The sequence below is a fragment of the Streptomyces sp. NPDC017993 genome (genome assembly GCF_044328065.1).
Classification (GTDB): Bacteria; Actinomycetota; Actinomycetes; order Streptomycetales; family Streptomycetaceae; genus Streptomyces.
Genome location: NZ_JBIRGO010000025.1, coordinates 1 through 54482 on the forward strand (window position 1 = coordinate 1; position 54482 = coordinate 54482).

Annotated in this window: 56 protein-coding genes and 1 riboswitch (1 of these 57 running past the window's edge); of the genes, 20 read left to right on the forward strand and 36 right to left on the reverse strand. The window is 71.2% G+C overall.

Annotated elements, in window-relative coordinates:
* Positions 1 to 569 precede the first annotated feature (569 nt).
* From ACH4FH_RS33145 to ACH4FH_RS33175, 7 genes are all read right to left on the reverse strand, one after another.
* Positions 570 to 2150: a type IV secretory system conjugative DNA transfer family protein gene (locus ACH4FH_RS33145; protein ID WP_398559651.1), complete on the reverse strand. Its 1581-nt coding sequence runs from the start codon at positions 2148 to 2150 to the stop codon at positions 570 to 572.
* Positions 2147 to 3571 (reverse strand): ATP-binding protein, encoded by a 1425-nt coding sequence (locus ACH4FH_RS33150; RefSeq protein ID WP_398559740.1) that lies wholly within the window; start codon positions 3569 to 3571, stop codon positions 2147 to 2149. Before ACH4FH_RS33150 ends, ACH4FH_RS33145 begins: the two co-directional genes overlap by 4 nt.
* A 28-nt stretch (positions 3572 to 3599) precedes the next feature.
* On the reverse strand, positions 3600 to 5162 hold the full coding sequence (locus ACH4FH_RS33155; RefSeq protein ID WP_398559652.1) for an SCO6880 family protein: 1563 nt from the start codon (positions 5160 to 5162) through the stop codon (positions 3600 to 3602).
* Complete coding sequence (locus tag ACH4FH_RS33160; RefSeq protein ID WP_398559653.1) at positions 5159 to 6499, reverse strand: hypothetical protein; 1341 nt, start codon at positions 6497 to 6499, stop codon at positions 5159 to 5161. The genes ACH4FH_RS33155 and ACH4FH_RS33160 overlap by 4 nt, the downstream gene beginning before the upstream one ends.
* Positions 6489 to 7337: a hypothetical protein gene (locus tag ACH4FH_RS33165; RefSeq protein ID WP_398559654.1), complete on the reverse strand. Its 849-nt coding sequence runs from the start codon at positions 7335 to 7337 to the stop codon at positions 6489 to 6491. Before ACH4FH_RS33165 ends, ACH4FH_RS33160 begins: the two co-directional genes overlap by 11 nt.
* A 459-nt stretch (positions 7338 to 7796) precedes the next feature.
* The gene (locus tag ACH4FH_RS33170; protein ID WP_393894892.1) at positions 7797 to 8105 is read right to left on the reverse strand and encodes a hypothetical protein; all 309 of its coding nucleotides are present in this window, start codon (positions 8103 to 8105) and stop codon (positions 7797 to 7799) included.
* 495 nt (positions 8106 to 8600) lie between these two features.
* Entirely contained in the window at positions 8601 to 8723 is a 123-nt protein-coding gene (locus ACH4FH_RS33175; protein ID WP_398559655.1) for a hypothetical protein, read from the reverse strand.
* A gap of 319 nt (positions 8724 to 9042) precedes the next feature.
* On the opposite strand from ACH4FH_RS33175, the gene ACH4FH_RS33180 reads away from it, so the two are divergent.
* A complete protein-coding gene (locus ACH4FH_RS33180; protein WP_398559656.1) occupies positions 9043 to 10047 on the forward strand; it encodes an NlpC/P60 family protein in 1005 nt (334 codons plus the stop codon).
* A 205-nt stretch (positions 10048 to 10252) separates the two neighbouring features.
* On the forward strand, positions 10253 to 10981 hold the full coding sequence (locus ACH4FH_RS33185) for a phosphatase PAP2 family protein (protein ID WP_398559657.1): 729 nt from the start codon (positions 10253 to 10255) through the stop codon (positions 10979 to 10981).
* A 108-nt stretch (positions 10982 to 11089) separates the two neighbouring features.
* Here the strand turns inward: ACH4FH_RS33185 and ACH4FH_RS33190 are convergent, their stop codons facing one another.
* Both ACH4FH_RS33190 and ACH4FH_RS33195 read right to left on the reverse strand, forming a co-directional pair.
* Positions 11090 to 12700, reverse strand: a complete 1611-nt coding sequence (locus ACH4FH_RS33190) for an FAD-binding oxidoreductase (RefSeq protein WP_398559658.1) — start codon at positions 12698 to 12700, stop codon at positions 11090 to 11092.
* Between the two features lie 259 nt (positions 12701 to 12959).
* Positions 12960 to 13232 carry a hypothetical protein gene (locus ACH4FH_RS33195; protein ID WP_398559659.1) on the reverse strand — a complete coding sequence of 91 codons (273 nt, stop codon included), beginning with the start codon at positions 13230 to 13232 and terminating at the stop codon, positions 12960 to 12962.
* A gap of 171 nt (positions 13233 to 13403) precedes the next feature.
* Here ACH4FH_RS33195 and ACH4FH_RS33200 point away from each other — a divergent pair, with 171 nt between their 5' ends.
* A complete protein-coding gene (locus tag ACH4FH_RS33200) occupies positions 13404 to 14261 on the forward strand; it encodes a hypothetical protein (protein WP_398559741.1) in 858 nt (285 codons plus the stop codon).
* Positions 14262 to 14445: 184 nt separating this feature from the next.
* The gene (locus ACH4FH_RS33205) at positions 14446 to 14631 is read left to right on the forward strand and encodes a hypothetical protein (RefSeq protein ID WP_398559742.1); all 186 of its coding nucleotides are present in this window, start codon (positions 14446 to 14448) and stop codon (positions 14629 to 14631) included.
* Between the two features lie 140 nt (positions 14632 to 14771).
* Here the strand turns inward: ACH4FH_RS33205 and ACH4FH_RS33210 are convergent, their stop codons facing one another.
* Positions 14772 to 15173, reverse strand: coding sequence for a metal-sensitive transcriptional regulator (locus ACH4FH_RS33210; RefSeq protein WP_398559660.1), 402 nt, complete (start codon positions 15171 to 15173; stop codon positions 14772 to 14774).
* Positions 15174 to 15367: 194 nt separating this feature from the next.
* On the opposite strand from ACH4FH_RS33210, the gene ACH4FH_RS33215 reads away from it, so the two are divergent.
* Together ACH4FH_RS33215 and ACH4FH_RS33220 are read left to right on the forward strand one after the other, a co-directional pair.
* On the forward strand, positions 15368 to 15988 hold the full coding sequence (locus tag ACH4FH_RS33215) for a DUF47 domain-containing protein (RefSeq protein ID WP_398559661.1): 621 nt from the start codon (positions 15368 to 15370) through the stop codon (positions 15986 to 15988).
* Positions 15989 to 15997: 9 nt separating this feature from the next.
* Positions 15998 to 16996, forward strand: coding sequence for an anion permease (locus ACH4FH_RS33220; RefSeq protein WP_398559662.1), 999 nt, complete (start codon positions 15998 to 16000; stop codon positions 16994 to 16996).
* Between the two features lie 394 nt (positions 16997 to 17390).
* Here ACH4FH_RS33220 and pstB read toward each other — a convergent pair whose 3' ends face one another.
* The 4 genes from pstB to pstS all read right to left on the reverse strand — a co-directional run bounded on the left by pstB (position 17391) and on the right by pstS (position 21683).
* Positions 17391 to 18167, reverse strand: a complete 777-nt coding sequence (gene pstB, locus ACH4FH_RS33225) for a phosphate ABC transporter ATP-binding protein PstB (protein ID WP_398559663.1) — start codon at positions 18165 to 18167, stop codon at positions 17391 to 17393.
* Positions 18168 to 18329: 162 nt separating this feature from the next.
* Positions 18330 to 19406, reverse strand: coding sequence for a phosphate ABC transporter permease PstA (pstA, locus tag ACH4FH_RS33230; RefSeq protein ID WP_398559743.1), 1077 nt, complete (start codon positions 19404 to 19406; stop codon positions 18330 to 18332).
* An 8-nt stretch (positions 19407 to 19414) separates the two neighbouring features.
* Positions 19415 to 20416, reverse strand: coding sequence for a phosphate ABC transporter permease subunit PstC (gene pstC, locus ACH4FH_RS33235; protein WP_398559664.1), 1002 nt, complete (start codon positions 20414 to 20416; stop codon positions 19415 to 19417).
* 145 nt (positions 20417 to 20561) lie between these two features.
* A complete protein-coding gene (gene pstS, locus ACH4FH_RS33240) occupies positions 20562 to 21683 on the reverse strand; it encodes a phosphate ABC transporter substrate-binding protein PstS (RefSeq protein WP_398559665.1) in 1122 nt (373 codons plus the stop codon).
* Between the two features lie 467 nt (positions 21684 to 22150).
* Here pstS and ACH4FH_RS33245 point away from each other — a divergent pair, with 467 nt between their 5' ends.
* Positions 22151 to 23218 (forward strand): NlpC/P60 family protein, encoded by a 1068-nt coding sequence (locus tag ACH4FH_RS33245; RefSeq protein ID WP_398559744.1) that lies wholly within the window; start codon positions 22151 to 22153, stop codon positions 23216 to 23218.
* A 291-nt stretch (positions 23219 to 23509) separates the two neighbouring features.
* Positions 23510 to 24916 (forward strand): PP2C family protein-serine/threonine phosphatase, encoded by a 1407-nt coding sequence (locus ACH4FH_RS33250; RefSeq protein WP_398559666.1) that lies wholly within the window; start codon positions 23510 to 23512, stop codon positions 24914 to 24916.
* 26 nt (positions 24917 to 24942) lie between these two features.
* Here the strand turns inward: ACH4FH_RS33250 and ACH4FH_RS33255 are convergent, their stop codons facing one another.
* The 3 genes from ACH4FH_RS33255 to ACH4FH_RS33265 form a co-directional block, all read right to left on the reverse strand.
* On the reverse strand, positions 24943 to 25287 hold the full coding sequence (locus ACH4FH_RS33255) for a DUF2516 family protein (RefSeq protein ID WP_393894877.1): 345 nt from the start codon (positions 25285 to 25287) through the stop codon (positions 24943 to 24945).
* Between the two features lie 177 nt (positions 25288 to 25464).
* Positions 25465 to 26058, reverse strand: coding sequence for a hypothetical protein (locus tag ACH4FH_RS33260; protein WP_398559667.1), 594 nt, complete (start codon positions 26056 to 26058; stop codon positions 25465 to 25467).
* A gap of 33 nt (positions 26059 to 26091) precedes the next feature.
* Complete coding sequence (locus ACH4FH_RS33265) at positions 26092 to 26535, reverse strand: helix-turn-helix domain-containing protein (protein ID WP_398559668.1); 444 nt, start codon at positions 26533 to 26535, stop codon at positions 26092 to 26094.
* 312 nt (positions 26536 to 26847) lie between these two features.
* Here ACH4FH_RS33265 and ACH4FH_RS33270 point away from each other — a divergent pair, with 312 nt between their 5' ends.
* Together ACH4FH_RS33270 and ACH4FH_RS33275 are read left to right on the forward strand one after the other, a co-directional pair.
* Positions 26848 to 27756, forward strand: a complete 909-nt coding sequence (locus tag ACH4FH_RS33270; protein ID WP_398559669.1) for an aminoglycoside phosphotransferase family protein — start codon at positions 26848 to 26850, stop codon at positions 27754 to 27756.
* A 168-nt stretch (positions 27757 to 27924) separates the two neighbouring features.
* Positions 27925 to 28695 (forward strand): SDR family oxidoreductase, encoded by a 771-nt coding sequence (locus tag ACH4FH_RS33275; protein ID WP_398559670.1) that lies wholly within the window; start codon positions 27925 to 27927, stop codon positions 28693 to 28695.
* A gap of 90 nt (positions 28696 to 28785) precedes the next feature.
* Here the strand turns inward: ACH4FH_RS33275 and ACH4FH_RS33280 are convergent, their stop codons facing one another.
* A complete protein-coding gene (locus ACH4FH_RS33280) occupies positions 28786 to 29637 on the reverse strand; it encodes a putative protein N(5)-glutamine methyltransferase (RefSeq protein ID WP_398559671.1) in 852 nt (283 codons plus the stop codon).
* 305 nt (positions 29638 to 29942) lie between these two features.
* Between ACH4FH_RS33280 and ACH4FH_RS33285 the strand changes: the two genes are divergently transcribed.
* The 3 genes from ACH4FH_RS33285 to ACH4FH_RS33295 all read left to right on the forward strand — a co-directional run bounded on the left by ACH4FH_RS33285 (position 29943) and on the right by ACH4FH_RS33295 (position 32447).
* On the forward strand, positions 29943 to 30929 hold the full coding sequence (locus ACH4FH_RS33285; protein ID WP_398559672.1) for an aldo/keto reductase: 987 nt from the start codon (positions 29943 to 29945) through the stop codon (positions 30927 to 30929).
* Positions 30930 to 31187: 258 nt separating this feature from the next.
* A complete protein-coding gene (locus ACH4FH_RS33290; RefSeq protein WP_398559673.1) occupies positions 31188 to 31604 on the forward strand; it encodes a VOC family protein in 417 nt (138 codons plus the stop codon).
* A gap of 27 nt (positions 31605 to 31631) precedes the next feature.
* Positions 31632 to 32447: a class I SAM-dependent methyltransferase gene (locus ACH4FH_RS33295; RefSeq protein ID WP_398559674.1), complete on the forward strand. Its 816-nt coding sequence runs from the start codon at positions 31632 to 31634 to the stop codon at positions 32445 to 32447.
* Between the two features lie 2 nt (positions 32448 to 32449).
* Here the strand turns inward: ACH4FH_RS33295 and ACH4FH_RS33300 are convergent, their stop codons facing one another.
* From ACH4FH_RS33300 to ACH4FH_RS33315, 4 genes are all read right to left on the reverse strand, one after another.
* The gene (locus ACH4FH_RS33300; RefSeq protein ID WP_398559675.1) at positions 32450 to 33016 is read right to left on the reverse strand and encodes an NADPH-dependent FMN reductase; all 567 of its coding nucleotides are present in this window, start codon (positions 33014 to 33016) and stop codon (positions 32450 to 32452) included.
* Between the two features lie 192 nt (positions 33017 to 33208).
* The gene (locus tag ACH4FH_RS33305) at positions 33209 to 33640 is read right to left on the reverse strand and encodes an ankyrin repeat domain-containing protein (RefSeq protein WP_398559676.1); all 432 of its coding nucleotides are present in this window, start codon (positions 33638 to 33640) and stop codon (positions 33209 to 33211) included.
* A gap of 324 nt (positions 33641 to 33964) precedes the next feature.
* The gene (locus tag ACH4FH_RS33310; RefSeq protein ID WP_398559677.1) at positions 33965 to 34984 is read right to left on the reverse strand and encodes an asparaginase; all 1020 of its coding nucleotides are present in this window, start codon (positions 34982 to 34984) and stop codon (positions 33965 to 33967) included.
* A 44-nt stretch (positions 34985 to 35028) separates the two neighbouring features.
* Positions 35029 to 35712 carry an ABC transporter substrate-binding protein gene (locus ACH4FH_RS33315; RefSeq protein ID WP_398559678.1) on the reverse strand — a complete coding sequence of 228 codons (684 nt, stop codon included), beginning with the start codon at positions 35710 to 35712 and terminating at the stop codon, positions 35029 to 35031.
* A gap of 175 nt (positions 35713 to 35887) precedes the next feature.
* On the opposite strand from ACH4FH_RS33315, the gene dtd reads away from it, so the two are divergent.
* Positions 35888 to 36313, forward strand: coding sequence for a D-aminoacyl-tRNA deacylase (dtd, locus tag ACH4FH_RS33320; RefSeq protein ID WP_398559679.1), 426 nt, complete (start codon positions 35888 to 35890; stop codon positions 36311 to 36313).
* A gap of 30 nt (positions 36314 to 36343) precedes the next feature.
* Here dtd and ACH4FH_RS33325 read toward each other — a convergent pair whose 3' ends face one another.
* From ACH4FH_RS33325 to ACH4FH_RS33350, 6 genes are all read right to left on the reverse strand, one after another.
* The gene (locus ACH4FH_RS33325; RefSeq protein ID WP_398559680.1) at positions 36344 to 37324 is read right to left on the reverse strand and encodes a YgfZ/GcvT domain-containing protein; all 981 of its coding nucleotides are present in this window, start codon (positions 37322 to 37324) and stop codon (positions 36344 to 36346) included.
* A 31-nt stretch (positions 37325 to 37355) separates the two neighbouring features.
* The gene (locus ACH4FH_RS33330; protein ID WP_398559681.1) at positions 37356 to 37802 is read right to left on the reverse strand and encodes a Fur family transcriptional regulator; all 447 of its coding nucleotides are present in this window, start codon (positions 37800 to 37802) and stop codon (positions 37356 to 37358) included.
* Positions 37803 to 37848: 46 nt separating this feature from the next.
* Positions 37849 to 38868, reverse strand: coding sequence for an ABC transporter substrate-binding protein (locus tag ACH4FH_RS33335; RefSeq protein WP_398559682.1), 1020 nt, complete (start codon positions 38866 to 38868; stop codon positions 37849 to 37851).
* 11 nt (positions 38869 to 38879) lie between these two features.
* Positions 38880 to 39722 (reverse strand): ABC transporter ATP-binding protein, encoded by an 843-nt coding sequence (locus ACH4FH_RS33340; protein WP_398559683.1) that lies wholly within the window; start codon positions 39720 to 39722, stop codon positions 38880 to 38882.
* Complete coding sequence (locus ACH4FH_RS33345) at positions 39722 to 40819, reverse strand: FecCD family ABC transporter permease (protein ID WP_398559684.1); 1098 nt, start codon at positions 40817 to 40819, stop codon at positions 39722 to 39724. Before ACH4FH_RS33345 ends, ACH4FH_RS33340 begins: the two co-directional genes overlap by 1 nt.
* 114 nt (positions 40820 to 40933) lie before the next feature.
* A riboswitch (cobalamin riboswitch) is annotated at positions 40934 to 41008 on the reverse strand.
* An 86-nt stretch (positions 41009 to 41094) separates the two neighbouring features.
* On the reverse strand, positions 41095 to 41658 hold the full coding sequence (locus ACH4FH_RS33350) for an FABP family protein (protein ID WP_393894858.1): 564 nt from the start codon (positions 41656 to 41658) through the stop codon (positions 41095 to 41097).
* A gap of 360 nt (positions 41659 to 42018) precedes the next feature.
* On the opposite strand from ACH4FH_RS33350, the gene ACH4FH_RS33355 reads away from it, so the two are divergent.
* Positions 42019 to 42384: a DsrE family protein gene (locus ACH4FH_RS33355; RefSeq protein WP_398559685.1), complete on the forward strand. Its 366-nt coding sequence runs from the start codon at positions 42019 to 42021 to the stop codon at positions 42382 to 42384.
* A gap of 41 nt (positions 42385 to 42425) precedes the next feature.
* On the opposite strand, the gene ACH4FH_RS33360 is transcribed toward ACH4FH_RS33355, so the two are convergent.
* The 7 genes from ACH4FH_RS33360 to ACH4FH_RS33390 form a co-directional block, all read right to left on the reverse strand.
* Positions 42426 to 42710, reverse strand: coding sequence for a DUF3099 domain-containing protein (locus ACH4FH_RS33360; protein ID WP_398559686.1), 285 nt, complete (start codon positions 42708 to 42710; stop codon positions 42426 to 42428).
* Between the two features lie 146 nt (positions 42711 to 42856).
* Entirely contained in the window at positions 42857 to 43144 is a 288-nt protein-coding gene (locus ACH4FH_RS33365) for a DUF1416 domain-containing protein (RefSeq protein WP_398559687.1), read from the reverse strand.
* A 38-nt stretch (positions 43145 to 43182) separates the two neighbouring features.
* Positions 43183 to 44022: a sulfurtransferase gene (locus ACH4FH_RS33370; RefSeq protein WP_398559688.1), complete on the reverse strand. Its 840-nt coding sequence runs from the start codon at positions 44020 to 44022 to the stop codon at positions 43183 to 43185.
* Between the two features lie 156 nt (positions 44023 to 44178).
* The gene (locus ACH4FH_RS33375; protein WP_371873992.1) at positions 44179 to 44286 is read right to left on the reverse strand and encodes an Ms5788A family Cys-rich leader peptide; all 108 of its coding nucleotides are present in this window, start codon (positions 44284 to 44286) and stop codon (positions 44179 to 44181) included.
* A 268-nt stretch (positions 44287 to 44554) separates the two neighbouring features.
* Positions 44555 to 45256 carry a DUF2993 domain-containing protein gene (locus tag ACH4FH_RS33380; RefSeq protein WP_398559689.1) on the reverse strand — a complete coding sequence of 234 codons (702 nt, stop codon included), beginning with the start codon at positions 45254 to 45256 and terminating at the stop codon, positions 44555 to 44557.
* A 180-nt stretch (positions 45257 to 45436) separates the two neighbouring features.
* Positions 45437 to 46792 (reverse strand): hypothetical protein, encoded by a 1356-nt coding sequence (locus ACH4FH_RS33385; protein ID WP_398559690.1) that lies wholly within the window; start codon positions 46790 to 46792, stop codon positions 45437 to 45439.
* A gap of 10 nt (positions 46793 to 46802) precedes the next feature.
* Positions 46803 to 47048: a MoaD/ThiS family protein gene (locus ACH4FH_RS33390; RefSeq protein WP_398559745.1), complete on the reverse strand. Its 246-nt coding sequence runs from the start codon at positions 47046 to 47048 to the stop codon at positions 46803 to 46805.
* Positions 47049 to 47258: 210 nt separating this feature from the next.
* Here ACH4FH_RS33390 and ACH4FH_RS33395 point away from each other — a divergent pair, with 210 nt between their 5' ends.
* Together ACH4FH_RS33395 and ACH4FH_RS33400 are read left to right on the forward strand one after the other, a co-directional pair.
* Positions 47259 to 48992 carry an ABC transporter ATP-binding protein gene (locus tag ACH4FH_RS33395; RefSeq protein WP_398559691.1) on the forward strand — a complete coding sequence of 578 codons (1734 nt, stop codon included), beginning with the start codon at positions 47259 to 47261 and terminating at the stop codon, positions 48990 to 48992.
* A 101-nt stretch (positions 48993 to 49093) separates the two neighbouring features.
* On the forward strand, positions 49094 to 50995 hold the full coding sequence (locus tag ACH4FH_RS33400) for an ABC transporter ATP-binding protein (protein WP_398559746.1): 1902 nt from the start codon (positions 49094 to 49096) through the stop codon (positions 50993 to 50995).
* Between the two features lie 51 nt (positions 50996 to 51046).
* Here ACH4FH_RS33400 and ACH4FH_RS33405 read toward each other — a convergent pair whose 3' ends face one another.
* Complete coding sequence (locus ACH4FH_RS33405) at positions 51047 to 51892, reverse strand: alpha/beta hydrolase family protein (protein WP_398559692.1); 846 nt, start codon at positions 51890 to 51892, stop codon at positions 51047 to 51049.
* Positions 51893 to 52138: 246 nt separating this feature from the next.
* On the opposite strand from ACH4FH_RS33405, the gene ACH4FH_RS33410 reads away from it, so the two are divergent.
* The 3 genes from ACH4FH_RS33410 to ACH4FH_RS33420 all read left to right on the forward strand — a co-directional run.
* Positions 52139 to 52978, forward strand: a complete 840-nt coding sequence (locus ACH4FH_RS33410; protein ID WP_398559693.1) for a response regulator transcription factor — start codon at positions 52139 to 52141, stop codon at positions 52976 to 52978.
* A 24-nt stretch (positions 52979 to 53002) separates the two neighbouring features.
* Complete coding sequence (locus tag ACH4FH_RS33415; RefSeq protein ID WP_398559694.1) at positions 53003 to 54028, forward strand: LacI family DNA-binding transcriptional regulator; 1026 nt, start codon at positions 53003 to 53005, stop codon at positions 54026 to 54028.
* A 134-nt stretch (positions 54029 to 54162) separates the two neighbouring features.
* On the forward strand, positions 54163 to 54482 hold the start of the coding sequence (locus ACH4FH_RS33420; protein ID WP_398559695.1) for a S1C family serine protease. The gene runs 913 nt beyond the window's last position; only the first 320 of its 1233 coding nucleotides appear in the window; it begins with the start codon at positions 54163 to 54165; the stop codon falls past the right edge of the window.

The window sequence follows — 54482 nt, forward strand, 5'->3', positions numbered from 1 at the left end:
CCCTGTGGGAGAGTAGGACGCCGCCGAACAATTTTTGTGAAAAGCCCCGTGAGGAACTCAGGTTCCTCACGGGGCTTTTTCGCGTTTCCGGCACGGTGATAGCGCTGATCGAGCTGGGCTCTCTCAGTCCTCAGGTGCTGTAGGAGCGGGCAGCGCGGCCGGCGTGCGGTACGTCGGCTCACCAGCGAGGGCCTCACTCCGGCCGGCGTCTCCAAGCGCACGCGTACGCAACATCATGGCGGAGGTGCTGCGGCTGCCGACGGAGCTGTTGGAGACCTGGCAGGAAGGGGGGCCTCGGCCGGTGCAGCGAGAGCTGACGCGGCGACCGGCCGAGGCGTCGGATGGGGGCCACTTCATGCAGCTGGTGGGCACGGAGGTGACTCAGGCGTCGCGCTACGGAGCGCTTGAGTGTCGCCGGAGTTCGTGGAGAAGAGCGTCAGCAATGGTGTGCAGACGTTCTGTGGCGATAGGGGGCCGGGGTGAGTGGCTGACGGCCTTCGGGGCGGACCGGGGCGCGTACGGGCTCAGGAGGGCGTACGGGCGGCGTGGTGCGGTGATGTGGCGGGCCGTCAGGCCGGGAGGGACTTGTGGGGCCAGCGTGCGCGGGCCTGTTCCTGGGAGCGCATGGTCGCCAGCGTCAGCATGCCGCGCAGGTGGCCCGTTTCGAGGAGATCGGGGAGCCCGGGGAGGGGCGCGAGGGCGGCGATGTCGTCCAGGACCAGGGTGAGTGGTGGGTCGAGCCGACCGTCAGATGACCGTTCGGCCATGCGGCGGCCGTGCTCGACCACGCTGGAGAGGAGTGCGGTGAGCAGCGGCATCGCACCCGGATCGGTGCGCGGATCCTCGAGGGATTCGCCCACCACGTAGAGCGTTCCCCCTTCGTCGACGAATGATTCGAGAACGAGCGAATCCGCTCGAAGAGGGTTGCAGGCGTCGCGGATGTGGATCGAGGAGAGGGCGGCCAGCGAGCGGTTGACCAACTCCTTCGCCATCTCGCGGCGTTCGGCGTGCGCGGTGAGGCCGGACTCCAGCTCGCCCGCCTGGCCTGCGGAGGACTTGGGGTTGGTGCGCAGAATGCGTACGGGGTCCTGGGCGGCGCCGGCGGCGTGGGCCCAGCGGTGCAGTTGCCGGAAGGGCCGGCCTTCCACGGCGGCGGCATGCAGCCAGCAGCGCAGCAGGGTCTGCGCGGCGTCGGCGACGGCCGAGTCCAGGGTGCTCGCCGGGCGGACGGGGGCCAGCAGGGCGGCGGCGCGGGCGGTGGCCGTGGCGATGTCCTCGCAGCCGGCGGTCGGTGACCAGCGCAGCCGGGCGGGGGTGTCCAGGCGGTGCGTGGGGTCGTAGGTGAGGACCGGACCGAGTTTGGCGCGGGCGTTCTTGGTCTCGGCCCACAGGGCGGGGTCGGACGTGGCGACGATGAGTGCGCCCTCGGCGGTCGCGATGGTGGCCGTCGCCGCGGCGCGGGCGGCGCCGCGGTCGGTGCCGAACTGCACGCGGGGGAGGGCCGGTTCGGCGAGGTCGGGGGTCGGGGGCGCGGTGTGCTGCACGAGGAGCGGGCCGTCGGCGGGGGCATCGGCGGGGGCCGGGGAGGCCGGGGCAGGTGCCGGTGTGGCCTCCGGGGGCCGGGTGGCCGCGGTGTCGGTGGGCACGGCAGGGGCGCCGGCGTCGGCGGGCGCGGCCGGGGCGAGCGCGGTGTCCGTGCGGGGTGCCGGGGTGTGCCGGGCGGGCTCGTGCGCGTCCTCGCGAGCTTCCCGCGCGGCCTCGCGGCGGGCGGCGCGGACGGCGCGGTAACGGGTGACCGTACCCAGCGTGAAGATCGTGAGGACCAGCAGGACCATCAGCTGGCTGATGAGGATGCCCCAGAACAGGCCGTAGCCGGAGAGCTGGTCCTTGGGGGTTGCGGGCCAGGCCGCGGCGAGGTTGTGGGGTGCGGAGGCGAGGTGCCGCAGGGCCATCGGGGTGCCGGGGTAGGTGACGCCGTCGGGCCAGGAGCCGTGGGCGAGCAGTCCAGCGATGCCGGTCGCCGTCCACACCAGCAGGGTCAGGCCGAGGAGGAAGGCGAGCAGGCCGACCAGCAGGGAGTCGGGGATGCCGCGCTCCCGGCCGTATCGGGGATCCCGGCCGTCCCGGCCCTGTTCGTATCCGCGCCTCACGCCACCGTCTCGCTCGACTCGTCCCTCAACTGCCGTGCCATCGCGAGGGCTTCGGCCCGCTCCTCTGCCTCCGCGTCCGCCGCGCGTTCGATGGCGCGTGCCTCGTCCGTCTGCATCGAGGACGCCTCGGTCATCGCCCGGTCGGTGTAGACCAGCGGGCGTTCGGCCTCGGTGATCAGGTGCTTGACGACTTGGACGTTGCCATTGACGTCCCAGACGGCGATGCCGGGGGTGAGAGTGGGGATGATCTCGACGGCCCAGCGTGGCAGGCCCAGTACCCGTCCGGTGGCGCGTGCCTCGTCGGCCTTCTGGGCGTAGATCGTGCGGGTGGATGCCATTTTGAGGATCGCGGAGGCCTCGCGCGCGGCGGCGCCGTCGACGACGTCGCTGAGGTGGTGGACGACGGCGACGAAGGACAGGCCGAGTCGGCGGCCGAACTTCAGCAGCCGCTGGAAGAGCTGCGCGACGAAGGGCGAGTTGATGATGTGCCAGGCCTCTTCCACCAGGAAGATGCGCTTCTTGCGGTCGGGCCGGATCCAGGTGTGTTCCAGCCATACGCCGACGATCGCCATCAGGATCGGCATCGCGATGGAGTTGCGGTCGATGTGCGAGAGGTCGAAGACGATCAGCGGGGAGTCGAGGTCGATGCCGGCGGAGGTCGGGCCGTCGAACATGCCGCGCAGGTCGCCGTCGACGAGGCGGTCGAGCACCAGGGCCACATCGAGGCCCCAGGCCCGGACGTCGTCTATGTCGACGTTCATCGCCTCGGCGGAGTCCGCCTCCGGGTGCCGCAGCTGCTCGACGATGTCGGTCAGGACGGGCTGCCGGTCGGTGATGGTCTCGTTGACGAAGGCGTGCGCGACCTTGAGGGCGAAGCCGGCGCGTTCGTCCAGGCCGTGGCCCATCGCGACCTCGATGATGGTGCGCAGCAGGGCCAGCTGGCCGGTGGTGGTGATGGAGGGGTCGAGGGGGTTGAGGCGGATGCCGCCGTTGAGGGCCGCGGTGGGGTCCAGGCGGATGGGGGTTATTCCCAGCTCCTGGGCGATGAGGTTCCACTCGCCGACGCCGTCCTCGCCCTGTGCGTCGAGGACGACGACCTGCCGGTCGCGGAAGCGGAGCTGACGCAGGACGTAGGTCTTCTCCAGGGCGGACTTGCCGTTGCCGGACTCGCCGAGGACCAGCCAGTGGGGTGCGGGAAGTTGTTGGCCGTAGAGCTGGAAGGGGTCGTAGATGTACCCCTTGCCGCTGTAGACCTCGCGGCCGATGATCACGCCGGAATCGCCGAGTCCGGGGGCCGCGGTGGGCAGGTAGACCGCCTGGGCCTGGCCGGTGGAGGTGCGTACGGGCAGCCGTGTCGTCTCCACCTTCCCGAACAGGAAGCTGGTGAATGCGTCGGTGAGTGCTCCGAGCGGATCGAGCATGGCCATGACGTACGCGCCTCCCAGCGGCTTAGCGGCGGATCCCGGTCGCGAAAGGAAGGGTGTTGACGAAGGCCCGGTGGTGCTCGCGGTCGCACCACTCCAGCTTGAGGTAGGACTTGCCGGCGGAGGCGCGGATGGTGCGCTTGTCGCGGGCGAGGGCTTCGGGCGAGCGGGAGGAGACCGTGATGTAGCCGACGAGGTTGACGCCGGCGGCGCCGGACGCGAGGTCCTCGCCGCGCTGGTCGACGCGGCCGTGGTGGGCGACGTCGCGGGGGTCGACCACGCGGTTCATCTTGGCCGCGCGGCTGGCCTCGGCGTCGTCGTTGGTCTTCTCCGTCAGCATCCGCTCGATGGCGACCTCGGTCGGTTCCAGGTCCATGCAGACCGCGACGGTGCGGATCACGTCGGGCGTGTGGACCAGGAGGGGCGCGAGGAAGTTGACGCCGACCGGGGTCAGCGGCCATTCCTTGATCCAGGCGGTGGAGTGGCACCAGGGCGCGCGGGTGGTGGACTCGCGGGTCTTGGCCTGGAGGTACGTCGGCTCCATTGCGTCCAGCTCGGCCGGCCAGGCGTTGCGCTTGCTCATCGCCTGGATGTGGTCGATGGGGTGGTCCGGGTCGTACATGGAGTGCACCAGGGAGGCCAGCCGGCCCTGGCCGAGGGGCTGGCGCACGCGGATGTCCGCCTCCGCCAGGCGGGCGCAGATGTCCGTCAGCTCACGGGCCATGACGACGGCCAGGCCGGCGTCGCGGTCGAGCTTCTGGCGGATCAGGCCGCCTCGGTGGGTGCGGGCGGCGCGGGCCATGGTGTGCGCCTCGGCGGCCAGCTCGCGGGTGTAGTGCATGCAGGCGACGAGGTAGGCGCGGTGCTGCTCGGAGGAGGTGGAGACCATCGACTGGAGCTGCTCGTAGGACTCCTGCAGCCAGTGGGGGGAGGAGTGGTCGCCGCGCTGGGTGACGTCCTTGGCGTGCGCGTCGGGGTCGGCGGGCAGCGTACGCGCCAGGATCTGCAGGCGGGTCACGAAACCGTCGCCGTTGGCGACGTGCTTGAGGAGCGTCCCGAAGCGGTCGACCAGCGCCTCCTGGTCCTCGCTGTCGCGCAGGCCGACGCCCGGTCCCTCGATCTCGATGGCGGCGGTGACGGTTTTGCGGTCGGCGTGCAGCAGTACGGCGATCTCGTCCGGGCCGAACGGGGCGGCGAGCCAGTTGATCCGGCCGATGCCGGGCGGCGGGCCGATCTCGACCTCGCGTCCGTCGAGCCGGACGCCGGCCTCGATGGCGGCGGAGCGGTAGGTGGTGCCGCGGCGGACCGTGCGGCGGTAACTGCGGTTGATCTCGAACCACTTGTAGAACGTACGGCCCTTGTACGGGACGTAGACGATGGCGAGGCCCAGCATCGGGAAGCCGGTGAGCGTCGCGATCCGCAGAGGCAGCACGGGCACCAGCAGGCCGCACATCATGCCGATGAACGCGCCCGCGATGATCAACGCGATCTCACCGGTCTCGCGGTTCTTGCCGACGATCGCGTTGGGCCGGGCGCGGCCGATCAGATACGTGCGACGGGGCGCGATCGGGTGGGACTGCGTGGTCAACGCCCATCACCTCCTGCTGTCTTGCCGGTGCGGGCGCTGCCGTGGGCGCTCGTGCTCGGGCCGGGGTTGGGATTCGATCGGGGAGCGGGGGCCGTGGGGCGGCCGCCGGCGGGGCGGGAACTGTGGGCGGCGACGCCACCGGACACCGCGTCGGCAGGCCGGGACTGGCCGCCCTGGGCGCCCTGCGACTGGCCGCCGTCGCCGCCGGAACTGCGCGAGCTGTGGGTCTTGATGCCCTGGGACACCAGCGCGGCGGGCGAGGAGATCATGGCGGCGGCCTGGCTGCCGTCGGTGGCCCGGCCCTTGCTGGAGCGGGCCGAGACCATCTCGTCGCCGAAGCCGGGGACGAAGCGGTAGATCACGGCGCTGGCGAAAATGGCCAGCAGGATGATCGCGAGGCCGGAGACGACGGCGGAGAAGGCGTTGGGGCCCTTGTCGTGGGAGAGCGCGCCGGCGATGCCGAGCACGATCACGATCACCGGCTTCACCATGATCACCGCGATCATGATGCCCGCCCAGCGGCGGACGTGGCCCCACATGTTCTTGTCGACGAGACCGGCGTACACGACGGTGCCGAGCAGCGCCCCGACGTACAGCAGCGCGGCGCGGATCACCAGCTCCAGCCACAGCACACCTGCGGCGAGGACGGAGACCAGCGACACCACGATCAGCATGATCGGGCCGCCGCCGATGTCGGTGCCCTTGGTGAGCGCCTGCGAGAACGACCCGAAGAAGGTGTCGGTCTGGGCGCCGGTCCCCTTCGCGATGATCTCGGTGACGCCGTCGGTCGCCGAGACGATCGTGTAGAGGATGAGGGGGGTGAACGCGGAGGCCAGGACCGTCAGCCACAGGAACCCCACGGCCTCGCCGATCGCCTCGGTGAGCCGCACCCCGCGCACGGCGCGCTTGGCCACCGCGAGCAGCCACAGGACCAGCGTCAGGATCGTCGACGCCGCGAAGACGACGGCGTACTGCCGCAGGAAGGTGGTGTTGGTGAAGTCGACCTGCGAGGTGGACTTCACCGCCTCGGACAGCTTGGTGACGATCCAGGCGGCGGCCTTGGCGCAGCCCTTGGCGAGGGATTCGAGGGGGTCGAGGGGGTTGTTGTCGAGGGGGTTGGTGGAGGGGGAGGGGGCGTTGGAGCCGGCTTTGTCGCCGTCCTGGCAGTACTCCTTTGCCGGACCGATGAGCAAGTCACAGGGCTCGTTGCTCTTGCCCGGTGAGGGCGTCGGCGTCGGAGCTGCCGTGGCACGTGTGGCCAACATGAAGACTGCAGTCTGCACACTCGCCAGGACGGCAGCGATGGAGACCACTCGGCGGCGCGCGCTACCTGGCATAGGTGAAGCCTCCGTACTGCTCGACCGCCTTGCTCATTTCGTCCGCTCCGGATGCGGGGACATCCCCTGCGATCGGGGCGGGACCGTTCTTCTGCGCGTCGGCGGCAACCTTCCAGTCGCCGTCGGCCCACGACAGGTCGAATGTCCAGGTCTTCCAGTCCGTGCGCACCGGGTCGGTGGAGCCGGCGCCGGCCATCCCGATGAGGCCCGTGTACCAGACGGAGACCTTGGCGGTTCCACTCGTGAACTGCTCGACCTTGGTTCCCACCGGGATGGTGCGTGAGATGAAGGTCTTGCCCTTGGGGGCGTTCCCCGCGGCATCCAGGCCGAGCTTGCGCAGGAATGCCTTTGAGTAGGCCTTGTCCTGCGGTCCCTTGAGGTTCGCTGCGGCGTCGCGCGCGTAGACCGCGTCCACGATCTGATGACGGCTGCTCACCTTGAACATCCGCTCGGACCCCAACGCCACCGCGTAATTCGCCGCCGCCGACTGCGCCCCCTGCTCCGTCTTGGCGAAGCCCGACGCGATGCTGCCGTTCTTGCCGTTGACCGGTTTGGTGCCGGTGGGGGCGGTCGGCTGGGCGGCGGTGTCCTGGGCGGCGTCGTCCGAGGTGGTCTCGCTGTTGCCGCTTCCGCCGCGGTTGGCGAAGGCGATGGCGGCGATCAGCAGCACCACCACGCCGACGATCGTGACGAGGTTCCGGCTGGACAGGCCGCCCGCCCGGGGCCGCCGCCCCGTGCCGTAGGCGTCGTTGTCGCCGTCGGGAAGTCTCGTACGCGTCTGGCCCGTCTCGGACCCGCGGTGGTCGCCGCCGTAGCCGCTGTCATCGCTGAGACTCATCGCGCCTGTGCCCCCTCTGCCGACATCGCCTTCTGTGCCGTCGTAGTGCCGCCCTCATATGACCGTAGCCGCGTGGGAGGCGGCTCGGGCGAAGTGGTACGAGTACATCTCACCGTGACGGGTCCTCAGATGCTGAGCGGCAGAGGCGAATGGGGGACTCTGGGTCATTTGTACCCGGTGCCCGGCCCGCGTCCGCCGCGGCCGTCTTGCCTCCGGGCCTTCCTGTCCCCGCGTGCCGGGCAGCCCAACCGGTCCCCTGGTGGCGGGGGTGGCGAAGGCGCGCCGGGAGGTGCGTCCGGCCGGGGTGAGTGGGCGTCAGCATGTGGCCTCTGGAGGGAGGGTGGGGCCGGTGGGAGGCGAGCGGGGGCACGGGACGGCGGAGAGATGCCGAGCGGGGGCGCACAGGGGGCGGCGCGGGGACGGGGCCCGTGCCGGGTGTGCGGCGGCGGATTGCTGCGGCTAGACCGCCATGCCGTAGACGATGGTGAAGAGCGTCCCCAGGGAGCCGATGATGAAGACGCCGGTCAGGCCGGCCACGATCAGGCCCTTGCCCTGTTCGGCGCTGAAGGTGTCGCGGAGGGCGGTGGCGCCGATGCGCTGCTTTGCCGCTCCCCAGATCGCGATGCCGAGGCACAGCAGGATCGCGATTGCCATGACTACTTCGATCATCACTCGGGCTTCGTTGCCCAGGCTGCCGAACGGCCCCCAGTCGGGGGCGATTCCGCCGATGATGGTGGTGATGTCGCCCTTTTCGGCTGCAATGAACATGTGTGAACTCACCGCCCCTTGGTGGGTAGTTGTGTGCCCGTGCCGCATGGCACAGGTCAGCCTCTATCTTCGCTGACAAAGACGCCATGGGATGTCGACTTGGCGGCTTTCTTTGACGGATCCCGTGGGAGTGGCGTGTGTGTGCGTGCGCAAGCCGTCCATCGGACCCATTAGTCTCACTGTGTGTATCACGGCGTGTCACGCTGAGCAATGATCATCAGGGGGAGGCGGGTGCGCGGTCCGCGGAGCCCGATCGGCCTCCGGGGCGGTGAGCTGGTCGAACTCGTCGGCCTCCGCGGCGAGGGGGCACGCGTCCCGTTCGGGGCGGGTGGAGGCGGTGACGGGGGCCGGGAGCGGCCCGAACCGAGAGAATGTGGCCGGTTCTCGCCGAAGGACGGCGCGTCGACGGCGTGCGGGTGGCGGGGGCGGGAGGCGTGGGTCGACGGCGGGTGTCGGGTCACGGGGCGCGCCGGTGAGGGCAGTCGCGGGTGCGGTTCATTTCGGGGCGTGGGACATGGCGAAGATCATGATGAGTGCCACGAGGTGGATGGCGAACAGGAAGTAGCCCACGCGCCACCACAGGTGGCGGTTCATCTGCTTCTCGTTGCTCGTGTCCACGGGGGCTGTCCTGTCTTCGGTGGCGCGGTGCGCGTCCCAGCCGCGCGTGGCCGGCGCCCTGCCCAGTGTCGCTCATCCCGCTCGGCCGGGGGCCCGTGCGGGGGCCCGGCTCCAGGCCCGGCGAGCCCGGCCGCGTCGGGTCCGGCCGCGGCCGGGAGCCGAACTCGACTTACCGCGAATGAGGTTGTCATGCTGGGGCGGGCGTCGCGCCCGGCGGAGCGCCCCCTGCGCCGCGCCGTGCGCTGCCGTGCGGCGGCAACGCGCGCGCGGACGGTCGAAAGGGCAGTGAACCGCGCCTGAATGGGGGAGGGTTGGGGGCGTGCGGAAATTCTGGATTGCCGGTGGGATCGGGGCGGGGCTGGTGCTCTGCCTCCTCGCGCTGCTCGTGATCGGGACGTATTCCGCCGCCGCCGGGATGGCCGGGGCCGGCGGCCGGGCCGTGGGCCTGGCGAAGGGTGCGGTGCCGGCCGCGTATCAGCCGCTGGTCGCGAAGTGGGGCACGCTCTGCCCGGCGATCAGCCCGGCGCTGCTCGCCGCGCAGCTCTACCAGGAGAGCGGCTGGAATCCGAAGGCGCAGAGCCCCGCCGCCGCGCAGGGCATGGCGCAGTTCATCCCGGGGACCTGGCAGACCCACGGCATCGACGGCAACGGCGACGGCAAGCGGGACGTCTGGGACCCGGCGGACGCGATCCCGTCCGCCGCGTCGTACGACTGCGAGCTGGCGAAGTATGTGAAGGACGTGCCGGGCAACGCCACGCACAACATGCTCGCGGCGTACAACGCGGGGGCGTACCGCGTCATCCAGTACCAAGGCGTGCCGCCGTACCGCGAGACGCGGAACTACGTGAAGACCATCACCACCCTGGCGAAGAGCTTCGAGGCGCCGGTCGGTCCGGTGGCGTCCTCGAAGCAGGCCGCCGGGGCGATCTACTACGCGCAGGAGAAGCTCGGTACGCCCTATCTGTGGGGCGGAAACGGGACAGCCGAGCAGGGCGGCAGGTTCGACTGTTCCGGGCTGACCAAGGCCGCGTATCACTCGGTGGGCATCGAGCTGCCCCGGGTGGCGAACGACCAGTGGAACGCCGGACCGCATCCGCGGCGCAGTGAGCTGCTCCCGGGTGACCTGGTGTTCTTCGCGTACGACCTGAAGGATCCGCGGTCGATTCACCACGTCGGGATGTATGTGGGTGGCGGGTACATGATCAACGCGCCGTACACGGGTGCGGTGATCCGGTTCGACAAGATCGACACACCGGACTACATCGGTGCGACCAGGGTCACGTCGGATGGCGCAAAAGCGCTCCCCGGCGCGAACGCTGCGTGAACATAGGGCCCTGAACTGCGGCGATGAGTCAAGCTTCGATAACGTCCTGGTGATCATTGGGTGGAGAGTGGAACGCCGGGGCCGGACATCGCGTTTCCTTTGCGTGGGGACGTAGCAGCGCTCATGGCAGCAGACGCTCGACGACCACGGGGGCCGGCAGCACACCAAGGCGCTCGCGCGCGTGAAAGATAAGGGGCCGCGGCAGATGGCTGAACTCGCATTCGAGGGGCCGAACCCGGACGTCGACGTGCTCGACGGCATCAACGGCCTCGCGAAGGACGCCCCGCACTGGGTCAACCGCGCGATGGAGTACATCGGCGAGTACGGCATCATCGCCGCGCTCGCGGTGCTGTGCCTGGTCGCCTGGTGGGCCGCGCGCCGCAAGCCGAACGCGCCGGCCGCCGTCGCGGGCCTGGTCTGGGCGCCGCTGGCCGCCGGCCTGGCGCTGCTGGCCAACATCCCCATCCGGGCGTTCGTCGAGCGGCCCCGGCCGTTCAAGGACCACGCCGGGCTGGAAGTGCTGATCCCCGGGAAGAGCGACTTCTCGTTCGTGAGCGACCACGCGACGCTGACGATGGCGGTCGGCGTGGGCCTGTTCGTCGCCCACCGCACCTATGGGCTGATCGGCATCGGTCTGGCGCTGCTCGAAGGCTTCTGCCGGGTCTACATGGGCGTCCACTACCCGACCGACGTGGTCGGCGGCTTCGCGCTGGGCACCGCCGTCGCCCTGCTGCTCGCGCCGCTCGCGCAGGCGCTGCTCGTCCCCGTGACGGGCGCCATCGGCAGGTCGCGGATCGGCTGGCTGGTGCAGGCGCCCGGCGTCGTGGCGGAGCCCGCCGCGGGCGCGGCGCAGAGTGCCGATGGCGGCCCCGCCGACGAGGCCCCGGATGCCGCGGCGCGACACGACAAGCGCGACAAGGATCTGGCGGCCTGACGCACAGTCGGCGGGCGGGGACAGACCTCCTCGGCCCCGCGGCTGACGACCTGGCGGACACGGACGGCCCGACCCCTCGCAGGGGCCGGGCCGTCCGTGTGTGCGCCGTCAGAGCGCCTGCGGGAAGGTGCTGAAGAGCCGCTCCGGGTCGTACGTCCGCTTGACGTCGGCGAGCCGGGTGGCGGCCGGGCCGTAGTAGGCGGACTTCCAGTCGGTCAGGCCCGGGTCGGTGTAGTTCTGGTAGGCGGCGCCCGAGGAGTGGCGGCGCATCGCGCTGTGGAAGGAATCCAGCCATGCGGTGCGCGTGCCGGGCGAACCGTTGGACGGCCAGGAGGTCAAGTACTGGGCGAGGAAACGCGATCCGCGGTGCACGAACGCGGTATCGGTCCTGCCCACCCGGTTGATCGCGCCGCCCAGCGCGGTCAGCGCGACATTGCCGTTGACGCCCTTGCGGCCCGCGCTCTCGATCTGATCGAGCATCGTGCGGATGCCGGTCGCGGACAACGAGCGGTCGAAGAAGTGCGAGCGGGCGGCGTAGGTTTCGCGGCCCAGTTGGCCGGCGCCGGTCTGGCCCGGCAGGGTGCCCGGCGTGTGGCACTGCGCGGTGGACTTCGACGAACAGCCCGCGTACGCCTCCATCGCGTCGAGATACCCGATGCGGTTCAGGCGGACGGTGGTCGCGGGGCCGGGGCCGCCCGGCTGGTCGGCGAGCTTGTCGACGGCGTTCTGCAAGTCGTGGTAGCCGCCGAGGGAGAAGGCCGCCACGGAGACGGTGGGGGTGCCGCCGGGCCGGGCATCGAGATGGCAGGCGGACCAGATCTCGTCGGCCTGCACCGGGCCCCACTTCTGCCAGGAGGCCAGCACCGCCGCCGCCTTGGCCCACGGCCAGGTCATGTACGCCATCACCGCGGGCGGCGCCGGGTGGGTCCGGAAGCGCAGCTCGGTGACCACCCCGAAGTTGCCGTTGCCGGCGCCGCGCAGCGCCCAGAACAGGTCGGCGTGCCGGGAGCGGTCGCAGTCGACGGTCTTGCCGTCGGCGGTGACGAGGGTGGCGCCGACGAGGCTGTCGCAGGTCAGGCCGTACGCCCGGGAGACCACGCCGTGGCCACCGCCGAGCGTCAGGCCGGATATCCCCACGGTGGGACAGGAGCCGCCGGGGACCGTCACACCGTGCGGCGCCAGGCCCTCGTAGACGTCGATGAGCTTGGCGCCGGCGCCTATCCGGGTGATGCCGCCGGACGGCGCCCCGACCTTGGCGAGGGCGGAGACGTCCACGACGAGCTTGCCGTTGCCGCTTGACCAGCCGGCGTAGGAGTGGCCGCCGCTGCGTATGGCGACCGGGGTGTCGTGACGACGCGCGAACGCAAGGCATTCGGCTATGTCGTCAGGGTGCTTGACGTAGGCGATGGCCGAGGGCTTCAGGGTGTCGTAGCGGGTGTTGTAGAGGCGGCGGGCCTTCGCGTACGAGGCGTCGGACGCGCGGACGAGGCTGCCGTCCAGGCTCTTGCCGAGTGCGCTCCACGAGGCTTTCGAGGCGGGGCCCTTGGCGGCGTGGGCGGAGGCGGAGGCGTCGGTCCTTACGGCGCCGGTGGCCGCCCCCGTGGCGGACCGGGAGGACGCGGCGCTCGCGCCGCCGCCGGTGGCGTGGCAGCCGGTTGCCCAGGCGACCGCGGTCGCCGCGAGCCCACCGCCGGTGTGCAGGAGTGTGCGCCGTTTCACTGGATTGTGCCCCCCTCGAAGTCGTACGGCCCGGCCCCGTCGGCCGCTCGGCCGTTGGTCGTGGGGCTTGTGCCGGGAGCGCGCACGCGGACGGGCACGGCAACGCGCTTCCCTCGCGTCGCGGTGTGTCCGGTAATGCCGAGTGCTGTCCCGTGCCGTCCGTATGGTCCGGTCCCGCTGAGGGGCCCGCTGTCTCCTTACCCAGATGCGGAATGGGGGTGGGGGGTTCCCGCAGCGGACCGGGTCATTCCAGGTGGCCTCAGGAGGCCGGCTCGTCGGCGTCCTCGGCGGTGGCCAGGTGGCGCTCGGCGTCCGCACGCGCCTGGGAGCGTGCGCGCCGGGCCGGCCCGGACCAGCCGCAGGTGCAGCGGGCCAGGCAGAAGGAACCGCGTTCGGTGGTGGTGGCCTCGTGCCGCTGGGCGGCCGTGGCGTCGTCCGGAGCGGTCGGCTGCGGCGCCGGGGCGCTGTCCCCGGGGGCGCCGGAGGTCCTGGCGGGACCCCGTGGCGGATCGTGAGGGGCTCGGTCGGGCACGCGGCCACGCTACGCGCCTCGGGTGCCGGTGCGTGACGGGCCCCCGTAACGGTCGTTGAACGGGGCGGTTGGCGCTTTGTCCAACGAGCCGTTGGCGAAATGTCCGACCGTCCGGAACAGACGGCCGGCAGCGGCCGTCTCGAACACAGCGGCCGAGGGGGCTCGTACGCGATGGTGGTGCAGGGCAGGCGAGGTGGCGGCGCGGTCGCCATGGCCGTGGCGTGCGGGACGGGTCTGGCGGTCGGGCTGCTGGCGACGGGCTGCTCCCCGAACGGTGCGGCGGCCGACGACCAGGCGCCATCGGACCGGTCGGCCGCCACGGACCTCCGTAAGAGCGCCGACGTGCTGCTCAGGGCCGGCTCGGCCAAGGTCCGCACGGCGATGGAGACGGTGAGCGGCGGCACCCGTGTAGCCATTCGGGGCACCGGCAGCTACGACTTCCGCACGAACAGCGGGCAGCTGCTGGTGGTGCTGCCCGACCCGGCGGGCAAGCCCAGCGGCGGCCACCAGCCGATCACCGAGATCCTCGCGCCGGGCGCCCTCTACATGAAGAACCGGGGGGCCGGGGTGCCGGCCGACAAGTGGGTGCGGGTCGACACCGCCTCGCTGGCCGACGGGAATCTGGTGACCGGCGGTGCGACCGATCCGCTCGCCGCCGCCGAACTGCTGCGCGGGGCACGGGATGTGACGTACGAGGGTCAGGAGCTGCTGGACGGCGTCCTGGTCCGGCACTACCGCGGCACGACGGACATCGGGACGGCGGCCGCCGCCGCGTCGGCGCGCAGCCGGCCGGCGTTGGTCGCCGCGGAGAAAGGGTTCACCACCGATGCCGTGCCGTTCGACGCCTTCCTGGACGACGCCGGCCGGCTGCGCAAGGTGCGCCACCGCTTCCACTTCGCCAACGGCGTGCCGAAGGGCGCGTCGGTGACCTCCACCACGGAACTGCACGACTTCGGCACGAAGGTCGCGGTCCGGCTGCCGGACGACAGCGATATCTACGCGGGGCGGATCGCCTCCGCGGGGCGATAGCGGACGGGGCGGGTCGTCCGGGGCGGGTGGGGCATGTGCCACAGGGGCTTTCCAGGTGGCGGAAATGGTCCATCCGTGCCATGCGCGGAGGGTGCCGTCCTCCCTACTCTGGGCGGTAACCACCAGAGGCGTGGCAAGGCGCTCGGAGGAGGAGGTGTGGTACGTGTCGCCCCACCGCCATGCGATGGTCCAGGACCACGTGGCCCTCGTCGAGATCGAGCTGACTGGTGAGTTGATGATCGCGGCGGCCGCCGCCACCGAGGACCGGCTCAGCCCGGACCGTATCGACGAGGTGCTGGACGTCGACGGGGATGAGGTCGAGGTCGCGGAGCCGGTGTGGCCGTGGCTCGGTACGGCGAGACGTTCCTAGGGGCGAGAGGGCATCGGCGACGCTCTTGGGCGCGCGGCGCGTGCGTCAGGGGCCCCGCTGTCCGGCGGGCGGCCGTATCCCGCGGTGCGGGGGCGGGGTCGCCCTCCTGGGGCCGGCTCGGACGGCCCTGCCGGTGCCGTTCAGGTGCGCAGCATCCGTTCGATGGCCTTGGTGGCCTCCTGGACCTTGGCGTCGATGGCCTCGGGTCCCTTGACCGCGGCGTCGGCCACGCAGTGGCGCAGATGCTCCTCCAGGAGCTGGAGGCCGAAGGACTGCAGGCCCTTCGTGCTCGCCGAGACCTGGGTGAGGATGTCGATGCAGTAGACATCTTCTTCGAGCATCCGCTGCAGACCACGGATCTGCCCCTCGATGCGGCGCAGCCGCTTGAGATGGGCGTCCTTTTGGTGTGCATAGCCGTGAATGCCCAGATCGTGATTGGTCACGGCATTTGGGTCGCCTTTGGGGGCGGATTCCGGCTGGGTGGCGTCGGGGGCCGGGGCGGCTTCGGTGCTGCCGTTGGTGTCGGCGTCCGCGGTCGTCATGGCCGTCTCCCGTGTTATCTAGGCGATTCGTATACCCCTAGTGGGTATATGGTACCGAACTTTGCGGGCACCTGCGGTACCCCGTGCAAAGCATGCTGCCCGATGGGCGACACTGAAGGAATGCCGGTTAGCAGTGGCTGGATGATGCGCCTAGCATCAACCCGACCGAATCCGATGCACCCCGAGGATTTCACGTGCGCTTTCGTCTGACCCCCAGGGAGACGAGCTTCTACGACATGTTCGCCGCCTCCGCGGACAACATCGTCACGGGCTCGAAGCTCCTGATGGAACTGCTCGGGGCGGATGCCTCCGCGCGGGCAGAGATCGCCGAAAGGATGCGGGCGGCGGAGCACGCGGGTGATGACGCGACCCACGCGATCTTCCACCAGCTGAACTCCTCGTTCATCACGCCGTTCGACCGCGAGGACATCTACAACCTCGCCTCGTCGCTCGACGACATCATGGACTTCATGGAGGAGGCCGTTGACCTGGTCGTCCTCTACAAGGTCGAGGAGCTGCCGAAGGGCGTCGACCAGCAGATCGAGGTACTCGCGCGGGCGGCCGTACTGACCGCCGAGGCGATGCCGAACCTGCGGACGATGTCCCACCTCACCGAGTACTGGATCGAGGTCAACCGCCTGGAGAACCAGGCCGACCAGATCCACCGCAAGCTGCTCGCGCACCTCTTCAACGGCAAGTACGACGCCATCGAGGTCCTCAAGCTCAAGCAGATCGTGGACATCCTGGAAGAGGCGGCGGACGCGTTCGAGCATGTCGCCAACACGGTCGAGACCATCGCGGTAAAGGAGTCCTGAGCCCCGGCCATGGACACCTTCGCGCTCATCGTGACCATTGCGGTCGCGCTCGGTTTCACGTACACGAACGGCTTCCACGACTCCGCGAACGCCATCGCGACCTCGGTCTCGACGCGGGCACTCACCCCGCGGGCGGCGTTGGCGATGGCCGCGGTGATGAACCTCGCAGGTGCCTTCCTGGGCAGCGGGGTCGCCAAGACGGTCAGCGAAGGGCTGATCGCCACACCCCAGGGCAACAAGGGGATGGGCATCCTTTTCGCCGCCCTGCTCGGCGCGGTGGTCTGGAACCTCGTCACCTGGTACTTCGGGCTCCCCTCGTCGTCCTCGCACGCCCTGTTCGGCGGCATGGTCGGCGCGGCGCTCGCGGGTGGCACGGAGGTGATCTGGACCGGAGTGGTCGAGAAGGTCGTCCTGCCGATGTTCATCTCGCCCGTCATCGGCCTGCTGCTCGGCTATCTGGTGATGGTCGTGATCCTGTGGATGTTCCGTAAGTCCAACCCGCACAAGGCCAAACGCGGCTTCCGCATAGCGCAGACGGTCTCGGCGGCGGGCATGGCACTCGGCCACGGTCTGCAGGACGCGCAGAAGACCATGGGCGTCGTGGTGATGGCCCTGGTCATCGCCGATGTCGAGGACTTCAACGACGCCATCCCGATCTGGGTCAAGCTGGCCTGTGCGATCACGCTCTCGCTCGGCACGTACGCCGGTGGCTGGCGGATCATGCGCACCCTGGGCCGACGGATCATCGAGCTGGACCCGCCGCAGGGCTTCGCCGCGGAAACCACGGCCGCCTCGGTCATGTACACCGCGTCCTTCATGTTCCACGCGCCGATCTCCACCACGCACGTGATCACCTCCGCCATCATGGGCGTGGGCTCGACCAAGGGCTCGCGGGCCGTGCGCTGGGGCGTCGCCAAGAACATCGTGATGGGCTGGTTCATCACCATGCCGGCGGCGGCGCTGGTCGCCGCACTGGCCTTCTGGGTCATCCAACTCGGCTTCTCCTGACCGAACGGCACCGCCACAGAATTGGGCCCGCTCCCCGGGTAGGGGGGCGGGCCCCTGTGCGTGTGGGCGGGCGTGCATATGGGCGGCCGTGCGTGCGGGCTCCTTCCGCCGCCCTCCGGGAGGTGAGGTGCGCCACGCGGGAGGTGAGGTGTGCCACGGCAGGGCTGATGCGGCACCGGCCGGGCTGCGCTCTCCCGTCGGCCGTCGAACAGGCCCGACACGCCCGTGTGCCGTACGACCCCCCTCCGGTCGTACGGCACAACGGAATGGGCCCGCCCCCCGGGAAGGAGGGGCGGGCCCTTCGTCATGCGGTGGCACCGCCATGCAGCACCGCAGGACGTGAGAGGGGCCACGGGCGCGGCCCGGCCGCGCGTCGACGCTCAGCCGCGGCGACTCAGCCGAAGCGGCCCGAGATGTAGTCCTCGGTGGCCTGGACCGACGGGTTGGAGAAGATCCGCTCGGTCTCGTCGATCTCGACCAGCTTGCCGGGCTGCCCCACGGCCGCGAGATTGAAGAAGGCCGTACGGTCCGAGACGCGGGCCGCCTGCTGCATGTTGTGCGTCACGATGACGATCGTGAAGCGCTCCTTCAGATCACCGATCAGGTCCTCGATGGCGAGGGTGGAGATCGGGTCGAGCGCCGAGCACGGCTCGTCCATCAGCAGGACCTGCGGCTCGACCGCGATGGCGCGGGCGATGCACAGACGCTGCTGCTGGCCGCCGGACAGGCCCGAGCCGGGCTTGTTGAGGCGGTCCTTGACCTCGTTCCAGAGGTTGGCACCCCGCAGGGACTTCTCGACGACGTCCTTGAGGTCGCTCTTCTTGTACGAGCCGTTCAGCCGCAGACCCGCCGCGACATTGTCGAAGATCGACATCGTGGGGAACGGGTTCGGACGCTGGAAGACCATGCCGACGGTGCGGCGCACGGCGACCGGGTCGACACCGGAGCCGTAGAGGTTCTCGTCGTCCAGCATCACCTTGCCCTCGACGCGGCCACCCGGGGTGACCTCGTGCATACGGTTCAACGTGCGCAGGAAGGTGGACTTGCCGCAGCCGGACGGGCCGATGAAAGCCGTCACCGAGCGCGGCTCGACGGTCATGGAGATGTCGTCGATGGCCCTGTGGCCGCCGTAGTAGGCGGAGAGGCCGCTGACATCGATTCGCTTGGCCATGGAGATCACTGCTTCTTTCCGTTGGCCCCGATCAGGCGGAGCCGCATCATCGGGTGCCTTAACGGCCGGGCCGTTCTGGATGGTCGGACGTCGTCTCGCTTCCGCTCCGGCCGGGTGCCGCGCCTTCGTACCTCAGGCGCGACCACCGACCTCCGCTGCAGCTCAACTCCGTCCTCCGCGCGGGGCCTTCCAGCGGGCGATGCCACGCGCCAGCAGGTTGAGGACCATGACGAAGGCGATGAGGACGAAGGCCGCGGCCCACGCGCGGTCGTACGAGGCCTCGGAGCCCTGCTGCCACTGCTGGAAGACATACAGCGGAAGCGACTGCTGGGCGCCTTCGAAGGGGTTGTTGTTGATCGTCTTCGCGCCCCACACCAGGAGCAGTACCGGGGCGGTCTCACCGGTGATACGGGCGATGGAGAGCATCACGCCGGTGGTGATGCCGCCGATCGAGGTGGGCAGCACGACCTTGAGGATGGTGCGCCACTTCGGGACACCGAGAGCCAGCGACGCCTCGCGCAGCTCGTTCGGGACGAGCTTGAGCATCTCCTCGGTGGAGCGGACGACGACCGGCATCATCAGGATCGCCAGCGCCATGGCGCCGGCGAAGCCGGACGGGCCGAAGCCGAGGATCAGGATCCACACGGACAGGATGAACAGACCCGCCACGATGGAGGGGATGCCCGTCATCACGTCCACGAAGAAGGTGACGGCCTTGGCGAGCTTGCCGCGGCCGTACTCGACGAGGTAGATCGCGGTGAGCAGACCGATCGGGGCGGCGATCAGAGTCGCCAGGCCCACCTGCTCCAGGGTGCCGATGATCGCGTGGTAGATACCGCCGCCGGGCAGCGCGTCCGGGAGGGTGCCCATCGAGTGGCTCAGGAAGTAGCCGTCGAGCACCTTGGTGCCGCGGGCGACCGTCTCCCACAGCAGCGAGGCGAGCGGTACGACGGCGAGCAGGAAGGCGATCCAGACCAGGCTGGTGGCCAGCCGGTCCTTGGCCTGCCGGCCGCCCTCGACGACCGCGGCGAGCACGTAGGTGCCGACGATGAACAGGACGGCGGCTATCAGACCCCACTGGATCCTGCTGGCGAGGTCGGCGAGCAGCCCGATGCCGATGCCGACGCCCGCCGCGACGAGCGCGAGGGCCGGCGGGGTCCAGCGGGGGAGCCGGGCCTGCTTGAGGGAGACCGGGAGCGGACTGTCGCCGGAGTCCGTAAGCGGTCGGCGTTCCGTCATGACGTCGCTCATGCGCTGGCTCCCGAGTACTCCTTGCGGCGGGCGATGATCAGGCGGGCCGCGCCGTTGACGAGCAGCGTGATCACGAAGAGGACGAGGCCGGAGGCGATAAGGGCGTCCTGGCCGAACTCATCGGCCTCGCTGAACTTGCTGGCGATGTTCTGGGCGAACGTGCCGCCGCCCGGGTCCAGCAGGCTGGTGCCGATGAGGAAGCTGGGGGAGAGGACCGTGGCGACGGCCATCGTCTCGCCGAGCGCGCGGCCCAGGCCCAGCATGGAGGCGCTGATGATGCCGGAGCGTCCGAAGGGCAGCACCGACATGCGGACGACTTCCCAGCGGGTGGCGCCGAGCGCGAGCGCGGCCTCCTCGTGCATCTTCGGGACCTGGAGGAAGACCTCGCGGCTGACGCTGGTCACGATCGGCAGGATCATGATCGCGAGGAGGATGCCGACGGTGAACAGCGAACGGGCGGCCCCGTCGCCGTACGCGAAGATGCCGGTCCAGCCGAGGTAGTCGTCCAGCCAGCTGTACAGGCCGGTCAGGTGAGGGACGAGGAAGAGCGCGCCCCACAGGCCGTAGATGATGCTGGGCACCGCGGCGAGCAGGTCGATCACGTAGCCGAGCGGCGAGGCCAGCTTGCGCGGCGCGTAGTGCGAGATGAACAGGGCGATGCCGACCGCGACCGGGACCGCGATGACCATCGCGATCACCGAGCTGACGACGGTGCCGAAGGCGAGGACGGCGATGCCGAACTTCGGCTCCGCCCCGGTGGCGTTCCACTCCAGGGTGGTGAAGAAGTTGGCCTTGTCGCCGGAGATGGCGAGCACGGACCGGTAGGTGAGGAAGGCCGCGATTGCGGCCATGATCACCAGCAGGGTGATGCCCGAGCCGCGGGAGAACCCGAGGAAGATCCGGTCTCCGGGGCGTACCGCCTTGCCGGAGACGGCGGAGAGCTCGTCAGCGGGTGGGGGCGGCGGGGGTGTATCGGTTATCGACTGTGTGGAAGTCATGGTTTCTCCGGTCTGCGGAGCCGGTGGGGGCTCCTGGCGCGGCGGTGCACCGGACGGGCGGCGGCCCCTGGGGCCTCGTCGTGGCCTCGGCGGCCGTATGGCGGCCGGGTGGCCGTACGGCGGTGTGGGGCCGCCGCCCGGTGGGTCAGGAGAGCGTCTTGACGGTCTTGCGGACCTTGTCGGCGATCTCGGTGGGCAGCGGGGCGTAGCCCAGCTCCTTGAGGGCGGTCTGGCCCTCCTTGCTGGAGACGTACGTCAGGAAGGACTTGGTGGCCGGCAGCGTCTCGGCCTTGTTGCCCTTGTCGCAGGCGACCTCGTACGTCACGAGGGTGATCGGGTAGGCGCTCTCGGCCTTGGAGGTGTAGTTGAGCTCCAGCGCGAGGTCGTCGCCCTTGCCTACCTGCTCGGCCTCGGCGATCGCCTTGGAGGCGTTGTCGACGGTGGCCTCGACCGGGGCCTTGGCGCCGGTGTTCAGCTTGGCGGTGGGGATCTTGGAGGCCGTGGCGTACGACAGCTCGAAGTACGAGATGGCGCCACTGGTCTGCTTGACCTGCGAGGAGACGCCGGCCGAGCCGGAGGCCGCCTGGCCGCCCTTGCCCTCCCAGGTCTTCGCCGGCTCGTGCTTCCAGGAGCCCGGGGCGGCGCCCTTGAGGTACTTGGTGAAGTTGTCGGTGGTGCCCGAGTCGTCGGAGCGGTGGAACGCCTGGATCTTGAGGTCGGGCAGCTTGGCGCCCGGGTTCAGCTTCTTGATCGCGGGGTCGTTCCAGTTGGTGATCTCCGAGTCGAAGATCTTGCCGAGGGTCGCGGCGTCCAGCACGAGGTTGTCCACGCCGGGCACGTTGTAGCCGACCGCGATCGGGCCGCCGACCATCGGGAGGTTGATGGCCTGCCCGCCCTTGCAGATCTTCTTCGACTTCGCGACCTCTTCGGGCTTGAGCGCCGAGTCGGAGCCGGCGAACGCGGTCTGGCCCTGCAGGAAGGTGGTGATACCGGCACCGGAGCCCGTGGGCTGGTAGTTGATCTCGGTGTCCTTGCAGGCGCCCGAGTAGTTCTGCACCCAGACGTCCATGGCGTTCTTCTGCGCGGAGGAGCCGGAGGCGAGCAGCTTCCCCTTGCCGTCGCACTTGATGCTGCCGGGCTTGGCGGCCGTACCGCCGGGGGAGGCGCTGGTGTCGTCGGAGCCGCACGCCGTCAGGGCCAGGGCACCGGAGACGGCGAGAGCGCCAACGGCGAGGGCGCGAACCCGGTTCTTGCGCTGAAGCTTCACTGTCGAAAGTTCCTTCCTGGGGCGCGCCGCGTCGTCGGCGTGCGAGTGGAGAGCGGGTGGGGCTGCCGCGGGGATGCGGGTGTCAGCCGGCCGGGCCGCGCCTGGCCTGGAGGCGTGAGGCGCACTCGGTAAGGCTGAAATTAGGCAGATCAGGTGAAGCCGCCGATGGAGGGGAGTGAACGCAGGGTGAACCTCGGCCATCAGGTGGGTGTGAGGGCGCGGTGTGTCGTAAGGCTGGGGAGAAACCGCCCGTCGCTCTGTTGAATTACCGGCCGGTATGGCAGCATCCGCGCCTGAGGCGAAGACGCGAATCGGTGCGGATCGACCGGAGGTGGCTGGTGCGGAGCCAGGGGGCACAGCAGGACGAACAGGTCGTTCAGGGCGTCTGGGGCCGGAGGGAAGCCTGGGGCTTCCGTGGTGGGCGGGGTGGCCGGATAGTGACGTGCACCGCCGTCGTCCTGTGCGCGATGGGTCTGCTCGGCGGCACGGCGACGGCCGCGTACGCGGATCCCGGCCCGGGGCAGGGCAAGGATTCGGACAGTCGAGCGGACGACCGGGGTGCCGGTGGCGGCAAGAGCGCCTCGCTCGACGATCCCGGGCTCAAGCGCCTGGAGGGCGTCCGCAAGAAGATCGAGGATCTCTACCGCAAGGCGGAGCAGGCGACCGACGCCTATAACGGCGCCAAGGAGCAGGTCGAGCTGCAGCAGAAAGAGATCGTGAAACTGGCGCGGAGTATCGACACGACGCAGCACAAGCTCACCGCCCTCAAGCGGCATGCGGGTGCGCTGGCCAGTGCCCAGTACCGCGGTGGCGGAATTCCCTCCGAGGCCAGGCTGATGCTCAACACCCATCCCGAGCGCTTTCTCGACAACGCCACTCTGGTCCGCAAAGGGCAGCAGGCGACCAAGGGTGTGATCGGTCAACTCGCACGCCTGAAGGGTGATTTGGAGGGCTACTCCAAGGTCGCGACGGATCGCTGGGAGCGGCTGGAGGCGAACCGAAAGAAGAAGGAAAGCGCGCAGCGGGAGATCAAGAAGAAGATCGAAGCGGCGAAGAAAGTGGAATCCCGGCTGGCCACCGAGGAAATCGACCGGCTGAAGGAGCTGGAGGACGAGCGGGCGTTCCGGGAACAGCAGAAATGGCTCGACTCCGGCGTGTGGAAGGACATCGACAGCCGGGCGTCCGCCACCGGTAAGAAGGCCATCGCGTACGCCACTGATCAAATCGGCAAGGACTATGTGTGGGGCGCCGAGGGCCCGGACACCTTCGACTGTTCCGGATTGACCCTGCGGGCGTGGCAGGCGGCCGGCCGGACGATTCCGCGGACGTCACAGGAGCAGTGGCGGCAATTGGACCGGGTGCACGTCAAGGACATGCGGCCCGGCGACCTGATCATCTATTTCACCGATGCCAGCCATGTCGGGATGTACATCGGCGACGGCGCGATCGTGCACGCCCCGCGGCCCGGCCGGCAGATCACGGTCACCGGAGCCGGTTCGATGCCGATCCTGGGTGTGGTGCGCCCCGATAAATGACCGGTTCGTTCGGTTTCCGACGGTTGTCGCCGGCGGCCGAATATGGGTCATGCGGGGTGATGTTCGTCATTCCGCTTTCCTGCCTACGCGGGTCAAATAGCTGATGGGGCGCGGCATATGACGATGGCCGATTGCCATCGGCCATTCCGTACTGCTCGGTACTGACGCTATGGTCGCCTCTCAGTGCCCGGCAGCGCCTCGCTCATGTGACCGACGAGCGGCGTGGAACCGGGCACGGTGGCGCGCCGGTCGGCCGCCGCACCCTCGGGGGGAGGGAAAGGAAGCAGAGGAATGCCCGTACCCGTACCGCACCAGCGGACGGCCGTGCTGCCGCACCAGGCAGGACCGGTGGACGCGGCCTGCGCGGATTCGCCGCGCGCGGCCGGCGCCCCGGCTGTGGCGGACGACACGGCTCGGGGCACGAGCGCCCTGGGGCAGGCAGGCCAGGGCCAGGAGCCGCCGAGCCTGACGTCGACGGCACCGGACCAGCTGCTTCCGGCCGACCAGGGATCGCTCGACCAGGGCCTGACACTGCTCCTGATCGGCGAGGACCCCAACAGTCCCGTCCCCGACATGTGGGACTGGGCGGGCCGAAAGGTCCGTCTGCGCACCGCCCGCAACCTCACCGAGGCCGAGCGGCTGCTCACCGACGACGTGCACTGCATCCTGCTCGACCTGGCCCCGCCGGAGCGCGGCGAGCGGGACGCGGGCGACGCCGACTGCCCCGGTGACGAGCTGGGCGCGCTGCGTGAGGTGCTGCGGATGGCGCCCGCGCAGGCGGTGCTGGTGCTGACATTCGAGACGGACGCCGAGCGGGCCGCCGAGGCCGTCCGCGTCGGCGCCCAGGACTACCTCTTCCGCGACGAGCTGGACGGCGCGGTGCTCAGCCGCGCGGTGCGCTACGCCGTCGAACGCAAACGCGCCGACCTCGCACAGCGCCAGCTGACCGAATCGCGGATGCTGGCGCAGGAGAACGCCCGCCTGGAGCGCGGTCTGCTGCCCACACCGCTGCTCGACGGCTCCGATCTGCGGTTCGCGGCCTGCTACCGGCCCGGCCGCAGCCGTGCCCTGCTCGGCGGCGACTTCTACGACACCGTCCGCACCCAGGACGGCACCGTTCACGCCATGATCGGCGACGTGTGCGGCCACGGCCCGGACGAGGCCGCGCTCGGCGTCGAGCTGCGGATCGCCTGGCGCGCCCTGACCTTCGCCGGTTTGTGCGGCGACGAACTGCTCTCCACCCTCCAGAAGGTGCTGGAGCACGAGCGCGCGGACGACGAGATCTTCGCGACGCTGTGCACCGTCGACATCTCCGCCGACGGCCGGCGCGCGGGTGTGTGCCTGGCCGGCCACCCCGCACCGCTGCTGGCCCGCGCGGGGCGGGAGCCGCAGCTGCTGCCGTACGAGTTCGGCGGTCCGGCCCTCGGCCTGCTGCCGCGCGCCCGCTGGCCGCGCCGGCAGGTCGAACTGGGTGGCTCCTGGAGCCTGATGATGTACACCGACGGCCTGATCGAAGGCCGCGTCGGCGAGGGCAAGGAGCGCCTCGGCCAGGAGGGCATGACCGCGTTGGTCAGCCGTCAGATGGCGGCCGGCCTCCGGGGTGAGGAACTGCTCGACGCGTCGGTCAGGGAAGTGCGCGACCTGAACGGCGGGGAGCTGACGGACGATGTCGCGGTGCTGCTGCTGGACCGGCACTAGCCGGAGCCCGGCGGCGCGGGTCGCGCTCAGCGGCCGCCGTTGTACGGGCCGTACGGGCCGTCCGAGCTGGAGCCGCCGCGGCGCGGGCCGCGGCCGCCGCCGGTGACCTGCCGGAGGGCCGGCCGGACGTCGACGGTGTAGACGATCACGGCGATCACGCCGATGATCGGCAGGAACGACATCAGCGGCAGCAGGAACAGCAGCGCCGTGGCGATGACGAGGAAGATCAGCCACAGGCCCTTGGACTGCTTGCTCGCGGCGCGATAGGCGTCCTCGCGGCGCACGGCCGCGTCGATCAGCATCACGGCGGCGTACACGCCCAGGGCGAGCTGCACCCAGCTCAGAACGTTCTGGAACCCGTAAATCAGCACGCTGCCCACCGCCCGTTCGTCTGGATGTGTCGGTCCCTATGCGGCCCCACCGTACCCGGAGAACGGGCCGGGCACGCCATGCGTGCCCGGCCCGGCCGGTGGACCCGGCGGGGGCGCGGTGCGCCGCTGCGGCACGCCCGCTCCCTCGCCCAACCGCTCAGTGCGCGGTGAAGGAGATCACTTCGCCGGCGGCGTGGTCTTCTTCGCGGCCGGCTTTGCGGCGGGGGTGGTCTTCTTCTCCGCGGCGGGCCTGGCCTCGGTCTTGGTGCCGTTGGCGGGCTTGGCCTTCTGCTGGGCCGTCAGCGACTCCTTGACCGTCGGCTGCTTGGCCTCCGGCTCGATCGCCACGGCGAGGTCCTCGACCTGGTCGGCGGTCTCGCCGCGCCAGGTCTGCACGGCGCCCCGGCCGCGCTCGGCCAGCTCGTCGTACGTCTCGCGTGCCTTGACGGCGTACTCGGCGGCCCGGCCGACGCTCTGCATCGCCAGGTCCTGCGCCTGCTCGCGGAGCTTCTTCAGGTCACCGTCGAGCGAGCCCAGCAGCTCGTTGAACTTTCCCTGGGCGTCCTTCGCCTGCTTGGTCACCCGGTCCTGGATCTCCTTCGGGTCGGTGGCCCGCACGGACTCGAAGCGCTTGGGCGCCTCGATCCGGACCTTCTCGACCAGCGCGGGCACCTCGCCGAGCTTCTCGGCGGCCAGGTCGGCGGTGCCGGCCAGGGCGTACAGCGGGGTGGCGTCGGTCAGGGTCTTGCGGAGGTCATCGGTGATGGCCATGACGTGGTTCCTCCTGGAATCGAAATCGGTCGCTCAGGTGGCGTGCGGGCCGCCGTCGGCCTCTGCGTCGTGGGAGTCCGTACCGCGCCCGTCCTCATGCCCGTTCGCAGTGCTGTCCCCGCCGCCGACGAATCCGTTCTCCTTGCGGAAGGACTCGTAGATCTGCAGCAGGACCTGCTTCTGCCTCTCGTTCAGCGAGGGATCGGTGAGTATCGAGGTCTGCACCCCGATCTCGTCCGGCCCGTGCCGCTCGTCGAGGATCCCGGCCTGGACGTACAGCGTCTCGGCGGAGATCCGCAGTGCCTTGGCAAGCTGCTGGAGGATCTCCGCGCTCGGCTTGCGCAAGCCGCGCTCGATCTGGCTGAGATACGGGTTGGACACCCCTGCGGCATCCGCGAGTTGCCGCAGGCTCAGCTGCGCCGTGCGCCGCTGCTCCCGCAGGAATTCGCCGAGATTGCCGACGTTGAGAGATGCCATGCCTCGATAGTGCACGCTCGTGCTAACTATTGCAAGCAAGCGCTAGCAAGAGTGGCGTCCGGGGTGGCGGGCCGCCTGTGAGGCTGAGCACGACAGGTGTCGCATGTTCAGGAGAACCGTCGTGCCGCCACGTTCACCCCCGTCCCGGCGGCCTGCCCGGCTCCGGCTCCCGGTCACCCGTGCCCGACAGCCGGCCGTCCCCGGTACCAAGCCGGGCGGCCTGTCGGAACCCGCCGCCACGGGACCGCGAGGCCGTCGGGAGTGAGGGAAAGTCACTGGCGCTGCGTTCCCTCCGGCCGGGAGACTTCCGGTGTGACGCTTCACGAGGATGAGATCAAGGTCGACGAGACGCTGGTCAGGTCACTGCTGAAGGCGCAGCGCCCGGAGTGGGCCGACCTGCCGTTGTCGCCCGCAGGCGCGGGCACGGACAACACCATGTACCGGCTGGGCGATGACCTGCTCGTGCGACTTCCACGAACCGTCGGCAACGGACAGTCCGTACGGACGGAGCAGGAGTGGCTTCCGCGCCTGGCGCCCCTCCTCGCCTGCCCGATTCCCGAGCCCGTGCACGCCGGGACGCCCACCGATGCCTTCCCCGTGGTCTGGTCGGTCCAGCGCTGGATCGACGGTGACGAAGCCGGCCCGGACACCGTCCGGGACTGGGCCGCCTTCGGATCCGACCTGGCGGCCGTCGTGGGGGAACTCCACCGCATCGACCTCATGGGTGCGACTCGCGCGGAGGGCCTCAGCTGGTACCGCGGAGGCAGCCTGGGGCCGTGCGACCAGTGGGTCGGCAGAAGTCTCGACGAGTGCCGAGCCTTCGTGGGTGCCGAGCTCGACGTGGACACTCTGGAACAGTTGTGGCGGGCCGCGCTCGCCCTGCCCGAGCCCTCCGGACCGCACGTATGGCTCCACGGCGACCTCAAGCCGACCAACCTCCTGGTACGGGGAGGCAAGCTCCACGCGGTCATTGACTTCGGAGCACTCTCGGTCGGCTTTCCCGACGCCGAGCACGCCACCCTCTGGGACCTGCCGCCACAAGCACGGCGGGCCTACTGGGACACCTTGAGCCTCGACGAGGCGACCTGGGCCCGCGCCCGCGCCTGGGCGATCGCGGTGGGCGTCAGCGGAATCTCCTATTACCGGCACACCTTCCCCGCCTTCGTCGCGGAGTGCCGAGCACGACTTCAGGCGATCCTGGCTGACGCCGCTGCGCGCTGACGGCCCTCCGGGTGGGAGGGCGATCCGCGGGGAGAAGCCCTCTACAAAGGGGTGCCTCGATCGGTCACATTCCTCCCTCGGCGCGAGTCATGGCAGCAGGCCCACGAAATCCATGGGTCGGCTCCGGGAGGCCGAACTCCCGGACGGACACATCGGAGAGTGCTGGAGATGACTGTGACGAGCTCACCCCTTCTGGTCACCGGGGGTACGGGAACCCTCGGGCGCCTCGTCGTGCCGCTGCTGCGGGACGCCGGCTGCGACGTACGGGTGCTCAGCAGACAGCGCCGGGATTCCGGGGACGGCATCGCCTACGTGACCGGGGACCTGCGGAAGGGCGAGGGACTGTCGGCCGCCGTCGACGGGGCCGGGACCGTCCTGCACCTCGCGGGCGGCCCCAAGGGCGATGAGGAAGCCACCCGCAACCTCATGGAGGCCGCCTCGCGTGCCGGGGTACGGCACGTGGTGTACATCTCGGTCATCGGCGCGGACAAGGTGCCGTTGAGCTGGTTCGCGGCCAAGCTGGGCGCGGAGCGGGCGGTGGCCGGGTCGGGCCTGCCGTGGACGACGCTGCGTGCCGCCCAGTTCCATGACCTCGCCCTGACCGCGGTGGAGAAGATGGCGAAACTGCCGGTGATCCCGGTCCCGGGCGGGCTCCGGTTCCAGCCGGTCGACGCCCGCGAGGTGGCGGCGCGGCTGGTGGAGCTGACGCTCGGTGAGCCGGCCGGTCCGGTGCCCGACCTCGCCGGGCCGACGGTGTACGGGATGGCCGAGTTGAGCCGTGGATATCTGGCGGCGCGTGGCAAGCGCCGGTTGATGATGCCGGTACGCCTGCCGGGGAAGGCCGGCCGCGCCTATCGGGCCGGCGCGAATCTGTCCCTTGAGGGGGCCGTCGTGGGTGAGCGGACGTGGGAGGACTTCCTTGCGGAGCGGGTGAGTTGAGGAGGACGGCGGTCGCCTCGGGGCCGCCGCCGGCCCTCCCGGGCAGGGGATCCGGGAGTGCTCGGCGGGTCGCCCCCGGACGTCCACCGACTAGCCGTCGCGCGATGCCCGCCGCTGGTCGGGGCGGGTTCCGACGATGACCGTGGCGTACCACTCGTCGCTGGTGGCCACCTGGGGGAGCAGCCCCGCGTCGGCGAACGCCTCGACCGCGCGCTCCGCCTGGCGCTCGCTGGTCTCGACCAGCAGATGGCCGCCCGGTGCCAGCCACCCGGTCGCCTCCCGGGTCACCCGGCGGAGCACGTCGAGCCCGTCCGCGCCGCCGTCGAGTGCCACCAGCGGTTCGTGTTCGCGGGCCTCCGGCGGCAGCAGTCCGACCTCTTCGGTGGGGACGTAGGGCACGTTGGCGACCAGGATGTCGATACGGCCCCGGAGGCCGCCGGGCAGCGGAGCGTAGAGGTCGCCCTCGTACACCTCGCCGCCGAGCGCGGCGACGTTGCGGCGGGCGCAGCGCACCGCGGCGGGTTCGATGTCGGCGGCATGCAGTTCGACCGGGTCGAGGGCGGCCGCCAGCGCGGCGCCGACCGCGCCCGAGCCGCAGCAGAGGTCGACGAGGACCGTGGGCCGCCGGGAGGTGCGGTCGGCGGAGGGGCCGGCGAGGGCCAGGGCTCGCTCCACGAGGAACTCGGTGCGGCGGCGGGGCACGAAGACCCCGGGGTCCACCGCCATCCGCCGGCCGTGGAACTCGGCCCACCCCAGGACGTGTTCGAGCGGCAGTCCGTCTGCCCTGCGCCGCACCATGGCGGCGAGGTCGGCCGGTGTGCGGGCGGTGGAGAGGAGCAACTCGGCCTCGTCCTCGGCGAAGACACAGCCGGCGGAGCGGAGCGTGGTGACGACGGTGGAGCGGGAGAGAGTCGGGGGGAGGGGTGACGGGTACGTCGACATGTGAGCCTTTCGGGGCGCCGATGGCGCTTCCCGGTCACGTCTGTCGGGCGGTCACCTGCTGCGGGCGGACCGTACGACGGTGAGACGGGAGCACCTGCCTGATCTGGCGGGGAATCGGTCTCACCTCCTGGGTCGGTCCACTGCGTGAGACGGCAACATTACCCGAGCCGCCACCCCGCGTCAGCACACGCGGGCCCGTTCCGGGCGCGGTTGACTTGGAGCGCGCTCGAACTCCTACCGTCGGGAACGGCGCTCCGGGGACGGCCCCGGAGCCACTTCGCCGTACGGCACCAGGAGGTTGCAGCATGACCGACATCCCCACGCGTCACCTCGGTGAACTGACGGTCTCCGCGCAGGGGCTCGGGTGCATGGGCATGAGTCACGGGTACGGGCCGGTGGACGACGAGCAGTCCGTCGCGACCCTCAACCGGGCGCTCGACCTGGGCGTCAGCCTGCTGGACACCTCCGACTTCTACGGGGCGGGGCACAACGAGGAGCTGATCGGGCGGGCCATCGCCGGCCGGCGGGACGAGGTGGTGCTGGCGACCAAGTTCGGCTTCGCCAACCGGCTCGGTGAGCCGACCGCGATCCGGGGGGACGCCGCCTACGTCCGGCAGGCGTGTGACGCGTCGCTGCGCCGGCTGGGGGTCGACCACATCGATCTCTACTACCAGCACCGGGTCGACCCCGATGTGCCGATCGAGGAGACGGTCGGCGCGATGGCCGAGCTGGTCGCGGCGGGCAAGGTGCGCCACCTCGGGCTGTCCGAGGCGGGCGCGGCGACGCTTCGCCGGGCGCACGCGGTGCATCCGATCGCCGCGCTGCAGAGCGAGTGGTCGCTGTGGACCCGCGACCTGGAGCACGAGATGGCGCCGGTGTGCCGGGAGCTGGGTATCGGTCTGGTGCCCTTCTCGCCGCTCGGTCGCGGCTTCCTGACGGGGCGGTACACCTCCGTGTCGGGGCTGCCGGAGACCGATGTGCGCCGTAGCCAGCCACGGTTCGCCGACGGCAACCTGGAGCAGAACCTCACCATCGTGGCGAAGCTGGACGAGCTGGCCGCCGCGAAGGGCGTCACCGCAGGCCAACTCGCCCTCGCCTGGGTGCAGCACCGCGGGGCGGACGTGGTGCCGATTCCGGGCACCCGCCGGCAGAAGTACCTGGAGGAGAACCTCGGCGCGCTCGCGATCGAGCTGTCCGGGGCCGAGCTCGCCGCCATCGACGCCGCGGCGCCGGCCGGCCAGGTCGCGGGGACGCGCTACGACGAGGTGAACATGACGTTCGTGAACCGGTGAGCGGACGCGGCCGGTGCGCCGGGCGGCGTGCGCGGGACGGTGTGCGCCGGGCGGTGTGCGCGGGACGGTGTGCGCCGGGCGGTGTGCGCGGGACGGTGTGCGCCGGGCGGTGTGCGCGGGACGGGGCTTCGCCTCGGTCGGCGGAGCCGTAACGGGCCGTGAGGGGCGCCGCGGCCTAGTCTTTTCCTGGGCGTATCCAGGCCCGCGGCGACCGCCGCGGTCCGCGGTCCGCCGCCCGTACGGAAGGACGGCCGCGCCATGGACTGGAAGCTCGAACTGGTGCCGATCCCGGTGTCCGACGTGGAACGGGCGAAGCGTTTCTACAGCGAGCAGGTGGGCTTCGCGGTGGACCACGACACCCGCGTCGGCGGGGACGTCCGCATCGTCCAGCTGACGCCGCCCGGCTCGGGCTGCTCGATCGTGATCGGCGCGGGCACCGGTGTCCGGCAGGCGGAGCCGGGGACGGTGCAGGGGATGCAGCTGGTGGTGCCCGACATCGAGGCGGCCCGCGCCCAGCTGGTCGCGCACGGCGTGGCGGCCGGTCCGGTGCAGCATCTGGAGGACGGGGCGATGGCCGAGGGCCCCGGCGAGCCGTGGAACTCCTTCGTGTTCTTCAACGACCCGGACGGCAACGGTTGGGCGGTGCAGGAGCGCCCGCCAGGGGCGCAGGCGTGAGGGCTCGGCTCCTCATAGGCTCGGCGGATGACGACGGATCAGGAAGAGTTTCTCCGGACGTTCCACGCCGCGCATCCGGCGGTGACCGCGCGGGCGATGGCCCATGGGCGGGCCGAGGACGGCCGGTCCAGCTACGCCATCCTGCGCGACCGGGTCGCGGGCTGCCGGCGGGTTCTGGACCTCGGGTGCGGTGACGGCCTACTGCTGGAGCTGCTGGGTGCGGACGAGGGCCGCACCCTCGCCGGACTGGACCTGTCCGCCGAGGAGTTGGCGCTCGCACGCCGCCGCCCGCACGCCGCACGGGCCGATCTCCGGGTCGGCCGGGCGCAGCGCCTCCCGTTCGGGGACGGGCGGTTCGACGGCTGCGTCTCGCACATGGCGCTGATGCTGATGAGCGACGCCGAGCGGGTCGCGGCCGAGCTGGCGCGGGTACTGCAGCCCGGCGGCACGCTGGCGGTGGTGCTGGGCGGCGGGGCCGCGGGCGGCGAGGCGTACGGCAGATTTCTGCGGCTGGCCGTGCCGCTGATCGAGGCGGCGCCGCAGCAGCAGCGGATCCCCCGCCTGGGGGACCGGCGGCTGCGGACCCGTGAGGGGTTCGACGAGGTCTTCGGCCCGGCCGGTTTCGGCCCGGCCGACTGGGAGACCGTACGGATCGATCTGACCGGGCCGCCGGAGCAGGTGTGGCGGACCGTGGGGGGCCTCTACGACCTGGGGCCGCTCGACGCCGCCGTCGCCGCTGAGCTGCGGGCTCGTTTCGAGACGGAGTCGGCGGCCTCGGAGCTGCCCGGCGGCCGGATCCCGTGCGCGATGCGGGTGCATGTCGCGACGGTGCGTCGGGCCTGAGGTCAGGCGCCGTAGGGCCGTGCGGCGCGGGCTTCTCGCAGGGCCACCGCCCACCAGGTCAGCTGGTTGAGGAGGGCGTCGGCGGCCCGGGCGGCGGGGTCGGGGTCGTGCAGCCGGCCGGCGTCGTCGAAGAGGTTGCCCGCGAGCGGGAAGCTGACCGTCTCGCGCACGGTCGTGGCGTGCAACTCGGCGAAGACCAGCCGCAGTTGCTCGATGGCCCGCAGGCCGCCGGAGACCCCGCCGTACGAGACGAAGCCGACCGGCTTGGCCTGCCACGGTGCGTGCAGCAGGTCGATGGCGTGCTTGAGCGGGGCCGGGAAGGAGTGGTTGTACTCCGGGGTGATCACGACGAACGCGTCCGCCGTGTCGACGCGCTTGGCGAAGGAGGCGTGGTCCTCGCTGCCGGGCCGGAGCTCGTAGGGGCGGACGGTGTCCAGGTCGATGACGTCGATGTCGATGTGCGGGTGCGCTGCGGTGTGCCGGGTGAACCAGTTCGCGATGACGGGCGCGAACCGGCCCTCCCGGGTACTGCCGATGATCACTGCGAGGCGGTAGCGGTGCTCGGACATGCGGGGCCCTCCGTGGTGTGCGCGGCGGTGTTGCCGTCAGACCACGACGCTAGAACCTCAAGAAAACTTGAGGTCAAGTGCGACGGGCCGGCGCGCCACGGTGCGCACCCACGCGTCCGCCCGCGGCGCGCGCGGGCCCGCTCCGCCCGGGCAGGGCCGAGCCCCGCGGGCGCCGCCCGCCCCGCCGGGCGGTCACTGCGCGCCGAACAGCGTCAGCAGCTCCGTCTTCTCGAACATCCGGGCCGTCTCGATCGCCGAGGGGGTGCCCGCCGACGGGTCCGCGCCATGGGCGATCAGCGCCTTGACGATCTCGTCCTCGCCCTTGAAAACCGCACCGGCGAGCGGCGTCTGGCCCCGGTCGTTGGGGCGGTCGGCGTCGGCGCCGCGCTGGAGCAGTGCCTCCACGGTGGCCGCGTGGCCGTGGTAGGCGGCCAGCATCACCAGGGAGTCGCCCTTGTCATTCGTCAGATTCGCGGGCACTCCCGCGTCCACATAGGCGGCGACGGTGTCGGTGTCGCCGTGCCGCGCCAGGTCGAAGACCTTGGCCGCGAGGTGCAGCACCTCGGGGTCGTGCGCGTGCTCGACCGTCTCGGGCCCCTGCGGCTCGGTACTCGCGTCGCTCATGTCGCCGGCCTCCTGCTGTGGTGAGTGGTGCACTGTGTCCTCGCCACTTTATGCAGGCCACCGCCGTTGGGGCAGTGCCTGCGGCGGTGCGGTGGGGCCGGAGGCCACCCCGGGCGGGTCGGGCCGCGGGGGTGTGGCCCGCGGGCCGTGCACCCCCGCTCGGCACCCGGCCCGCTCCCCGCGCCCCCGGCCGGGTGCCATCGGCCGGGATGTCGATGTGGAGCCCGGCTGCGAAGACGCCAACACATCCGATCCGACGGGGAGTTCGGGCGGGCTCACGTACGGGGGGCGCCAGGCACCCGCCCGTACGGTCCGAACGCGTGCTCAGAAGGCCGCGCGGATCTCCCCGACGCGTGCGGCGCCGCCCAGCAGCGGTGCGTCCTCGATCCGGGAGAGCACGGGGGCGTCGACCCCCATCCGGCGCAGGACCCGCGCCAGCACCGGCCCGAGCGTCCGGGTCGCGCCGTCATCGATCTTGAAGGCGAGCGCCCGGCCGTCGGGCAGCGCCAGCGCCTGGACGGCCTCCGCGCCCATCTTCGACAGCGTGCCGGGCAGCGCCTGCATCAGCCACGTGTCGGGACGGCGGGTGCCGGCGACGTACTCGGGGTGGGCGCGCATCGCGTCCGCCACCCGCCGCTCCGGGGTGCCCGGCTCGGCGGCGACGAAGTGCCGGAAGGCGCGGGCCAGACCGGTCAGCGACAGGGACATCAGCGGTGCGCCGCAGCCGTCGGTGCCGATGTGCGCGACGTCCTCGCCGCTCGCCGTGCGGACGCCGTCGAGCACCAGCTGCTGGAGCGGGTGATCCTGGTCGAGGTAGGACTCCAGCGGCCAGCCGTTGAGGGCGCAGGCGGCCAGCATGGCGGTGTGCTTGCCGGAGCAGTTCATCGTCAGCCGGTCGCGGACCTGGCCGGCCGCCAGATACCGCTCCGACTCCTCGGGGTCGAGCGGCAGATCGGGCGGGGTCTGCAGCTGGTCGGCGGTCAGGCCGTGCTCGGTCAGCATCGTCCGTACGAGGTCGAGGTGGAAGGACTCGCCGGAGTGGCTCGCGGCGGCCAGCGCCAGCCGCTCGCCCGACAGCTCAAGGCCCGCCCGCAGCACCGCGGCGGCCTGCATCGGCTTGTTCGCCGAACGGGGGAAGACCGGGGCCGCGGCATCACCCAGCGCCCACTCCACGCTGCCGTCGGCCGCCAGCACCACCAGCGAGCCGCGATGACGTCCCTCGACGAAGCCGGAACGGACGACCTCGGCGAGGACGGGGGACACCGCGGACTGCGCGGCCACCGCGGAATCCGGGGACGAAGAGGATTCCTGGGACGGCTCGGATATCGGGGTGGGCGAGGTCATCGTCGGCCTTCCGGGAGTGACCCGCGTCCTCCGGGGTGGCCGGGTCAGGACAGCAGGTCGTCTACTTGTGCTTCGCCATCACGGTACCTGCGGGTGATTTCGGTACTGCAATCGTCGGCCATCCGCTGCAGCGCATGACGGCGCCGCGAGACCTGCCGCTCATGGCGGATCAGCCGGCCCATCGCGTCGTGCAGCTCCTCGTCCGTCCGCGCGGTCAGGTCGGACAGCTCGACCTCGCCGAGCATCTGCTCGGCCATCTCGCGGTACTCCTCGCTGTGCGGCGTCCCGAGGGTCACGTGCCGGGCCGAGGAGCGGTGCCGCGACGGCAGGTCCGTGAGGATCTCCGGCAGGCGGTCGAGCAAGGGCGAATGCTGCGCGGTGCGCCGGGCGATCTCGGCCCGCAGGATGTCGATCCGGCCCTGCAACAGCCGCCGCAGATAGCTCAGATCGGCCTCGTCCTGCTGCGCGTCACGCCGTACCACCCGCAGCTCGGGCAGTCCCAGGAGGGACAGATCGGGTGTCGTGACGGGGTGGCAGTGGTCACGTTGCTGCGGGGGGCGGGGGTGCTGGGCCTGGCCTGCCGGGAGCATGGGGCCATCCTCGCTGCGGGTGGGCTCGTCAGGAGCCGTTGCCGTCGTGGTCAGGGCGGGCGGTGTGGGTACGGCGGTCGTTGTCGTACGGGTGGTCGGTGCGGGACCGGGCGTCTGCCCGGAGCCGGCAGTGCTCATGAGTCGTTCCGTCCCCTCGTCCGGTGCGGCATCCAGGGCATGTTGTCCGTGAAACGCACCGCGTGCACGCATCGTGCCACTCTGGGCGGTCCATGTGCAGGGCGATGGCACCCGAACGGCCCTCGTAGGGGTACAGCCGTACGGACGCCGAAGACGGCCGGGCATGATGGCCGGTATGCGAGCTGTGGTGCAGAGGGTCGACGGCGCACGTGTCGACGTGGCGGGCGAGACGGTCGGCGAAATCGTCGGTGAAGGGCTGTGCGTGCTGGTGGGGGTCACCCACGAGGACACCGCGCAGAAGGCGGCACAGCTCGCCCGCAAGCTCTGGTCGGTGCGGATCCTGCAGGGCGAGAAGTCCTGTTCGGACACCGGGGCGCCGCTGTTGGTGATCAGCCAGTTCACTCTCTACGGTGACGCCCGCAAGGGCCGCCGCCCCACCTGGAACGCCGCGGCCCCGGGGCCGGTGGCCGAACCGCTGGTCGACGAGGTCGTCGCGCAGCTGCGGGCGCTCGGCGCCCGGGTGGAGACCGGGCGCTTCGGCGCCGACATGAAGGTGTCGCTGACGAACGACGGCCCGTTCACGGTGCTCGTCGAGGTCTGAGCCCCGAGGCACCGTCGAACGGGCCGCTCACTAGGGCTCGACGACGACTTCCTGGGCGGCGGCCGTACCCGCCACCGTGAGCTGGGCGTCCAGCGGGACATTGCGCTTGACCAGTGCCAGGGCGATGGGGCCGAGTTCGTGATGGCGGGCCGAGGTCGTGACGAAGCCCAGCTGCCTGCCCTCCTCGCCGTCCGAGGCCAGCCGCACCGGTGCGCCGTGCGGCGGCAGATGCACCTCGCTGCCGTCCAGGTGCAGGAAGACCAGCCGGCGGGGCGGCTTGCCCAGGTTGTGGACCCGGGCGACGGTCTCCTGGCCGCGGTAGCAGCCCTTCTGCAGGTGCACGGCGGTGCCGAGCCAGCCCAGCTCGTGCGGGATGGTGCGGTGGTCGGTCTCCAGACCGAGCCGGGGGCGGTGCGCCTCGACGCGCAGGGCCTCCAGGGCCAGGATGCCGATCGCCGGGCCGTGCGCCGCCGCGAACGACTCCAGGTCGGCACGGGGCAGGAACAGGTCCCGGCCGTGCGCGGTCTCGCGTGCGACGGTCTTCTCCGGCACCTCGGTGATGGAGCCGGCCGGGAGGTGGACGACCGCGATCTCGTCGGTGCGGTCGGCGACCTCGACGCGGTAGAAGAACTTCATGCTCTCCAGGTAGGCGATCAGCGCCTCCTGGGTGCCGGGTTCGGTGTGCAGCCAGGTGCTCTCGCCGTCGTCGACGAGATAGAGCGCGTGCTCGATGTGACCGTGTGCGGAGAGGATCAGCGCCTCGGTGGCATGGCCGGGCGCGAGATCGGTGACGTGCTGGGTGATCAGCAGGTGCAGCCAGGGCAGCCGCTCGGCGCCGGTGACCGTGACCACCCCACGGTGCGAGAGGTCCACGAAGCCGGAGCCGTCGGCGAGGGCGCGCTGCTCCCGGAAGAGGTCGCCGTAGTGCGCGGCGACGCCTTCGTCGGGGGCTTCTGCGGGGACCGCACCGGGCAGCGACAGCAGGGGGCTGGCTTTCGAATGTCGCAGCATGAAGCCAGCCTACGACTCGACCGCGCGCGGGCTACCCGTCGCCCTTGGCGGCCTTGGCGGCCTTGGCGGTGCAGGACGCACAGCGACCGAAGATCGCGAAGTGCTTCATGTCCGTCACGAACCCGAATCTCTCGCGCAGCTCGGCGGTGAACGGCTCGGCCACCGACAGATCCGCCTCGATGACCTCCGTGCAGTCCCGGCACACCAGGTGGATGTGGTGGTGACGGTCGGCGAGGTGGTAGGTCGGGGCGCCGTGGCCGAGGTGGGCGTGGCTGACCAGGCTCAGTTCCTCCAGCAGCTCCAGGGTCCGGTAGACCGTGGAGATGTTCACGCCGCCCGCCGTCTTGCGCACCTCGGTGAGGATCTCGTCGGGGGTGGCGTGTTCCAGTCTGTCCACAGCCTCCAGTACCAGCTGACGCTGCGGGGTCAGGCGGTATCCGCGCCTGCGGAGGTCGCTCTGCCAGTCGGTGGTCACCACACAGCCAGTGTAAGAGGCTGTACGGCCGGTGCGTATGACGTCCGCCTCAGCCGTGGTGCACCCCGCGCAGATAGCGCGCCAGGGCGCTGATCGCGGCGGGGTTGCGGGGGCTCTCGACGAGTTCGGCGTAGTCCATGACGTAGATCCGCCGGTGCTTGATCGCCGAGACGTTCGCCAGCGGGGGGTAGGACAGCAGGAATTCCTTCTTCCGCTCGGCGGTGGTGGCGCCGTAGTCGTTGATGACGATGACGTCCGGATCGCGGGCGACGACGGTCTCCCAGCCCACCGTGGTCCAGGAGTCCTTGAGGTCCTTCATGACGTGGTCGCCGCCGGCCTTGGTGATGATGTCGTGCGGGCCCGCGTAGAAGCCCGAGGTCAGCGGCTTGTCGCGGCCGTCGTCGTAGAGGAAGACGGAGGGGCGGTCGCCCGGGGCGGGGATCTCGGCGCGGACCTGGGCGACCTGCTTGCGGTACCGCTTCACCAGGGCTTCCGCCCGGTCCCGTACGTCGAAGATCTTTCCGAGCGTCCGCAGGTCGGTGTAGAGCGCCTTCAGCGGCGGCATCACGCCGCGGGCGCTGCCGTCCGGGCCCTTGCGGCAGGACTCGGTCAGGACGTAGCTGCCGATGCCGAGCTTCTTGAGGGAGGCGGGGGTGAGGCCGTTGTCCTCGCCGAAGCCGTAGTTCCAGCCGGCGAAGACCAGGTCCGCCTTGGCGTCCAGGGCCATTTCCTTGGTGATGGCCTTCTTGGAGAGCCTGGGCACCTTGCCGTAGGCGTCCTTGTAGGGCACCGAGTCGAGGTCGCCCTTGTCGTCGGGCATGACATAGCCGGCCATGTGCTTCTCCAGGCCCAACGCGAACATCAGCTCGGTGATGCCGACGTCGTTGGTGACCACGCGCTGCGGGGCCTTGTCGTACGTCGTGCGGACGCCGCAGTTCTCGATGGTGACCGGGTAGTGGCCGGAGCGCCCGGCGGCGTCGTCGCCGTCGGTGGCGATCTGCGCGCCGCAGCCGGTGAGCGCGAGCGCGAGGACGGTGAGCAGGGCGGCGGGGCGGCGGGCCGGGGTCATCGGACGGATCCTCACTGAGCGGTCGGGGCGGCCCGGTCGGGCCGGGGGAGTGCGGTGGAGGCGGCCGCGCCAGGGGCGGCGTCCTCGCGCGTCAGACGGTCGAACAGCAGCTGTACGGCGCCCGATTCGGGATGCCGTACGCGGTGCGCGCGGACGCCGAAGACCTCGGCGAGCAGCTCGGGGGTCAGGACGTCGTGCGGTGGGCCCGAGGCGACGATCCGGCCGTGCGCGATGACGTACAGCTCGTCGCAGTGCACGGCGGCCAGATTGAGGTCGTGCAGCGCGGTGAGCACCGTCAGCCGGCTGTCCCGCACCAGGGCGAGGACCTCCAACTGCTGGGCGATGTCGAGGTGGTTGGTGGGCTCGTCGAGCACCAGCACGGCCGGCTCCTGGGCCAGCGCGCGGGCGATGAGAACCCGCTGCTTCTCCCCGCCGGACAGGCTCAGGAAGCCGCGTCCCGCGAGGTGGTCCGCCCCGACCCGGGCCAGTGCCCGCGCGCACACCTCGGTGTCCGTGTGCTGGGCGCGGCCCGAGCCGCGCTGATGCGGCAGCCGCCCCATCGCCACGACCTCGGTGACCGTGAAGTCGAACTCGGTACTGGCCTCCTGCGGCAGCGCGGCCAGCAGCCGTGCGCCCTCCCGCGCGTCCATGGCATGCAGCTCCCTGCCGTCCAGGCTGACGGTGCCCGCGGCCGGGCGCAGCGCGCGGTAGACGCAGCGCAGCAGCGTCGACTTGCCGCTGCCGTTGGGGCCCACCAGCCCCACGAGGCGGCCGCTGCCGGCCTGCAGGGTGATGTCGTGGACCAGCCGGTGCCCGGCCACCTCCACCGACAGGCCGTCGATGTCGAGCCGCATCAGGCGCCGCCTCCGAAGGTGTAGCCGCGCCGCCGCATCAGCAGCACGAAGCAGGGCACACCGAGGACGGCGGTGATCACGCCCACCGGCAGTTCGACGGGCGCGAGCAGTACCCGCGAGAGCAGATCGACCCAGACCAGCAGCACCGCGCCCAGCAGCGGCGCGACCGCCAGTACCCGGCGGTGGTCGGCGCCCACCAGCATCCGCGTCACATGCGGCACCATCAGCCCGACGAAGCCGATCGCGCCGCTGACCGCGACCACCGCGCCGGTGACCGCGGCGGAGACGACGAACAGCTCACGGCGCAGCCGCTCCGCGTCGACCCCGAGTGCCGCCGCGGTCTCGTCTCCCATGGCCAGCGCGTTCAACCGGCCCGCGGAGAGCAGCAGATGGGCCAGCGCGGCGGCCACCGCGGCCGCCGCGATCGGCACCGAACCCCAGCCGGCCCCGCTCAGGCTCCCGAGCAGCCACATCATCGCCGAGCGGGCCGCCTCGCCGCGGTCGGCGGTGAACACCATCAGGGTGGTGACGGCGGAGAAGCCGTAGTACATCGCGGTGCCGGTCAGCACCAGGCGCAGCGGGGTGAGCCCGTGGGCGGTACGGGCGGCCGCGTACACCAGGGTCATCGCGATCAGCGCGGAGACGAACGCGGACACCGAAAGGGCCCAGACGCCCAGCGCGCCCAACGCCCCGAAGAGGAGTACCGCGTTGGCGCCGACGGCGGCCCCGGAGGAGATGCCGAGCACGAACGGGTCGGCGAGCGCGTTGCGGACCAGGGCCTGGACGGCGACGCCGATGGCGGACAGCCCGGCGCCGACGACGGCCGCCAGCACGGCCCGCGGGAAGCGCAGCTCCCACACGATGGTGTACGCGGAGACCTCGTCCGCGGTGAGAGTGCCGCCGGTCAGCCCCGCGCCGAGGTACCGCACCACCTGCGCCCAGCTCAGTCCGGCGGCGCCGAGGCCGATGCCGCACAGCAGGGAGCCGAGCAGGACGACGGAGAGCGCGGCCACCAGGAGCGGTACGGGCAGTCGTCGGGGCGGCACGGGGCCGGCCGCCGGTACGGGGGCGCGGGGCGTGGCCTCGGTGGTCGCCACGGGCGGTCCGCCTTCGGTCGGGCCGCGTACGGAAGAAGGTACGGCCCGGCGCGGGTGGCGGCGGAGGCGTCCCCTCGCAGACCACGGCGAGTTGTCAGGATCCGGCGCCGCCGCGGGCGATCGGGCTTGCGGACAGGGTGCTTCCGCTTACCGTTGCGGGTCAGCGCCGGACTCTCACCGGACTTCCCCCGCGGGGCGCTGTCGTGCGTGTGCAGATGTACGGCGGGGGCGGGCCGCGGTACGGGGACCGGGCGGCCCGCTCGCCGGAGGCCGGCCTACTTGAAGAAGGCGATGCCGTCGTCGGGCAGGTCCTTGAGGTCCTTGGCCCACTCGCTCGGGTCGACGACCTTCTTCAGGTGCGCGGACATGTACGGGCGCAGCGGCACCTCGGGGGTGGCCTTCTCGCCGACCCACATCAGGTCGCTGTTGACGTAGCCGTAGAGCCGCTTGCCACCGCTGTACGGGCCGGAGGAGGCGGTCCGGGCGACGGCGTCCGTGGCCAGGTCGATCTGCGGCTTCTGGTCGGCCAGCTCGCCGTACCAGACCTCCGCCACGCCCTGGTCGCGGATCATCACGACCTCGACCTTGCGGTCCGCGTCGATGCGCCAGTAGCCGCTCTCGGTCTCCAGCGGGCCGACCTTCTTGCCCTCGCCGTCGAGCACCCAGCTGTGCGAGGTGTATTCGATGAAGTCACGGCCGTCGTGGGTGAAGGTGACTTCCTGCCCGAAGTTGCACTTCTCGGTGCCGGGGAAGTCAGCGACGCCCGCGCCCTCCCAGTTGCCGAGGAGGAAGGCGAGCGGCACCAGGGCCGGGTTCAGGTCGGACGGGATCTCGATCATGAGCTCAGGCGATCTGTAGGGGAGGGGACAGCCGGGGCGCGCCAGCGCTCCTGCTGAGGGCAGGGGAGGGGCAGGTTCAGCGCTGGCCCTGGTACAGCTTCTTCCAGGTCAGGCCGGCGAAGGCGACGACGCCGACGGCGACCAGGACGAGCAGGGTGGTGAAGACTGCCTCAAGCACGAGCGCGCTCCTTGGACGGAGTGAGGTGTTACGGACCGGAGGCAAGTCTAGTCGGCGCCGGGGCGACCGGCTGTGTGAGGTTCCCCGCCAGGCCCGGTGGGCGCCGCGCGGGCGGATCGCCGGGCGCGGGCCGTACGGGCGCGGGTCCCCGGAGGCGGTCGGCGGGGCTCTAGTCTGAGGCCATGGCGAAGAAGCTCGTGATCAAGGTGACGGCGGGTGCGGACGCGCCCGAGCGGTGCTCGCAGGCGTTCACGGTGGCGGCGGTGGCGGTGGCCAGCGGCATCGAGGTGTCCCTGTGGCTGACCGGCGAATCGGCGTGGTTCGGGCTGCCGGGGCGGGCGGGCGAATTCGAGCTGCCGCACGCCGCGCCGCTGCCGGAGCTGATCGACGGCATCATCGCGGGCGGCGGCGCGATCACGGTCTGCACGCAGTGTGCGGCCCGGCGCGACATCGAGGAGAAGGACCTGATCGAGGGTGCGGGCATCGCCGGTGCCCAGGTCTTCGTCAGCGAGATCATGCCGGAGGGCGTGCAGGCGCTGGTGTACTGACGTCGGGCCGCGGCCCGACGCGGTGGCGCCGGTCGCAGGAGCTACTGCGGGTGCTTGTCGTCCTTGTCGTCCAGCTCGCGCCACCAGCGGTCGGATTCCGGGTCACCGGACTCGTCCCACCAGCGCTCGCCGGGCTCCCGGCGGTTGCCGATGATCGCCGCGACCGGCGGAATGACCATCGCGACCACGCACATCCCCACCGCCGCGGGCACCGACCAGAGCCGCACCACGCTCCACGCCAGCACGAACAGCACGATGCAGACGCCCATCAGCAGGAAGTACCTGCGATGGCGGCGTTGCGCGGGCAGCAGGCGACGGGCGTGCATACCTCCACGGTAAGACCGCACCGGGTGGGAGAGAAGTCCGGACGGCGCGCGACAGCGCGGAGGGCCGCACCCCGGTCAGGTGTCCAAACCCCTGGGGTGCGGCCCTCCGGCCGTAAGGATCGCTGCCGATCCCGTCCTCCATGCCGTCAGACGGCGATGGCGACCTCCGCCAGACCACCCTGCTGGGCGACGACGGTGCGGTCCGCGGTGCCGCCGGGGACCAGGGCGCGCAGCGTCCAGGTGCCCTCGGCCGCGTAGAAGCGGAACTGGCCGGTCGCCGAGGTGGGCACCTCGGCAGTGAATTCGCCGGTGCTGTCCAGCAGACGGACGTAACCGGTGACGGGCTCGCCGTCGCGGGTCACGTTGCCCTGGATGGTGGTCTCACCGGGCTTGATGGTCGAGGCGTCCGGGCCGCCTGCCTGTGCTCCACACATGGGGGTACTTCCTTGAGGGGTCGGGGAGGGAAGCTTGCTTACTTGTTCGCGCCGAGCTCGATCGGCACGCCGACGAGCGAGCCGTACTCGGTCCAGGAACCGTCGTAGTTCTTGACGTTGGTCTGGCCGAGCAGCTCGTGCAGCACGAACCAGGTGAGCGCGCTGCGCTCACCGATACGGCAGTAGGCGATGGTGTCCTTCGCCAGGTCGACCGACTCGCCCTCGTAGAGCTCCTTGAGCTCGTCGTCCGACTTGAAGGTGCCGTCGTCGTTGGCGTTCTTCGACCAGGGGATGTTGCGGGCGCTGGGCACGTGGCCGGGGCGCTGCGACTGCTCCTGCGGGAGGTGCGCCGGCGCGAGCAGCTTGCCGCTGAACTCGTCGGGGGAGCGCACGTCGACCAGGTTCAGGTTGTCGATCGCGGCGACGACGTCGTCACGGAAGGCGCGGATCGAGGTGTTCTGGGCCTTCGCCTTGTACTCGGTCTTCGCGCGGGTGGGCACCGCGTCGACCAGGTCGCGGGAGTCCAGCTCCCACTTCTTGCGGCCGCCGTCGAGCAGCTTGACGCCGTCGTGGCCGTAGAGCTTGAAGTACCAGTACGCGTAGGACGCGAACCAGTTGTTGTTGCCGCCGTAGAGGACGACGGTGTCGTCGTTGGCGATGCCCTTCTCCGAGAGAAGCTTCTCGAAGCCCGCCTGGTCGACGAAGTCGCGGCGCACCGGGTCCTGGAGGTCCTTCTGCCAGTCGATGCGGATCGCGTTCTTGATGTGGTTCTTCTCGTACGCGGACGTGTCCTCGTCGACCTCGACGATGACGACCTTCGGGTCGTCGATGTGGGCCTCGACCCAGTCTGCGTCCACCAGGACGTCGGTACGGCTCATGTTCTTCTCCTCCGGGGCAGTTGCGGGGGGCGGTTGCAGAAGTGCACGCGGTGACGCCGGATGCGCGCGGCTGCTGACGGCGCGCGGCGCTGCGCGAGGGCATGCGGGAATCGGCCCGAGGGGGCCGAAGGAAGACGGGACGCGAAAAAGGGCCCGTCAGACAGGGCGACAGAGCATGGCGGCGACGCGGCACAGGTCCACTGCCCGCCGCTTCGTCAGGACCGCCTGTCCCCGCGGACGGAGACCGCTCAATGAGCTCTGCATGCGACCGATCGTAGGGAGAGACGGCGGGGCGTGTCACCGGCGTGTCATATGGCGAGATGCGATTGTCCGCGATGTGGGATACGCGCGACATGGACGGTCGTACACAGGAGCGAGGAGGGGGTGCGCCCGCGCGTACGTCTGGCGGACGGACGGCCCTGTCTCAGGGGGTGGACGCTGCTCGGAGGGAGCACGCCGGGACGGGAAGGTGCGGCGCCCGGCGAGGGGGGAACGGGGTGCGGGCGGGCCGGTGGGGCGGCCCGCCGCGCGGTCAGCCGGGGAGCTTGACGTCCTTGCCCGAGGCGGCGATCGAGATGCCCTCGGCCGTCGTCACGACCTTCTCCAGCTTGAGGTTGCCGGGCAGCTGCTCCAGCTTCCACTCGTGGTCGGTCTGCGAGCGCACCTTCGACTCGCAGCCCGGAATCGTCCGGCACATCGCCGGGATCGAGTCGGCCCGCAGCCGCACCGTGTCGCCGCCGACGGTGGTGATCGAGCCGGTCACCTCCAGCGAGCTGAGGAGCGGCACGTTAGGCGAGATCTTGACCTGGCTGCGGCCGTTCTCCTGGCCGGCGTAGCTGACCTTCACGCCGCCGCCCGCCGCCCTGGTCAGGTCCGCGTAGCTGATCCTGGCGGTGCCGGTGGCCGAAGCGGCCCGCTCGACGGAGGAGTAGTCGCTGGTCAGCTGCACGTCGTGGAACTGGGCGCTGAGCTTGCTCACCCGCAGGGTGCGGCCCTGGGCGCTGGCCTGGACGCCGTCGAGGTCCGCGTCCACTTCCTGGAGGGACCGCCCGGCGACCTGGGTCAGGAACGGAAAGCCCTTGATGGAGATGCCCGGCGCCTTCGTGAGACCCCCGCTGACGCGGATCTTGTCCGCGACCTTCTCCTCCGCGAGGCTCACCGCGACGCGGTCACCGACCACGAACAGCGCCCCGAGTATGACGACGATGACCAGCAGCACCCGTAGTGCACGCATCGAACCACTTTCCCCACGCAAGGGCCGGACGCCCGGCCGTCTCCGCCATGCCTGCAGGCTCCCCGGCCTGCGCACGGGGAGCCTAGACGACCGGGTCCGGCGAGCGCTCCCGTCGGCCGTGGGAAGGCACGAGCGGCTCCCCACGGCGTGACGGGCGGACTCGCCGGTCTCTTGCCCGGCTCAGGCCAGGGCGCGCCCCAGGACGTACACGGCGGGTGCCGCGAGGGCGAGGGGCAGGGCCACGCCCGCCGTCATGTGGACGAAGCGGGACGGGTAGTCGTAGCTGGCCACCCGCAGGCCGATCAGCGCACAGCCGCCGGCCGCGAGCCCCAGCAGCGCGCCGGCAGGACCGAGGTCGGTCAGCCCCCCGGCGGCGACTCCGGCGCCCGCGGCGGCCACCAGGGCGACGGCCACCGAGACGAAGGGCGGCAGCGGCAGCGCACGGGCGAGCGTCGCGACGCCCACCGCGACGGCACCGACGACCACCGCGTGCGGCGCGGCGGCGAGCTGGCCCGAGGCGAGCACGGCGAGCGCGGTCGAGGCGAGCCCGGCGGTCAGCGCGTACATCCGCTCGTCCGCGCTGCTGCGATTGCGCAGCTGGAGGACGAGGACGAACAGGCACCACACGCCGAGCGTGCCGACGGTCACCACGGGAGCGTCACCGCGGTCCGTGGCCAGCAGCGCCACATCGGTGGTCAGGCCGGCCAGGAAGGCCAGCGCGATGCCCTGCCGGGCGGGCCACATTCCGTTCAGCCGGAACCAGCCCGCCGCCGTGACGGCCTGCAGCAGGACCACCGGCACGAGGAGCGCCGCCTGCCCCAGCGGCGCGGCGAGCGCGAGCAGGAGGGCGAGCGCGGCGGTCAGGGCGGCCGGCTTCCGCCCCGGCGGGATGATCGGCGAACGGCCTTCGGCGCGGGCCCGCTGGTGGGGCGCCAGAGGCGCGGCCGGGCGGGCGGCGGCCGCGCCCTGCGGGTGCGGCTTGGTCCGCTGGGGGTGCTGCCGGGCGTGCGTCTCCTCGGCCGGCGGCGCCGTCTGGTGCTGGGAGGGCAGGTGGGTGGTCTCCGCGGCGGCTCCCGGGACCGGCGGTTGGGTGCCGGTCTCCCAGGTCGGGGCGTCCCAGGTCTGGGTCTGCGGGCCGTGGGGCTGCGGGGGCTGCGGGGTGCCGTACGCGTCCCGGGCGGGCGGCTGCCCGGCGGCGTCGTAGCCGTACTGGCCGGAGCCGTGGGTGTGCCTGCCGCCTGCCGCCGGCCATGCCGTCGGGGGCTGTTGCCGGGGCTCCTGCTGCGGCTGGTGAGGCTGCTGCGCCGCGTAGGGCTCGTGCGGCTGTCCCTGGACCGGTCCCTGCTGCTGCCCGTACGGACGGCCGTACGGCGCCTGCGGGTCGTACGGCGCCTGCGGGTCGTACGGGGTCTGTGGGGTGTTCTGGGCGTACGGGTCCGGTGCGGCGTACGGCTCGTGGGGGCCGTGGCTCTCGGGGCGCACATAGGGCTCGTGCGGTTCGTACGGCTTGCGGTGGCGCGGCTGGTTGTCGCTCATGGTCGTGGGCTCACCCTCCCGCGAACGGCGGCAGGACCTCGACGGTGCCGCCCGGGGCCAGCGGCACCGCCGCGTGGTCGCGGGTGCCGACCGGGTCGCCGTCTACCAGGAAGGAGCAGCGCAGCAGGACGCGCGCGAACTCGGGGTTGGTGGCATGCGCGGCGCGCGCCGCGTCGAGCGCCTCGGCGAGCGTCGCCGCCGCGTACGGCTCCTCCGCCGTGCCGGCGGCGGCTTTGGCCGCGGCCCAATAGCGCACGGTGCCAGTTGTTGTCACGGCGACCTCTTCATCGTGTCGGTCGTGGGGCGGTCCGTCGGTGTGGGCCGCCCCCGTCGTTGCCGCCTCCATGATGGCGTACCGCGCGGCCGGCCCCGTTCCGGGCAAGTTCCGGCAAAGGCCGCGGGCGGGGTGACGGGGGGATGCGGATAATTCGATTGCCGAAGGCAAGCGTTCGCATAGGCTCACTCCGTGTTGGTCCGACTCGCGAAGGCCCATCTGCGGCCGCATAGGCACTCCATATCCCTGATCGTGGTGCTCCAGCTCATCCAGACGCTGGCCACCCTCTACCTGCCCACCCTCAACGCCGACATCATTGACAACGGTGTCGTGAAGGGGGACACGGGCTACATCCTCCGTCTCGGCGGCCTGATGACCGCCGTCACGCTGCTGCAGATCGTCTGCGCGATCGGTGCCGTGTACTTCGGCGCCCGCACCGCCATGGCCCTCGGCCGCGACATCCGCGCCGCCGTCTTCGACCGTGTGCAGTCCTTCTCCGCACGGGAGATGGGCACCTTCGGCGCACCGTCGCTGATCACCCGCACCACCAATGACGTCCAGCAGGTGCAGATGCTGGTACTGATGACGTTCACGATGATGGTGTCCGCGCCGATCATGTGCGTCGGCGGTGTGGTCATGGCGCTCAATCAGGACGTGCCGCTGTCGGGCCTGCTCCTCGTCATCGTCCCGGTCCTCGGGATCCTCGTCTCACTGATCGTGCGCCGGATGCGCCCGCTGTTCCGTGGGGTGCAGGAGCGCATCGACACCGTCAACCGGGTCCTGCGGGAGCAGATCACGGGCATCCGCGTCATCCGCGCCTTCGTCCGCGACCGGTACGAACGCGAGCGGTTCGGCGTGGCCAACACCGACCTCTACGATGTCTCGCTGCGCGCCGGCCGGCTGATGTCGATGATGTTCCCGCTGGTCATGCTGATCGTGAACCTCTCCAGCGTGGCCGTCGTCTGGTTCGGCGGACTCCGCATCGACAGCGGCCACATGCAGATCGGCGCGCTCACGGCCTTCCTCAGCTATCTGATGTACATCCTCATGTCGATCATGATGGCGACGTTCATGGTGATGATGCTGCCGCGCGCCGAGGTCTGCGCCGAGCGCATCCAGGAGGTGCTGGCGACCGACACCAGCGTCACCCCGGCCGAGCACCCCGTCACCGAACTGCGCCGGCACGGCGAACTGGAGCTGCGCGGCGTCGAGTTCCGTTTCCCGGGCGCCGAGGAGCCGGTCCTCAAGGATGTCTCGCTGGTCGCCAGACCCGGCGAGACCACCGCCGTCATCGGCTCGACGGGCAGCGGCAAGTCGACCCTCCTCGGCCTCGTCCCGCGGCTGTTCGACGCGACCGGCGGCGCGGTCCTGGTGGACGGCGAGGACGTCCGCACCCTCGACCAGGAGACCCTCGCCGACGCCATCGGCCTGGTCCCGCAGAAGCCGTACCTCTTCTCCGGGACCGTCGCGACGAACCTGCGCTACGGCAAACCGGACGCCACCGACGAGGAGCTGTGGCGCGCGCTGGAGACCGCGCAGGCACGCGACTTCGTCGAGCGGATGGAGGGCGGCCTCGCCGCCCCGATCGCGCAGGGCGGCAGCAACGTCTCCGGAGGCCAGCGGCAGCGGCTGGCGATCGCGCGGGCGCTGGTGCGCCGGCCGGAGATCTACCTCTTCGACGACTCCTTCAGCGCGCTGGACTACGCGACCGACGCGGCGCTGCGGGCCGCGCTCTCCCGGGAGACCGACCGGGCGACGGTGGTGATCGTCGCGCAGCGCGTCTCGACGATCCGCGGCGCCGACCGGATCGTCGTCCTGGACGAGGGCCGGGTCGTCGGCACCGGCACCCACGCCGAGCTGATGGCCGACAACGAGACCTATCGGGAGATCGTGCTCTCCCAGCTCACCGAGCAGGAGGCGGCGTGACCACCGCGGACAAGGAAGCGGCCAGGCCGTCCGAGGCCCCGCCCGCACCGCAGGAGGGGTCCCGGCGCGGCCCGGCTCCGGCGGCCGGGCCCGGCCGGATGATGGGCGGGCAGCCCATCGAGAAGTCGATGGACTTCAAGGGCTCGGGCAAGCGGCTGCTGCGCCAGATGCGGCCCGAGCGCGGCGTGATCTCGGTCGCGCTGGTGCTGGGCGTGCTGAGCGTCGCCCTGAGCGTGGTGGGGCCCAAGGTCCTCGGGCACGCCACCGACCTGATCATGGCGGGCATCGTCGGCCGGGGACTGCCCGCCGGCCTCACCAGGGCGCAGGCCGCGGAGCGGCTCCGTGCGCGCGGCGAGGACGGGCTCGCCGACATGCTCGGCACGATGCCGGTCGTGCCCGGCCAGGGCATCGACTTCGGTGCCGTCGGCGTGATCCTGCTGTGGGTCACACTGATCTACGCGGGCGCCTCGCTCTTCGGATTCGTCCAGGCGCGGATCGCCACCCGCGTCGTCCAGCGCGCGGTCTTCCGGATGCGCGAGCAGGTCGAGGAGAAGCTGGCCCGGCTGCCGCTGAGCTACTTCGACAAGCAGCAGCGCGGTGAGGTGCTCTCCCGGGCGACCAACGACATCGACAACATCCAGCAGACGCTCCAGCAGACCCTCAGCCAGATCGTGGCGTCGCTGCTGACCATCGTCGGTGTGCTGGTCATGATGTTCTGGATCTCGCCGCTGCTGGCGCTGGTCGCCCTGGTCACCGTCCCGGTCTCCGTGGTCGTCGCCACCAAGGTCGGCAAGCGCGCCCAGCCGCAGTTCGTCCAGCAGTGGAAGACCACCGGCAAGCTCAACGCGCACATCGAGGAGATGTACACCGGCCACGCCCTGGTGAAGGTCTTCGGCCGCCAGCGGGAGTCCGCGGAGCTGTTCCGCGAGCAGAACGACGCCCTGTACGCAGCCGGTTTCCGGGCCCAGTTCATCTCCGGGATCATCCAGCCCGCGATGATGTTCATCGGCAACCTGAACTACGTGCTGGTCGCGGTCGTCGGCGGCCTCCGCGTGGCGTCCGGCAGTCTGTCCATCGGTGACGTCCAGGCGTTCATCCAGTACTCCCGGCAGTTCAGCCAGCCGCTCACCCAGGTCGCCTCGATGGCCAACCTCGTGCAGTCCGGCGTCGCCTCCGCCGAGCGGGTCTTCGAACTCCTCGACGCCGAGGAGCAGGACCCCGACGCCGAGCGGCCGGCCCGCCCCGAACACGTCACCGGCCGTGTCGAGTTCGCCCACGTCTCCTTCCGGTACGACGAGGACAAGCCGCTCATCGAGGACCTGTCGCTGGCCGTCCACCCCGGCCAGACCGTCGCCATCGTCGGTCCCACCGGCGCCGGCAAGACCACGCTCGTCAACCTCCTGATGCGGTTCTACGAGGTACGCGGCGGGCGGATCACCCTGGACGGCGTCGACATCGCCGAGATGTCACGCGAGGAGCTGCGCTCCCACATCGGCATGGTCCTCCAGGACACCTGGCTCTTCGGCGGCACCATCGCCGAGAACATCGCCTACGGCGCGCCCGCGGGCATCTCGCGCGACAAGATCGTCGAGGCGGCCAGGGCCACCCACGTCGACCGTTTCGTGCGCACCCTGCCCGACGGCTACGACAGCGTCATCGACGAGGAGGGCGGCAATGTCTCGGTCGGCGAGAAGCAGCTGATCACCATCGCCCGCGCGTTCCTCGCCGAGCCCGCCATCCTCGTCCTCGACGAGGCCACCAGCTCGGTCGACACCCGCACCGAGGTGCTGATCCAGCACGCCATGGCGCAACTGCGCACCGGACGCACCAGTTTCGTCATCGCGCACCGTCTCTCCACCATCCGCGACGCCGACGTCATCCTGGTGATGGAGTCCGGCGCGATCGTCGAGCAGGGCACCCACGACGCGCTGCTGGCGGCGGGCGGCGCCTACGCGCGCCTGTACGCGGCGCAGTTCGCGGAGGCGATGGTGGAGACCGAGTGAGCGGCCGGCCCCGGGGCCGAGGTCCGGGGCCGGCCGTCGCGTCCCGACGGGTCAGCCGTGCTCGGTGATCCACTCCCCGATCCGCTCCAGCAGCTCCGGCTCCGCCGCGTTCTCCGCGTGCCCGAAGCCGTGCTCCAGCCACAGCTCGGTGCTCGCGGGGTCGGCGGCGGCCATCAGCATGTGGGGGTGGTCCACGGGGAAGTACGGGTCGCGGTCGCCGTGGACGAGCAGCAGCGGGGTCGGCGCGATCAGCGGGACCGCCTCGGTGGGGGAGAGCGGGACCGGGTCCCAGTCCTCGGGGTGGATGCGGGTGCGCAGGCCCAGGCGGGAGACCAAGCGGCCGATGGGGCGGGTGATGACCCAGTGGAGGCGGCGCATCGACGCCGTGCCGCGGTAATACCAGCGGGCGGGGGAGCTCACCGCGACCACGAGGTCGGTGTGCGCACCTGTGCGCCCCCCGCGCTCCCCCTGGCCGTAAATCGCCGCATGCCGCAGCACGACCGAGCCGCCCATCGAGAAGCCGACGGTGGCGACCCGGCGGTACCCCAGGGAGCGTGCCCAGCGGACCGCGGCGGCGAGATCATGGACCTCCCGGTCGCCGACGGTGGAGTGCCCGCCGGAGCGGCCGTGCCCGCGGAAGGAAAACGTGATCACGGCGGCACGCTGGGTGAACGCGGCGGCCGCACGGCGTAGCGCCGGGCGTTCCAGGGCGCCGCTGAATCCGTGTGCGAGGACCACGACGAGATCGTCGGACGGCGCGCCTCCGGAGGCCGTACGAGGGGCGTGAGCAGCCTCGATACGAACGCCGTCCGACGTCAACAAAGACGCCCGATGACCACTCGAAGTGATCGACGAAACACAGGAACGTGCAAAATCGGCCTCGGCTCCGGAACCCATGTGAGCTATTCTGTCGGGCATGAAGGATCCGGGCAGCGTTGCCCCCGGGTCCTTTTGTGCTTTCAGCCAGGGTGATCCACGGCTGGGAGAACCGTACGAAGCAGTGCCGCAGACTCCCCCGGCCAGTCCGGGTGGTGCCCCCGTCGCAGGGACCGAGGAGGAACCAGACGTCATGGGCGAGCGAAGCGAGCAGGACCGCGAGCAGCACAGGATGAAGCACGCCGAAAACCGAGTGGGTGGTCGGAAGTGAGTTCGCTCCTGCTGCTGACCAACGCACTTCAGCCGTCGACGGAGGTGCTCCCGGCGCTGGGCCTGCTTCTGCACAGCGTGCGGGTGGCCCCCGCCGAGGGCCCGGCCCTCATCGACACCCCAGGGGCCGACGTCATACTGATCGACGGCCGTCGTGACCTGCCGCAGGTGCGGTCGCTGTGCCAGCTGCTGCGGTCCACCGGTCCGGGCTGTCCGCTGGTCCTGGTGGTGACGGAGGGCGGCCTCGCCGCGGTCACCGCGGACTGGGGCATCGACGACGTCCTGCTGGACACGGCGGGGCCCGCCGAGGTCGAGGCGCGGCTGCGGCTGGCCATGGGCCGCCAGCAGATCACCACCGACGACAGCCCGATGGAGATCCGCAACGGTGATCTTTCGGTGGACGAGGCGACCTACAGCGCGAAGCTCAAGGGCCGGGTCCTGGACCTGACCTTCAAGGAGTTCGAGCTGCTGAAGTATCTGGCCCAGCACCCCGGCCGGGTGTTCACCCGGGCCCAGCTCCTCCAGGAGGTCTGGGGCTACGACTACTTCGGCGGTACCCGCACGGTCGATGTGCACGTCCGGCGGCTGCGCGCCAAGCTCGGCCCCGAGCACGAGTCCCTGATCGGCACGGTTCGTAACGTCGGCTACCGCTTCGTGACGCCGGAGAAGGTGGAGCGGGCGGCGGCGGAGGCCCAGGCGAAGGACAAGGCGGCGCAGGCCGCCAAAGCCGCGAATGCCGCGAAGGCTGCCGAGGGCGATGCCGGGGCCGGGGACCGCGTGGTGAAGGCCGTGGCATCGGGTGCCGAATCGGCCGGTGGACGGCCTGCCCAGCGGTAGGGCCACCCGCGTAGACTGCCGCGCGTGGCCAAGGTGACGCGGGATGATGTGGCAAGACTGGCGGGTACGTCCACCGCCGTTGTCAGTTACGTCATCAACAACGGACCAAGGCCGGTCGCCCCGGCCACGCGCGAGCGGGTGCTCGCCGCCATCAAGGAGCTCGGCTACCGGCCGGACCGCGTCGCGCAGGCGATGGCGTCCCGCCGGACCGATCTCATAGGGCTCATCGTGCCGGACACCCGGCAGCCGTTCTTCGCGGAGATGGCACACGCCGTCGAGCAGGCCGCCGCCGAGCGCGGAAAGATGGTCCTGGTCGGCAACGCCAACTATCTCGACGAGCGCGAGGTGCACTACCTGCGCGCGTTCCTCGGGATGCGGGTCTCGGGGCTGATCCTGATCAGCCAGGGCCCCAGCGAGCACGCCGCCGCGGAGATCGATGCCTGGGACGCGCGGGTGGTGCTGCTGCACCGCAGGCCGGACGCCATCGACGATGTCGCGGTCATGACCGACGACGTGTGGGGCGCCCAGCTGGCGACCCGGCATCTGCTGGAGCACGGCCACCCGTATGTCGCGTTCCTGGGCGGGACGGAAGAGACCCCGAAGTCCGGCGACCCGGTCACCGACCACGTCGAGGGCTGGCGCCGTGCCATGCAGGAGTCGGGGAAGTCGGTCGAGGGCCGCTACTTCCAGGCGCCGTACAACCGCTACGACTCCTACCAGGTCGCACTGAAGCTGCTGGCGGGCCCGGACCGGCCGCCGGCCATCATGTGCGCGACGGACGACCAGGCGATCGGTGTGCTGCGGGCCGCCCGCGAGCTGCGGATCGACGTGCCGGACGGGCTGGCGGTCGCCGGCTTCGACGATGTGAAGGAAGCGGGGCTGACCGACCCGCCGCTGACGACGGTCGCCTCGGACCGCGAGGCGATGGCGCGGGCCGCGGTCGATCTGGTGCTGGACGACGGACTGCGGGTGGTGGGATCGCGCCGAGAGCGGCTGCGGCAGTTCCCGTCGCGGCTGGTGGTCCGGCAGTCCTGCGGCTGCCGGGACTGACGCGGTCGATGCGCGGCTGAGCCACCCGTCGGTGGTCGGCGGCGCCGCGTCTTTATACCGGGCATACCCACTTCTGTCGGGTCTCTCAGGGCACTCTCAGACCGTTCTCATGCACCGGTCGCAGAGTCATAGCCATGACCGACAGCTACCGCCGAAGCGGCGACGACATCCCCCAGGACCGGCCCTACGACTACGGCCACGGCGCCCGACAGGACGCGCTGCGGGAAAGCGAGCGGGCCTTTCCCCCGCCGCCCCCGTACGCGCCGGCCCGCCCCGTCGCCGCGGGTGACGGGGTCACGGTGTGGCCGGGCGAGGGCCGGGGCGAGAGCGCGGCAGGTGACGGCGCGGGGGCACCGGGCGGGTACGCCGTCCACGGGGCACCGGCCGCGTCGGCGGCCGGCGGGGGCCAGGGCGGCGGCACGTACGCCGGGTTCGGCGCCGGGGGGCCGCAGGT

What these genes read in the sequence shown, in the direction of transcription:
- ACH4FH_RS33280 (WP_398559671.1), bottom strand. Translation starts at nt 29,637, where the DNA reads ATGTCGACGTACCCGTCACCCCTCCCCCCGACTCTCTCCCGCTCCACC.
- ACH4FH_RS33185 (WP_398559657.1), top strand. Translation starts at nt 10,253, where the DNA reads ATGGCTGAACTCGCATTCGAGGGGCCGAACCCGGACGTCGACGTGCTC.
- ACH4FH_RS33305 (WP_398559676.1), bottom strand. Translation starts at nt 33,640, where the DNA reads ATGAGCGACGCGAGTACCGAGCCGCAGGGGCCCGAGACGGTCGAGCAC.
- dtd (WP_398559679.1), top strand. Translation starts at nt 35,888, where the DNA reads ATGCGAGCTGTGGTGCAGAGGGTCGACGGCGCACGTGTCGACGTGGCG.
- ACH4FH_RS33220 (WP_398559662.1), top strand. Translation starts at nt 15,998, where the DNA reads ATGGACACCTTCGCGCTCATCGTGACCATTGCGGTCGCGCTCGGTTTC.
- ACH4FH_RS33250 (WP_398559666.1), top strand. Translation starts at nt 23,510, where the DNA reads ATGCCCGTACCCGTACCGCACCAGCGGACGGCCGTGCTGCCGCACCAG.
- ACH4FH_RS33285 (WP_398559672.1), top strand. Translation starts at nt 29,943, where the DNA reads ATGACCGACATCCCCACGCGTCACCTCGGTGAACTGACGGTCTCCGCG.
- ACH4FH_RS33165 (WP_398559654.1), bottom strand. Translation starts at nt 7,337, where the DNA reads ATGAGTCTCAGCGATGACAGCGGCTACGGCGGCGACCACCGCGGGTCC.
- ACH4FH_RS33365 (WP_398559687.1), bottom strand. Translation starts at nt 43,144, where the DNA reads ATGTGTGGAGCACAGGCAGGCGGCCCGGACGCCTCGACCATCAAGCCC.
- ACH4FH_RS33360 (WP_398559686.1), bottom strand. Translation starts at nt 42,710, where the DNA reads ATGCACGCCCGTCGCCTGCTGCCCGCGCAACGCCGCCATCGCAGGTAC.
- ACH4FH_RS33205 (WP_398559742.1), top strand. Translation starts at nt 14,446, where the DNA reads ATGGTCCAGGACCACGTGGCCCTCGTCGAGATCGAGCTGACTGGTGAG.
- pstC (WP_398559664.1), bottom strand. Translation starts at nt 20,416, where the DNA reads ATGACTTCCACACAGTCGATAACCGATACACCCCCGCCGCCCCCACCC.
- ACH4FH_RS33260 (WP_398559667.1), bottom strand. Translation starts at nt 26,058, where the DNA reads ATGGCCATCACCGATGACCTCCGCAAGACCCTGACCGACGCCACCCCG.
- pstA (WP_398559743.1), bottom strand. Translation starts at nt 19,406, where the DNA reads ATGACGGAACGCCGACCGCTTACGGACTCCGGCGACAGTCCGCTCCCG.
- ACH4FH_RS33210 (WP_398559660.1), bottom strand. Translation starts at nt 15,173, where the DNA reads ATGACGACCGCGGACGCCGACACCAACGGCAGCACCGAAGCCGCCCCG.
- ACH4FH_RS33405 (WP_398559692.1), bottom strand. Translation starts at nt 51,892, where the DNA reads ATGGGTTCCGGAGCCGAGGCCGATTTTGCACGTTCCTGTGTTTCGTCG.
- ACH4FH_RS33290 (WP_398559673.1), top strand. Translation starts at nt 31,188, where the DNA reads ATGGACTGGAAGCTCGAACTGGTGCCGATCCCGGTGTCCGACGTGGAA.
- pstB (WP_398559663.1), bottom strand. Translation starts at nt 18,167, where the DNA reads ATGGCCAAGCGAATCGATGTCAGCGGCCTCTCCGCCTACTACGGCGGC.
- ACH4FH_RS33340 (WP_398559683.1), bottom strand. Translation starts at nt 39,722, where the DNA reads ATGCGGCTCGACATCGACGGCCTGTCGGTGGAGGTGGCCGGGCACCGG.
- ACH4FH_RS33335 (WP_398559682.1), bottom strand. Translation starts at nt 38,868, where the DNA reads ATGACCCCGGCCCGCCGCCCCGCCGCCCTGCTCACCGTCCTCGCGCTC.
- ACH4FH_RS33325 (WP_398559680.1), bottom strand. Translation starts at nt 37,324, where the DNA reads ATGCTGCGACATTCGAAAGCCAGCCCCCTGCTGTCGCTGCCCGGTGCG.
- ACH4FH_RS33265 (WP_398559668.1), bottom strand. Translation starts at nt 26,535, where the DNA reads ATGGCATCTCTCAACGTCGGCAATCTCGGCGAATTCCTGCGGGAGCAG.
- ACH4FH_RS33300 (WP_398559675.1), bottom strand. Translation starts at nt 33,016, where the DNA reads ATGTCCGAGCACCGCTACCGCCTCGCAGTGATCATCGGCAGTACCCGG.
- ACH4FH_RS33315 (WP_398559678.1), bottom strand. Translation starts at nt 35,712, where the DNA reads ATGAGCACTGCCGGCTCCGGGCAGACGCCCGGTCCCGCACCGACCACC.
- ACH4FH_RS33370 (WP_398559688.1), bottom strand. Translation starts at nt 44,022, where the DNA reads ATGAGCCGTACCGACGTCCTGGTGGACGCAGACTGGGTCGAGGCCCAC.
- ACH4FH_RS33200 (WP_398559741.1), top strand. Translation starts at nt 13,404, where the DNA reads ATGGTGGTGCAGGGCAGGCGAGGTGGCGGCGCGGTCGCCATGGCCGTG.
- ACH4FH_RS33375 (WP_371873992.1), bottom strand. Translation starts at nt 44,286, where the DNA reads ATGCAGAGCTCATTGAGCGGTCTCCGTCCGCGGGGACAGGCGGTCCTG.
- ACH4FH_RS33150 (WP_398559740.1), bottom strand. Translation starts at nt 3,571, where the DNA reads ATGCTCGATCCGCTCGGAGCACTCACCGACGCATTCACCAGCTTCCTG.
- ACH4FH_RS33170 (WP_393894892.1), bottom strand. Translation starts at nt 8,105, where the DNA reads ATGTTCATTGCAGCCGAAAAGGGCGACATCACCACCATCATCGGCGGA.
- ACH4FH_RS33350 (WP_393894858.1), bottom strand. Translation starts at nt 41,658, where the DNA reads ATGATCGAGATCCCGTCCGACCTGAACCCGGCCCTGGTGCCGCTCGCC.
- ACH4FH_RS33160 (WP_398559653.1), bottom strand. Translation starts at nt 6,499, where the DNA reads ATGCCAGGTAGCGCGCGCCGCCGAGTGGTCTCCATCGCTGCCGTCCTG.
- ACH4FH_RS33355 (WP_398559685.1), top strand. Translation starts at nt 42,019, where the DNA reads ATGGCGAAGAAGCTCGTGATCAAGGTGACGGCGGGTGCGGACGCGCCC.
- ACH4FH_RS33380 (WP_398559689.1), bottom strand. Translation starts at nt 45,256, where the DNA reads ATGCGTGCACTACGGGTGCTGCTGGTCATCGTCGTCATACTCGGGGCG.
- ACH4FH_RS33245 (WP_398559744.1), top strand. Translation starts at nt 22,151, where the DNA reads ATGGGTCTGCTCGGCGGCACGGCGACGGCCGCGTACGCGGATCCCGGC.
- ACH4FH_RS33385 (WP_398559690.1), bottom strand. Translation starts at nt 46,792, where the DNA reads ATGAGCGACAACCAGCCGCGCCACCGCAAGCCGTACGAACCGCACGAG.
- ACH4FH_RS33275 (WP_398559670.1), top strand. Translation starts at nt 27,925, where the DNA reads ATGACTGTGACGAGCTCACCCCTTCTGGTCACCGGGGGTACGGGAACC.
- ACH4FH_RS33400 (WP_398559746.1), top strand. Translation starts at nt 49,094, where the DNA reads ATGGGCGGGCAGCCCATCGAGAAGTCGATGGACTTCAAGGGCTCGGGC.
- ACH4FH_RS33310 (WP_398559677.1), bottom strand. Translation starts at nt 34,984, where the DNA reads ATGACCTCGCCCACCCCGATATCCGAGCCGTCCCAGGAATCCTCTTCG.
- ACH4FH_RS33295 (WP_398559674.1), top strand. Translation starts at nt 31,632, where the DNA reads ATGACGACGGATCAGGAAGAGTTTCTCCGGACGTTCCACGCCGCGCAT.